The sequence below is a fragment of the Thalassospira sp. UBA4513 genome, from assembly GCF_002388495.1.
Classification (GTDB): Bacteria; Pseudomonadota; Alphaproteobacteria; order Rhodospirillales; family Thalassospiraceae; genus Thalassospira; species Thalassospira tepidiphila.
This window is the reverse complement of the sequence record NZ_DGMR01000032.1, coordinates 16,176-73,846: the sequence shown is the minus strand read 5'-3', so window position 1 is coordinate 73,846 and position 57,671 is coordinate 16,176. Positions and strand designations below refer to the sequence as shown.

The 57,671-nt window shown below is 54.4% G+C and carries 52 protein-coding genes (1 of these 52 only partly in view); 31 read left to right on the top strand and 21 right to left on the bottom strand.

Annotated features, from left to right (window positions below; translation table 11 throughout):
- Positions 1 to 349 carry the start of a division plane positioning ATPase MipZ gene (locus B2T33_RS13135; protein ID WP_286792275.1) on the bottom strand. 551 nt of this gene lie to the left of the window's left edge, so 349 of the gene's 900 nt are visible here — the first part of the coding sequence; its start codon is at positions 347 to 349; the stop codon falls past the left edge of the window.
- Positions 350 to 588: 239 nt separating this feature from the next.
- On the opposite strand from B2T33_RS13135, the gene B2T33_RS13130 reads away from it, so the two are divergent.
- The 6 genes from B2T33_RS13130 to B2T33_RS13105 all read left to right on the top strand — a co-directional run bounded on the left by B2T33_RS13130 (position 589) and on the right by B2T33_RS13105 (position 7,928).
- Positions 589 to 1,578, top strand: a complete 990-nt coding sequence (locus tag B2T33_RS13130; protein WP_286792274.1) for a hypothetical protein — start codon at positions 589 to 591, stop codon at positions 1,576 to 1,578.
- 31 nt (positions 1,579 to 1,609) lie between these two features.
- Positions 1,610 to 2,746: an NAD(P)/FAD-dependent oxidoreductase gene (locus B2T33_RS13125; protein WP_286792273.1), complete on the top strand. Its 1,137-nt coding sequence runs from the start codon at positions 1,610 to 1,612 to the stop codon at positions 2,744 to 2,746.
- A 32-nt stretch (positions 2,747 to 2,778) separates the two neighbouring features.
- On the top strand, positions 2,779 to 3,957 hold the full coding sequence (locus B2T33_RS13120; protein ID WP_286792272.1) for an endo alpha-1,4 polygalactosaminidase: 1,179 nt from the start codon (positions 2,779 to 2,781) through the stop codon (positions 3,955 to 3,957).
- A gap of 164 nt (positions 3,958 to 4,121) precedes the next feature.
- Entirely contained in the window at positions 4,122 to 4,721 is a 600-nt protein-coding gene (locus B2T33_RS13115) for a 2-hydroxychromene-2-carboxylate isomerase (RefSeq protein ID WP_286792271.1), read from the top strand.
- 113 nt (positions 4,722 to 4,834) lie between these two features.
- On the top strand, positions 4,835 to 6,184 hold the full coding sequence (gene gdhA / locus B2T33_RS13110) for an NADP-specific glutamate dehydrogenase (protein WP_286792270.1): 1,350 nt from the start codon (positions 4,835 to 4,837) through the stop codon (positions 6,182 to 6,184).
- A gap of 67 nt (positions 6,185 to 6,251) precedes the next feature.
- Entirely contained in the window at positions 6,252 to 7,928 is a 1,677-nt protein-coding gene (locus B2T33_RS13105; protein WP_197147209.1) for a thiamine pyrophosphate-binding protein, read from the top strand.
- Between the two features lie 106 nt (positions 7,929 to 8,034).
- Here B2T33_RS13105 and B2T33_RS13100 read toward each other — a convergent pair whose 3' ends face one another.
- Positions 8,035 to 8,268: a hypothetical protein gene (locus B2T33_RS13100; protein WP_008890584.1), complete on the bottom strand. Its 234-nt coding sequence runs from the start codon at positions 8,266 to 8,268 to the stop codon at positions 8,035 to 8,037.
- Between the two features lie 538 nt (positions 8,269 to 8,806).
- Between B2T33_RS13100 and B2T33_RS13095 the strand changes: the two genes are divergently transcribed.
- Complete coding sequence (locus B2T33_RS13095) at positions 8,807 to 9,856, top strand: Glu/Leu/Phe/Val dehydrogenase dimerization domain-containing protein (protein ID WP_286792269.1); 1,050 nt, start codon at positions 8,807 to 8,809, stop codon at positions 9,854 to 9,856.
- Positions 9,857 to 9,948: 92 nt separating this feature from the next.
- Here B2T33_RS13095 and B2T33_RS13090 read toward each other — a convergent pair whose 3' ends face one another.
- The 3 genes from B2T33_RS13090 to putA form a co-directional block, all read right to left on the bottom strand.
- On the bottom strand, positions 9,949 to 10,182 hold the full coding sequence (locus B2T33_RS13090) for a (2Fe-2S)-binding protein (protein ID WP_063088336.1): 234 nt from the start codon (positions 10,180 to 10,182) through the stop codon (positions 9,949 to 9,951).
- 165 nt (positions 10,183 to 10,347) lie between these two features.
- Entirely contained in the window at positions 10,348 to 10,977 is a 630-nt protein-coding gene (locus B2T33_RS13085; RefSeq protein ID WP_064781583.1) for a BON domain-containing protein, read from the bottom strand.
- Positions 10,978 to 11,205: 228 nt separating this feature from the next.
- Entirely contained in the window at positions 11,206 to 15,009 is a 3,804-nt protein-coding gene (gene putA, locus B2T33_RS13080; protein WP_286792268.1) for a bifunctional proline dehydrogenase/L-glutamate gamma-semialdehyde dehydrogenase PutA, read from the bottom strand.
- Between the two features lie 204 nt (positions 15,010 to 15,213).
- Between putA and B2T33_RS13075 the strand changes: the two genes are divergently transcribed.
- Together B2T33_RS13075 and B2T33_RS13070 are read left to right on the top strand one after the other, a co-directional pair.
- Complete coding sequence (locus tag B2T33_RS13075; protein WP_167724131.1) at positions 15,214 to 15,687, top strand: Lrp/AsnC ligand binding domain-containing protein; 474 nt, start codon at positions 15,214 to 15,216, stop codon at positions 15,685 to 15,687.
- A 135-nt stretch (positions 15,688 to 15,822) separates the two neighbouring features.
- Positions 15,823 to 16,455 carry a 2-hydroxychromene-2-carboxylate isomerase gene (locus B2T33_RS13070; RefSeq protein WP_286792267.1) on the top strand — a complete coding sequence of 211 codons (633 nt, stop codon included), beginning with the start codon at positions 15,823 to 15,825 and terminating at the stop codon, positions 16,453 to 16,455.
- A gap of 63 nt (positions 16,456 to 16,518) precedes the next feature.
- Here the strand turns inward: B2T33_RS13070 and B2T33_RS13065 are convergent, their stop codons facing one another.
- Positions 16,519 to 17,151 (bottom strand): hypothetical protein, encoded by a 633-nt coding sequence (locus tag B2T33_RS13065; RefSeq protein WP_286792266.1) that lies wholly within the window; start codon positions 17,149 to 17,151, stop codon positions 16,519 to 16,521.
- A gap of 489 nt (positions 17,152 to 17,640) precedes the next feature.
- Between B2T33_RS13065 and B2T33_RS13060 the strand changes: the two genes are divergently transcribed.
- From B2T33_RS13060 to B2T33_RS13040, 5 genes are read left to right on the top strand one after another with little or no spacing between them, the layout of a single operon-like run.
- Positions 17,641 to 19,251, top strand: a complete 1,611-nt coding sequence (locus B2T33_RS13060; RefSeq protein WP_197147203.1) for a carboxyl transferase domain-containing protein — start codon at positions 17,641 to 17,643, stop codon at positions 19,249 to 19,251.
- Between the two features lie 7 nt (positions 19,252 to 19,258).
- Positions 19,259 to 20,071 (top strand): enoyl-CoA hydratase/isomerase family protein, encoded by an 813-nt coding sequence (locus B2T33_RS13055; protein ID WP_286792265.1) that lies wholly within the window; start codon positions 19,259 to 19,261, stop codon positions 20,069 to 20,071.
- Between the two features lies 1 nt (position 20,072).
- On the top strand, positions 20,073 to 22,076 hold the full coding sequence (locus tag B2T33_RS13050) for an acetyl/propionyl/methylcrotonyl-CoA carboxylase subunit alpha (protein WP_197147201.1): 2,004 nt from the start codon (positions 20,073 to 20,075) through the stop codon (positions 22,074 to 22,076).
- The gene (locus tag B2T33_RS13045) at positions 22,076 to 23,005 is read left to right on the top strand and encodes a hydroxymethylglutaryl-CoA lyase (protein WP_197147200.1); all 930 of its coding nucleotides are present in this window, start codon (positions 22,076 to 22,078) and stop codon (positions 23,003 to 23,005) included. Before B2T33_RS13050 ends, B2T33_RS13045 begins: the two co-directional genes overlap by 1 nt.
- Before the next feature lie 3 nt (positions 23,006 to 23,008).
- The gene (locus B2T33_RS13040) at positions 23,009 to 23,518 is read left to right on the top strand and encodes a GNAT family N-acetyltransferase (protein WP_286792264.1); all 510 of its coding nucleotides are present in this window, start codon (positions 23,009 to 23,011) and stop codon (positions 23,516 to 23,518) included.
- 16 nt (positions 23,519 to 23,534) lie between these two features.
- Here B2T33_RS13040 and B2T33_RS13035 read toward each other — a convergent pair whose 3' ends face one another.
- From B2T33_RS13035 to B2T33_RS13010, 6 genes are all read right to left on the bottom strand, one after another.
- Positions 23,535 to 24,923 (bottom strand): MATE family efflux transporter, encoded by a 1,389-nt coding sequence (locus B2T33_RS13035; RefSeq protein WP_286792263.1) that lies wholly within the window; start codon positions 24,921 to 24,923, stop codon positions 23,535 to 23,537.
- Positions 24,924 to 24,960: 37 nt separating this feature from the next.
- Positions 24,961 to 26,298, bottom strand: a complete 1,338-nt coding sequence (locus tag B2T33_RS13030; protein WP_286792262.1) for a hypothetical protein — start codon at positions 26,296 to 26,298, stop codon at positions 24,961 to 24,963.
- 426 nt (positions 26,299 to 26,724) lie between these two features.
- Positions 26,725 to 28,392, bottom strand: coding sequence for a methyl-accepting chemotaxis protein (locus B2T33_RS13025; protein ID WP_286792261.1), 1,668 nt, complete (start codon positions 28,390 to 28,392; stop codon positions 26,725 to 26,727).
- 341 nt (positions 28,393 to 28,733) lie between these two features.
- On the bottom strand, positions 28,734 to 29,249 hold the full coding sequence (locus tag B2T33_RS13020; RefSeq protein ID WP_008890568.1) for a DUF934 domain-containing protein: 516 nt from the start codon (positions 29,247 to 29,249) through the stop codon (positions 28,734 to 28,736).
- Positions 29,236 to 30,891 (bottom strand): nitrite/sulfite reductase, encoded by a 1,656-nt coding sequence (locus B2T33_RS13015; RefSeq protein ID WP_286792260.1) that lies wholly within the window; start codon positions 30,889 to 30,891, stop codon positions 29,236 to 29,238. The genes B2T33_RS13020 and B2T33_RS13015 overlap by 14 nt, the downstream gene beginning before the upstream one ends.
- A 10-nt stretch (positions 30,892 to 30,901) precedes the next feature.
- Positions 30,902 to 31,195 carry a DUF2849 domain-containing protein gene (locus B2T33_RS13010; RefSeq protein WP_008890566.1) on the bottom strand — a complete coding sequence of 98 codons (294 nt, stop codon included), beginning with the start codon at positions 31,193 to 31,195 and terminating at the stop codon, positions 30,902 to 30,904.
- Positions 31,196 to 31,411: 216 nt separating this feature from the next.
- Here B2T33_RS13010 and B2T33_RS13005 point away from each other — a divergent pair, with 216 nt between their 5' ends.
- Positions 31,412 to 31,828 carry a DUF1489 family protein gene (locus B2T33_RS13005; RefSeq protein WP_064781603.1) on the top strand — a complete coding sequence of 139 codons (417 nt, stop codon included), beginning with the start codon at positions 31,412 to 31,414 and terminating at the stop codon, positions 31,826 to 31,828.
- Positions 31,829 to 31,830: 2 nt separating this feature from the next.
- Here the strand turns inward: B2T33_RS13005 and gcvA are convergent, their stop codons facing one another.
- A complete protein-coding gene (gcvA, locus tag B2T33_RS13000; protein WP_286792258.1) occupies positions 31,831 to 32,778 on the bottom strand; it encodes a transcriptional regulator GcvA in 948 nt (315 codons plus the stop codon).
- A 138-nt stretch (positions 32,779 to 32,916) separates the two neighbouring features.
- Here gcvA and B2T33_RS12995 point away from each other — a divergent pair, with 138 nt between their 5' ends.
- From B2T33_RS12995 to B2T33_RS12985, 3 genes are all read left to right on the top strand, one after another.
- Positions 32,917 to 33,159, top strand: a complete 243-nt coding sequence (locus B2T33_RS12995) for a DUF1127 domain-containing protein (RefSeq protein ID WP_286792257.1) — start codon at positions 32,917 to 32,919, stop codon at positions 33,157 to 33,159.
- Positions 33,160 to 33,406: 247 nt separating this feature from the next.
- On the top strand, positions 33,407 to 34,459 hold the full coding sequence (gene ppk2 / locus B2T33_RS12990) for a polyphosphate kinase 2 (RefSeq protein WP_286792256.1): 1,053 nt from the start codon (positions 33,407 to 33,409) through the stop codon (positions 34,457 to 34,459).
- A 123-nt stretch (positions 34,460 to 34,582) separates the two neighbouring features.
- Positions 34,583 to 35,452 (top strand): NAD(P)-dependent oxidoreductase, encoded by an 870-nt coding sequence (locus B2T33_RS12985; protein ID WP_008890561.1) that lies wholly within the window; start codon positions 34,583 to 34,585, stop codon positions 35,450 to 35,452.
- Positions 35,453 to 35,537: 85 nt separating this feature from the next.
- On the opposite strand, the gene B2T33_RS12980 is transcribed toward B2T33_RS12985, so the two are convergent.
- A complete protein-coding gene (locus B2T33_RS12980; protein ID WP_286792255.1) occupies positions 35,538 to 37,040 on the bottom strand; it encodes a S41 family peptidase in 1,503 nt (500 codons plus the stop codon).
- Positions 37,041 to 37,421: 381 nt separating this feature from the next.
- Between B2T33_RS12980 and B2T33_RS12975 the strand changes: the two genes are divergently transcribed.
- The 7 genes from B2T33_RS12975 (at position 37,422) to rsmA (ending at position 47,017) form a co-directional block, all read left to right on the top strand.
- Positions 37,422 to 39,188 (top strand): acyl-CoA dehydrogenase, encoded by a 1,767-nt coding sequence (locus B2T33_RS12975; RefSeq protein WP_197147190.1) that lies wholly within the window; start codon positions 37,422 to 37,424, stop codon positions 39,186 to 39,188.
- A gap of 214 nt (positions 39,189 to 39,402) precedes the next feature.
- On the top strand, positions 39,403 to 40,521 hold the full coding sequence (gene lptF / locus B2T33_RS12970) for an LPS export ABC transporter permease LptF (RefSeq protein ID WP_287450890.1): 1,119 nt from the start codon (positions 39,403 to 39,405) through the stop codon (positions 40,519 to 40,521).
- Positions 40,518 to 41,621 carry an LPS export ABC transporter permease LptG gene (lptG, locus tag B2T33_RS12965; RefSeq protein ID WP_064781610.1) on the top strand — a complete coding sequence of 368 codons (1,104 nt, stop codon included), beginning with the start codon at positions 40,518 to 40,520 and terminating at the stop codon, positions 41,619 to 41,621. Before lptF ends, lptG begins: the two co-directional genes overlap by 4 nt.
- Before the next feature lie 21 nt (positions 41,622 to 41,642).
- Positions 41,643 to 43,811, top strand: a complete 2,169-nt coding sequence (locus tag B2T33_RS12960; RefSeq protein WP_252724092.1) for an LPS-assembly protein LptD — start codon at positions 41,643 to 41,645, stop codon at positions 43,809 to 43,811.
- A gap of 6 nt (positions 43,812 to 43,817) precedes the next feature.
- A complete protein-coding gene (locus B2T33_RS12955) occupies positions 43,818 to 45,098 on the top strand; it encodes a peptidylprolyl isomerase (RefSeq protein ID WP_286792254.1) in 1,281 nt (426 codons plus the stop codon).
- A 27-nt stretch (positions 45,099 to 45,125) separates the two neighbouring features.
- Positions 45,126 to 46,142, top strand: coding sequence for a 4-hydroxythreonine-4-phosphate dehydrogenase PdxA (gene pdxA / locus B2T33_RS12950; protein ID WP_286792253.1), 1,017 nt, complete (start codon positions 45,126 to 45,128; stop codon positions 46,140 to 46,142).
- Between the two features lie 5 nt (positions 46,143 to 46,147).
- A complete protein-coding gene (rsmA, locus tag B2T33_RS12945; protein WP_286792252.1) occupies positions 46,148 to 47,017 on the top strand; it encodes a 16S rRNA (adenine(1518)-N(6)/adenine(1519)-N(6))-dimethyltransferase RsmA in 870 nt (289 codons plus the stop codon).
- 24 nt (positions 47,018 to 47,041) lie between these two features.
- Here the strand turns inward: rsmA and gmk are convergent, their stop codons facing one another.
- Both gmk and B2T33_RS12935 read right to left on the bottom strand, forming a co-directional pair.
- Positions 47,042 to 47,674 (bottom strand): guanylate kinase, encoded by a 633-nt coding sequence (gene gmk / locus B2T33_RS12940; RefSeq protein ID WP_286792251.1) that lies wholly within the window; start codon positions 47,672 to 47,674, stop codon positions 47,042 to 47,044.
- A gap of 20 nt (positions 47,675 to 47,694) precedes the next feature.
- The gene (locus B2T33_RS12935) at positions 47,695 to 48,579 is read right to left on the bottom strand and encodes a YicC/YloC family endoribonuclease (protein ID WP_286792250.1); all 885 of its coding nucleotides are present in this window, start codon (positions 48,577 to 48,579) and stop codon (positions 47,695 to 47,697) included.
- 192 nt (positions 48,580 to 48,771) lie between these two features.
- On the opposite strand from B2T33_RS12935, the gene B2T33_RS12930 reads away from it, so the two are divergent.
- Complete coding sequence (locus B2T33_RS12930) at positions 48,772 to 49,563, top strand: SDR family NAD(P)-dependent oxidoreductase (RefSeq protein WP_286792249.1); 792 nt, start codon at positions 48,772 to 48,774, stop codon at positions 49,561 to 49,563.
- A gap of 64 nt (positions 49,564 to 49,627) precedes the next feature.
- Here B2T33_RS12930 and mltG read toward each other — a convergent pair whose 3' ends face one another.
- The 5 genes from mltG to fabD form a co-directional block, all read right to left on the bottom strand.
- A complete protein-coding gene (gene mltG / locus B2T33_RS12925; RefSeq protein WP_197147182.1) occupies positions 49,628 to 50,602 on the bottom strand; it encodes an endolytic transglycosylase MltG in 975 nt (324 codons plus the stop codon).
- A gap of 29 nt (positions 50,603 to 50,631) precedes the next feature.
- Positions 50,632 to 51,891, bottom strand: coding sequence for a beta-ketoacyl-ACP synthase II (gene fabF, locus B2T33_RS12920; RefSeq protein WP_064781619.1), 1,260 nt, complete (start codon positions 51,889 to 51,891; stop codon positions 50,632 to 50,634).
- An 88-nt stretch (positions 51,892 to 51,979) separates the two neighbouring features.
- Entirely contained in the window at positions 51,980 to 52,216 is a 237-nt protein-coding gene (locus tag B2T33_RS12915; RefSeq protein ID WP_008890547.1) for an acyl carrier protein, read from the bottom strand.
- 170 nt (positions 52,217 to 52,386) lie between these two features.
- Positions 52,387 to 53,127, bottom strand: a complete 741-nt coding sequence (gene fabG, locus B2T33_RS12910; protein WP_286792248.1) for a 3-oxoacyl-[acyl-carrier-protein] reductase — start codon at positions 53,125 to 53,127, stop codon at positions 52,387 to 52,389.
- Positions 53,128 to 53,169: 42 nt separating this feature from the next.
- Positions 53,170 to 54,111 carry an ACP S-malonyltransferase gene (fabD, locus tag B2T33_RS12905; RefSeq protein ID WP_008890545.1) on the bottom strand — a complete coding sequence of 314 codons (942 nt, stop codon included), beginning with the start codon at positions 54,109 to 54,111 and terminating at the stop codon, positions 53,170 to 53,172.
- 643 nt (positions 54,112 to 54,754) lie between these two features.
- Here fabD and rpsF point away from each other — a divergent pair.
- The 5 genes from rpsF to B2T33_RS12880 all read left to right on the top strand — a co-directional run.
- Entirely contained in the window at positions 54,755 to 55,132 is a 378-nt protein-coding gene (gene rpsF, locus B2T33_RS12900; protein WP_008890544.1) for a 30S ribosomal protein S6, read from the top strand.
- Positions 55,133 to 55,154: 22 nt separating this feature from the next.
- On the top strand, positions 55,155 to 55,388 hold the full coding sequence (rpsR, locus tag B2T33_RS12895) for a 30S ribosomal protein S18 (RefSeq protein WP_008890543.1): 234 nt from the start codon (positions 55,155 to 55,157) through the stop codon (positions 55,386 to 55,388).
- Between the two features lie 47 nt (positions 55,389 to 55,435).
- The gene (locus B2T33_RS12890; protein ID WP_063088484.1) at positions 55,436 to 56,374 is read left to right on the top strand and encodes a DUF2232 domain-containing protein; all 939 of its coding nucleotides are present in this window, start codon (positions 55,436 to 55,438) and stop codon (positions 56,372 to 56,374) included.
- The gene (gene rplI, locus B2T33_RS12885) at positions 56,374 to 56,988 is read left to right on the top strand and encodes a 50S ribosomal protein L9 (protein ID WP_197147179.1); all 615 of its coding nucleotides are present in this window, start codon (positions 56,374 to 56,376) and stop codon (positions 56,986 to 56,988) included. Before B2T33_RS12890 ends, rplI begins: the two co-directional genes overlap by 1 nt.
- 204 nt (positions 56,989 to 57,192) lie before the next feature.
- The coding region (locus B2T33_RS12880) for a DnaB-like helicase N-terminal domain-containing protein (RefSeq protein WP_286792247.1) at positions 57,193 to 57,671 on the top strand (479 nt) is incomplete at its 3' end.

The following is a 57,671-nucleotide window of genomic DNA, read 5'->3' as shown; positions in this document are numbered from 1 at the left end:
AGCGTTCGCGCTCGTCCAGCTTGGCTTGGTTGGCATCGGGCAGTTCGCTGCGATAAATCGGCCGATGATCGGGCACCGGAAGCTTAAGGTCCTTGCGGTCGTTAAAGGCGTTCCGGTTTTCGACATAGCGTGTCAGCGTCCCCTGACGGGCATCGATATCAAGCGATCCGACCTTGAACCCCATCTTCATCAGGGAAACGATCAGATGCATCGCCGTTGTCGACTTGCCTGACCCACCCTTTTCATTGCCAATCACGATTACATGGGCGCGATTGGACGGCGGTTGTTTGTCCGTTGCCGTCTGCTGGCCCGCGCTGTCCCCGTTCGCGCCGGTCTGTTGCACCGTCATGATAAAATGCTCCGTATCTTCAGGCTTTTTGACTTTGTCCCCAAGGCCAACCTCCCCAATGAGCCCGTTTGCACCCAAAAATCAAGGTAAAAGAGATCACGTTAACAGGCATCGGTTGACTGCCCCCTAGCCAATCTAGATGCACAAAGGTAAAGATAAGGGTAGCGCAATACAAAAATGCGCCTGAAAACATATAGAAAGGACGCAATGTGAGGTATCGGGCGGCTTTGATCGGCAGCATGTTTGCAAGCTTTCTGGTGGCAACACCACAGATGGCCGTCGCACAGCAAACCGGCGGGTTCGAACAAATCCCGCAAGACCAGAGCCCTATTGTCTTTGCCTCGGACGTCGAGGGTCAGAACAGCTTCCTGCGTCAGTATCGCGATAACAGTACGGTCTTTGTTGGCCGCTGGTATGCGCAGCACTCGGTAAGCGAATCCCCTGCCGCTGCAAGCGACCTTTACCTTGAAACGGTCTATACGACCTCCGCGCCCGGTTTTCGGTTTAGCACCGCCATGGCGTCCGAGCAGTTGCTTGATATGTTTGACGCGCTTCGCGGCCGCACCAGCCTGAATGGCGCAAGCTTCGTGCAGGAAACCCGGTACGGCCCGATTGCCCTGTCGCCCTTTACTCGCAACGGTTCGCAATGCGTTTCCTTTGTCGGGCAATGGGATCCGCAAACACCGGCCCAACGAGGCAGTCGCCTGCTGGGCTATTACTGCACCCCGACACAGGTTCAGGCCACAGGTAGCAGCAGTGCGCCACTCAGTGGTCTGCCAATGATTGATGCTCAGGAATTTGCCGCCGGTTTCTTTGGCCGATTGAACATCGAGCTCGCGGAAAATTCGGCAATTGCCGTCACTGTTGTCGGACCGGCAGATGAAACCCCGCTTCAGCAGCCTGAAGGCGAAACCACCCCGCCGCCGATTGATGGCATTGATATCGTCACCAACTGGCAATCGGTGCGTGGAACCGGCACGCTGCGCTTTGATCAGCCATCGGGCGAAGGCACGATGATCCTTGATGATGACCAACGCCATTGCGAGGGCATCTGGCGCCACGAAGGCGGTGCCTATCAAAGTGATACGCTTCCGTTCGGAAGCTGGTATGTCTATTGTAACGACAGCAGCTTTGCGCGCGGTATTTACACAAGCGAATCCCCGGCTGTTGTCACCGGTAATGGCAAGGACAACCAAGGACAGGCTGTCTATTTCCGCCAGGCAAACTAAACCCACCACCCTAACCAAGATACACGTGATCATGACTGCAGATATCCAAACCATCGTCATCGGGGCCGGCGTTGTCGGCCTGGCCTGTGCCCGTTCACTTGCGCGAACCGGCCGCGAAGTCCTGATCATTGAACAGCATGATGCGATTGGCACCGAAACCAGCGCACGCAACAGCGAAGTCATTCATGCCGGGATCTATTACCCGAAAGGCAGCCTGAAGGCCGAGCTTTGTGTCACCGGGCGCGAGATGCTGTATCGTTATTGCGAAGAAAACGGCATCGAACACAAACGCACCGGCAAACTGATTGTCGCCACGGCCGAAGACCAAATGGCCGCACTGGCCGGGATCAAGGACAAGGCTTTTGAAAACGGCGTCACCGACCTTGTCTGGCTGTCCCGCGAAGCGGCCCTTGAACGCGAACCGGCCCTTAATTGTGTCGGCGCCCTTGAAAGCCCCTCAACCGGCATTGTCGATAGTCATCAACTGATGGTCACCCTGCTGGGTGAGGCGGAAAACAATGGCGCAACACTTGCGATCAACACCAAGGTCACGGCCGTCAGTTTCGAAAACGGACTTTATACCGTCTGCACCACCGATGCCGATGGCGAAGAAATGAGCCTGACCTGCGCGGAATTGATCGTTGCCGGTGGCTTGCATAGCCAGACCTTGGGCCGGAACTTTACCGGCCTGCCACAGGCATCTGTCCCGCCACAACATTATGCGCGTGGCTGTTATTTCACGCTATCGGGCAAGGCACCGTTTTCCACCCTGATCTATCCGGCACCCGAACAGGCAGGCCTTGGCATTCACCTCACCCTTGATATGGGGGGACAGGCGCGCTTTGGCCCGGACGTGACGTGGGTTGATGCACCAAACTATGACGTTCCCGAAGAACGCCGGACCGCCTTTGCCGAAGCCATCCGCAAATACTATCCCGATCTTGATGAAAGTGCGCTTCAGACCGGCTATGCCGGGGTGCGACCAAAAATTCAGGCCCCGGGCGAAGCGGCGCGTGACTTCATGATTGCTGATGAAAAACAGCACGGGCTTAATGGTCTTGTAATGCTCTATGGTATTGAATCACCGGGTCTTACTGCGTCCCTTGCTATCGGCAACCGGGTGACCGAGTTGATCACACAGCAAGGCGCAATGAAGGCAGCATCATAAGATCGCCCATATCATCAGCGATGGATAAAGGCATGGCCAAGCAACCTTACAGCACGTCAGGGCGGACCCGACAACCGGCGCAAAATGCGTCTGGCGGAAATGCCGCGCCCAAATCCATCTCGCGCCGACATTTCCTTGGCACCGGCGCGGCGGGATTTGGCGGGGCATTATTGGCATCCACACCGTTTGGCGCAGTTGCACAGCAGCTAGAACCTTTTATCCCCGCCCCCAATAGCCTGACCGAGGGTCTCCCCGGCCTGACCGACACCGGTAAGCCCGAAAAAGACTTCGTCGAGGAAATGCGCGATTACGTCATCGCGATCAGCCGTTGGGCAAAAAGCTATCGCAGTGATTTTTCGATTATTGCGATGAATGGCCTGGAACTGACCGAGTTTCTTGAAAAAACCCTGTTTGCCACACGTGGCGTTGCGGAACCGGCCAGAAACTACTTGCGTGCCCTTGACGGTATTTTGGTCGAAGCCCCGTTTTACGGCTTTGAGAAATACGGCGAAGCCACCAACGCCGAAGAGACAAAATATATTCTGGGCTATCTGGAACGGCTGAAACTTGAGGGCCTGCAATATCTTGCGGTCGACTACACCGAAAATCGATCCGACATGGACAAGGCGCGCGCGCAGCTTCGGGGGCTGGATGCACTTTATTACGCAGCCCCACCGCCCGGCATGCAGCTTTCATCGCTGGCAAAGGTTCCAAGCACCCCTTTCGGGGCAAACCCGCATGTGATCGACAATATCCGCGAGGCAAAGAACTTTGCCCTGGTGCTTGATAGTTCGCCTTATGGCACCAAGGACGCCTATGTCGATGCGCTGGTTGCGACCAACTACGACACGCTGATCATTGATCCGTTCCATCGCGGGACCATTCCGCTGACCTATGATGATATGAAGCGGCTTCGTTACAAGAAGACCGGAACACCACGGAACCTGATTTCGTACCTCAATATCGCGACAGCCGAGACATATCGTTATTACTGGCAAAGCGGATGGCGTGCCGGAAGTCCCGATTTCATCAGTGAAGGTAACCTGATGGCACGTTGGGGACAGGAAAACCACGTGCATTATTGGTCACGCGAATGGCAAAGCATCATCTTTGGCAGCGAAAACAGCTATCTTGGCAACATCATGAAGCTTGGCTTTGACGGGGTTCTGATGGCGGGTATTGATGAATATTCCTGGTGGCTTGACTACTAGGTCGCGCAGACATTTCGCATTCCATCATCACAAACATATGACCTGAACCCGTGCGTGATTACGCCAAGGACATTTGACGCAGCACCCCTGTTTGGGCAGTGTGGTGGGTGTCGAATGCCGGCAATTCAAAAACATAATCTGCATCGCGGCGCCAGGAGGCCCATATGTCCGAACCCATCATCCACTATTTCTTCGTGCAATCACCGTGGTCTTTTTTCGGGTTTCGCCGCGTTGTCGACATCGCCAAAAAACATGGCGTGGAAATTATTCATAAGCCCTGCCGGGCAGCCGATGTTTGGGAACATGGTGGTGGCGTGCCTTTGGCAAAACGCCCGAAACCGCGTCAAGAATACCGACTTGTTGAACTGAAACGCTGGTCGGATTATCTCGGCATTCCGATCAATATGCATCCGACCCATTTCCCGGTCGATGAAACACTTGCCGCGCGCACCATCATCGCCGTTCAGGACGATGGCAAGGACGTCAGTGCTTTGACTGAAACCCTGATGGGGGATATCTGGCTGCGTGAACGTGATGTTTCGCTGCCCGCGACCGTGCGCGAGGCCCTGATATCAAATGGCCTGTCGACGGAATATCTCGAACATGCCGACCTGCCAGAGATCGCCAAAATCTATGACGAGAACTGCCAGTCCGCACGCGATCGCAACATCTTTGGTGTGCCAACCTATTTCGTCGGCAACGAGATGTTCTGGGGGCAGGACCGCCTTGATTTTGTTGAAAGAACGCTTCAACAGAACGCCTGATCAAGCGCGCCATCGCACCTTAAAAACCACCAAAACAAAATATTATGCGGGCACTTTTTCGCCTCTGGCACGTTAACCAGAGCAGCAGAAACAGTAAAAAAGCCCGCATTTAAATGACACAAAGCGCATCTGATTTTCAAAAGGACTTCCTGACCCGGCTTGAGGAAAAGACACCGAACGAGCCGGAATTTCACCAGGCAGTGGAGGAAGTCGTCGGCTCTATTGCCGGTTGGTATCTCGATCAAACCGAGATGCGCAAAAATGCGGTTCTTGAACGCTGCACGGAACCGGATCGCGTGCTGCAGTTTCGCGTGGCATGGGAAGATGACGACCAACAGATACAGGTCAATCGCGGCTGGCGCATTCAGTTCAACCAATCGATGGGCCCGTATAAGGGCGGCCTTCGGTTTGCCCCAACGGTAAGCACCAGTATCTTCAAGTTTCTCGGGTTTGAACAAACCCTGAAAAACAGCCTGACCGGCTTGCCGATGGGCGGGGCAAAAGGTGGTGCCGACTTTTCGCCAAAGAACAAATCCCCGCAGGAAATCGGCCGTTTCTGTCAGGCATTCATGCAGGAACTATATCGGCATATCGGGCCAGATACCGATGTGCCCGCCGGGGACATCGGCGTTGGCAGACGTGAAATCAGCATCCTTTTTGGTCACTATATCAAGCTGACGCAAAAGTGGACCGGTGCGCTGACCGGGAAAGGATGCCACTTCGGCGGTAGTGCCGGGCGCACAGAAGCAACCGGCTATGGCTGCATCTATTTCCTTGGTCACATGCTTGATCAGGAAAACAAGGAAATCAAAGACAAACGCATCGCGATCAGTGGCGCAGGCAATGTTGCGCTTCACGCCGCGCGCAAGGCCATTGAACTTGAAGCCAAGGTCATAAGTCTGAGTGATAGTTCCGGCACCATGCACTTTGCCGATGGCCTGACAAACGACCTTCTTGATCAGGTTGATGACTGGAAAAACAACCAACGCAAATCGCTGGCAGAATTTGACGGCGGCAAGAATTCCGAGTTCCTTGAAAACAAGAACCCCTGGGGGCTTGAGTGCGATATTGCCCTGCCCTGCGCGACCCAAAACGAGCTTGATGAACAAGACGCCAAGCAGCTTGTTGAAAACAAGGTGATGATGCTCTGTGACGGCGCGAACATGCCACTGACGGCAAAGGCACAGGAAGTATTCATCAACGCCAATGTCCCGCATGCCCCAGGCAAAGCATCCAATGCCGGCGGCGTTGCAGTAAGCGGCCTTGAACAGAGCCAGAATGCGCAACGTCTGAGTTGGGATACGGAAAACGTCGACAAACGCCTTCGTGAGATCATGTCCAAAATTCACAAGGACTGCATCGAAAACAGTCCGGACGGAAAAATCATCAATTATCGCGATGGTGCCAATCTTGCTTCGTTCAAACGCATAGCAGAAACCATGAATGCATTCTGGCTTTCGTAATCAAACCCGGCCGTTGATACGATTGTAGTTTGCGGCTCTCTCACGACTGAAACCAAGGAGTTTCCCCATGAAAGTTGCCGATATCGCAATCAATTTACTGAGTGATCTTGGCGTCAAACATGTGTTTGGCATCCCAGGTGACGCCATCAATGACATTACATTTGCCCTTGAAAACAGGGATGAAATTGATTTCGTCCTTGTCCGGCATGAAGAAGGTGGTGCTTTTGCCGCATCCGCACAGGCAAAACTGACTGGCAATCTTTCATGCTGTGTCGGCACCGCGGGTGGCGGTGCCATCCATCTTCTGAACGGCCTTTATGATGCCCGTCACGACCATGCCCCGGTTCTTGCCATCACAGGCCAAGTTGATTCGGAATTTATCGGCACCGAGTATCATCAGGAAGTTGACCTGAAAAAGCTGTTCGAAGACGTGACCGTCTATTCCGAGACGATCATGGATCCGGCACAGGCCCCGCGTATCCTCAAAGAAGCCTGCAAGGCCGCGATTGAAAATCGTGCGCCCGCCCATGTCTGTATCCCGAACAATATCGCCAGTGCCGATTGCGCCGGTGATCCGATCAATATTGCAACCTTGCTGGCAACCCGTGAAGTTTCTCCGTCCAGCGACAACCTTGATCACGCTGCCAAACTGATTGATCAGGCATCGAAGCCCGTCATTCTTGCTGGTATCGGTGGTGCCGAAGCAGCCCAAGAGATCTTTGATCTGGCGCACCGGATTGATGCACCGATCGTCAGAACCCTGCGCGCCAAAGACTGGCTTGATGACGACGATCCCATTTGCATTGGTGGGCTGGGCCTTCTGGGTGGCAAACCGGGTCAGGATTCTGTCGAAGATTGCGATTTGCTGTGCATCATTGGCGCCGATTTCCCCTATCAGGAATTTTTCCCCAAAGACGCCAAAACCATCCAGATCGATAGCAATCGCAGCCAGATCGGCAAACGGCTTGATATTGATGCCCCGTTGATCGGTAGTGCCAAGCTATCGGTGCAGGGTATTCTGGATCGCGTCCCCCCCAAAGACACTGAAACACAGCGCAAACACTGGATCGATAAGGTCAAGGATCAGCAAGACGATTGGTCAAAGATCGAGAAGTCCGACAAAAGCCCGCTTCACCCCGCAAGCGTCATGTCCGCAATCGGTGACCATGCCGCCGACAATGCCATTTTCCTGGTTGATACCGGAACGACCACGGCCTGGGCCGCGCGGCATTTGCGGGTAAAACGCAACCAGCGTTTCACCCTGTCATCCGGGCTCGGCACAATGGCTTTTGCCCTTTCCGGGGCCAATGGCGCGCAGCTTGCCTATCCTGATCGTCAGGTCATCGCCATTGCGGGTGACGGCGCATTCAACATGCTGATGGGTGAGCTTTTGACCGCAGCCGAATACGATCTGCCGATTACGGCGGTTGTTTTTGACAACAGCAAGCTTGGCTTCATCGCACTGGAACAAGAAGCCAAAGGTCTGCCGGAACATGCAATCGCCTTTAAGAACCCGGATATGGCGGCCATTGCCCAGGCCTGTGGCTGTCTTGGCCTGCGTGCGGAAAACATCAAGGAGCTTTCAAGCGCGCTGTCTCAAGCGTTTGCAAGCAAGAAGCCAACCGTCATTCAGGTCCCGGTTGACCCTGACGCCCTGATCATGCCGCCAAACCCGACCTTCTCGCAGGCACAGAAATTTGCCGTTGCCAAGGGGCGGGAAATGCTGGGCAAGCTCAGGTCATAGGCCAAATCGCCTCGATGAAACCTGGTTTGTTTTGAAGGTTCGGCTCAGAAAAAAAGCGTGGCAGCAAAGCTGACCACGCTTTTTTTTCGAATATGTTTGGTGACTGTTATCCTAGGCGTTTGACGTGATCGACAACGAAACCATCTTCTGACGGATAGCTATTTTCGATCATGGCAAGGGCCTTGGTTTCGTCGCTGGCCGCAACTTCATGAGTTTGAACATCAGCCCAGCGGTCATCAAAGAGGTCGTGGGATCGGTTCTCTTTGACACATTCGCGCACAGCCTGATTGTGCAGTTCAACTTCATATACGGTTTGGCGATGGCCTGTGAATGCAGACATATCCGCCGCTCTCCTTATATTTTGTTCGCTGGCGCCGCCCAGACGCCAACCTGTCCTGAACCGGGAATCTCAATCACAAGATACCCAACCGTGAGTCTACGTTTCGCACCTTAACGAGCCGTAAATTATCCGGTTAATTGATACTTCCAGATTAATTGCTCCGGTTTCAAGTGCGAATTTGGCATAGGCGCATGACGAATGCCCTGATTCAGGACAAATCGCCGCCAGTGCACTGCACCATAAAAGCCAGGCTGAAACCGACCAATTTCACCCACAAAAGAATCTCGGTCGGATCGAAAATGCCGCCTACCTTCAAACAGCGAAGATGCTGCAGCGCACAGTGCGCGCAATAAAATTACAATGCAGCTTTGGCAAACTCCGAATAATTCCACACCAAAGCAGCCCCTCAACCAAAACGATCTTTTTTGCACATTCGCGGAATTAAAAATTGATCCAATGCGCGATGCATCAAACATAAAGGGATAAGCAGGAAACAGCCTGCACCAGAAAAATGATGCTGCCAGGAGGCTGCAAGAGGATGAACGTCTTTTCCGATATCGCCTTTGATGACCACGAACAGGTCGTCTTTGCCAGCGACAAAACCACCGGCCTGAAAACCATCATCGCGGTCCACAACACCAACCTTGGCCCGTCACTGGGCGGCTGTCGCATGTGGCCCTATGCCAGCGAACAGGACGCCATCCATGATGTTTTGCGCCTGTCGCGCGGCATGACTTACAAATCCGCCCTCGCCAACCTTCCGCTTGGCGGCGGCAAGTCGGTCATTATCGGTGATCCGCGCAGTCAAAAGACGCCAGAATTCTTCCGCGCAATGGGTCGCGCTGTTGAACAACTTGGCGGTCGCTATATCGTTGCCGAGGATGTCGGCACCAGCCCCGAAGACATGGGCTATATCGCAAGCCAGACCAAGCATGTCGGTGGCATCAATGATGGCAAGGACCCGGAACGCACAGGTGATCCATCCCCCTTTACCGCCTATGGCGTTTTCATCGGGCTTAAGGAAGCGGTGCGCTTCAAACATGGCAGCGACGACCTTGCGGGCATGCGGGTCGCGGTGCAGGGTCTGGGGCATGTCGGCTACCACTTGTGCCGGATGCTGCATGCCGCCGGGGCCAAGCTGATTGTTGCGGACCTGAATGCCGCCAGCATGAAGGCCGCTGCCATGGAATTTGGCGCAACCGCGGTTCCGGTGGATGAAATCCTGTCGTTTGAAGCCGATATCCTTGCCCCTTGTGCCCTTGGCGGGGTGATCAATGACCGTACTATCGCGGAACTCAAGGTTGGCGTGATCGCCGGTGCAGCCAATAACCAGCTTGAAGATGATCGCCATGGCGAGATGTTGCGCGAAGCCGGGATTTTGTATGCCCCGGATTACGTGATCAATGCCGGCGGTGTCATCGAAGTCTATTACTGCCGTGAAGGCAAAACGGTTGCCGAAACCAACATGCATATCGAAGGCATTGGTGAGACCGTGCGCGAGATTTTTGAACGCGCCAAGGACCAGGACCTGTCGACCGGCTTTGTCGCCGACCGCTTGGCCGAGGAACGCTTTGGCCTGAAAAAGTAACGGTGCTGATCAAGCAGCATCATGCACAAACAACAAAGGCGAAGCCGCATAGGCCTCGCCTTTTTCGTTTTGCCTGAATATCCCGAAGTAGCTTACTCGGCGGCAATCGGTTCGATATTTGCCGTCACAGCTGCTGCATCATCACAATCGCAATTGCCGCAGGTCTTGGCCTGAAGCAGTTCTGCGCGCATGTGGCAAGCACATTTGCCACATTGCGGCGCGCAACCATGGAAACGGAAAACTTCCGCCGGACGTGTCGCCCCGCCCTGCTCGGCGGCACGGCGGACGTCTTTTTCCTTAAGCGCATTACAAATGCAGACATACATGGTGCGATTGCAATCAGTTATTAATTACGTATCGCCACCTCTAAGATAAATGCGAATGGTTTTCAAACACTTTTGCAACAAACCCGGACAAAAAAATTCCCCGCAAGGCCGAACGCCTGCGGGGAATTTTCGAAAAACTGTTTCATCACAAGGCGATAAAAGTGATCAGGCCTTTGCGATGTGGCTAACCACCTTGGTCACACCTTTGATCCGGCGCACGATCGACAGGACCTTTTCAAGCTCTGCATCGCTTTGGGCTTCGCCCATGATGTAGACGACATTCTGCACCGACTGCCAACGATAATTGACGGAGCTCACACCTTTTTCGGCCAATAACAATGCCTTGATCTGGCTTTCGATCCAGACGTCGGACACCGACTGGGTTGCCGAATCGGTCGGAACGGCGTTCTTGCCGTATTCATCTTCGGCCCGGTGATAGGCATCAATCGTTTCCTGATCGGCAATTACCAGATGGTCATAGACCGTTTTGATCCGGTTATCCTGTTTGACCAGCGACATGACGTCATAATACTTGCCCTTGGAATCCACCATGCCGGTGACCATGACATTCTGTTCCCAGATGTCGATATTCACATCCATCAGATAGGTGTGATCGACCTTGGAGAACTCGCCAAGGATGCCAGACTTGATCTGGGTATCTTGCCACTGATCATTGCCGGTGCGGTCTTCCAACGGCATTTGCAGCGGTCCGCAGGCCGCCAGCGGTACCGCCAGCAGCGCACATACCGATACCGTTTTCAGAACACGGCCAATGCCGCGGTTTACCTTGATCATTCCTGTTCTCCTTGTTCATGCCTGCCTGACATGGGTCAATCTTCTTGCGTCAGTTCAAACGCCGCAGGACGTCAACTGTTCCGACCAATAGCTATTGCAGCCAATTTTGACGAAAAAAAGCCCGACCGCGTTCAGGCGAGCACATCCTACATCAGAGATCACGAATAAAAGAAAGAAAAATGGACCGGGAATTTCGTCCCGGTCCATCTGACATGCCCATCTTGCAGATCAATCTTCTTCCATCGACATCAGCGATGCGTTACCGCCCGCCGCCGTGGTGTTGATCGTGATCGTCTTTTCAGTCGCAAAACGATGCAGGAACGCTTCATCAGGCAATGCGCCATCATCCTCGGCCCCGCTATCGGAAATCAGCGACAGGATCGCGCCTTCGCGCTTGGCCAGAAGCTGCTTGAATGAGGTTACCCGATCAAGCGATGCCACACAGGACACCCCGGCGATATCACCATCATACATCGCCCCCAGTCCGGTGTTGGTTCCAACCGTCTTAACAAGCTTTGCCGGAAGACCCGCCTTCTGTGCGAGTGCCGGGATATCAGCAAGCCACTTCTGATCGCCCGCAAGAATAACCGCGTTGCCTGCCGCCAGCGCCGCCCCAAGATGACGGATGACCTTTGCCGGTTTCGCATCCTTGTCTGCCTGGATCAGGTAAACCCCACGGCCCTGACAATACAGGTCGTTGGTCTCGCCGGTCGGTCCGGGCATCCGGGTCGGCGCGACAAAACCGTTTTCCGAAAGGGCGGCAAAGTTCGCAATATGATCTGCCCCTTCGATCAGGGCCTCATTGCCAGATGTCTCCATCTTGGCAGACAGCTTTTCAAGGATGTTGACCCGCGCATTGCCATCTGTTGCCTGCCATTCTTCCTGAGCAGACAGCATTGCAGCATATTCGTTGGTCGCAATCACATCCTTGACGATGATCGGCGCGCGATCATCTGAAACATCATCGGCAGAAACCATATCTGCATGTGCGACCGGCTTGGCGAAACGTTCGACATAGTGCGGGCCACCGGCCTTCGGACCGGTCCCCGATTTGCCCTGCCCGCCGAACGGCTGCACACCAACCACGGCACCGATCTGGTTGCGGTTTACATAGCAGTTGCCAACGCGCAGCTTATGGGAAATTTCGCGCACGGTCGTATCAATACGCGAATGGATGCCAAGGGTCAGGCCATAGCCGGACGCATTGATCTGATCAAGAATCTTATCCATATCACGTGCCTTGTACCGCACCACATGCACAACCGGGCCAAACACTTCACGTTCAAGCACCTCAATCGACGGAATTTCGAAGCAATGCGGGGCAAAGAAATTCCCGCCTTCGCATTCCGGCAGCGTGTCACAGGCATGCAGAAGCTTGGCTTCCTTTTTCATGCGTTCGGCATGGGCTTCAAGCACCTTGCGCGATTTCTCATCAATCACCGGACCAACATCAATATCAAGGAATTTCGGATCCCCGACGCGAAGCTCCTTCATCGCACCGACCAGCATCTCACACAGCTTGTCAGCAATGTCTTCCTGAACAAACAGAACACGCAGTGCCGAGCAACGCTGACCAGCCGACTGGAAACCGGAAATGATCGCATCCTGCACCACCTGTTCGGGCAGTGCGGTTGAATCAACGATCATCGCATTCTGGCCCCCGGTCTCGGCAATCAGCGGCAACGGAACACCCGGACGCTTTGCCAGCGCCTGGTTGATCAACTGTGCAGTTTCGGTCGACCCGGTGAAGGCCACACCGGCAATACGCGGATCATTGATCAGCTGATTGCCAATCACGCGCCCCGGACCAGGCACCAGTTGGAACGCGGAGCCCGGCACACCGGATTCAAGGATCAGTTCTGCCGCACGTGCTGCAACCAGTGAAGTCTGCTCTGCCGGTTTGGCAATGACAGCATTTCCTGCTGCCAGCGCTGCGGTCACCTGCCCCAGGAAGATCGCAAGCGGGAAGTTCCACGGGCTGATGCAGACAATAACGCCACGACCTTCAAGCGGGCTGCCTTCGCGGAAGGTTTCTTCGGCCCGGTTGGCATAATAGCGGCAAAAATCGACGGCCTCGCGCACCTCGGCAACACCATCGAGATAAAGCTTGCCCGCTTCGCGCTGACAGAGCGCGATGAACTCGTCCATGTTTTCTTCAAGCAGATCACCCAAACGACGCAGGGCGGTTGCCCGGTCACTTGCCGGTGTTTTGTTCCAGGTTTCATAGCCCTTGACGGCTGCAACCACGGCGGCTTCAACATCGGCCTCGGTCGCCTGCACAAGATCCCCGACCTTCTCATCAAGCTTGGCCGGGTTCATCACATCAACCGGCGTCCCCGAGACAAGTTTGCCATCAATCAGTGGGGCTGCGTTCCAGGTCTTGTCCTTGATTTCGGCAAGCTTGGCACTCAGCGGCAGCAGCTTTTCGGTATCTGTCAGGTCAATCCCGCGCGAGTTCACCCGGGTTGCGCCATACAGATCAATCGGTGCCGGGATCTTCGGATGGCCTTTGCGCGGCAGGGCCGCCATCTTTTCGATGGGATCGGCGATCATTTCCTCGATCGGCAGCTGTTCATCCTGAATGCGGTTCACAAAGCTGGTGTTTGCCCCGTTTTCCAGAAGACGACGGACCAGATAGGCCAGAAGGTCTTCGTGGGTGCCGACCGGCGCATAGACTCGGCACGGAACGTTTTCGCCGTTTTTGTCGACAATCTGCTCATAGAGCGCTTCGCCCATGCCATGCAGGCGCTGGAATTCAAAGGTGCGGTCATTGCCTGCCATTTCCAGAACCGATGCAACGGTGTGGGCATTGTGGCTGGCGAACTGGCAATAAAACGCATCGCGCCGCGACAGCATGTATTTCGCGCAGGCCAAATAGGACACATCGGTCGATGCCTTGCGGGTAAAGACCGGATAGCCGTCAAAACCGTTTTCCTGACTGAATTTGACTTCGGTATCCCAATAGGCACCTTTGACCAAGCGCACCATCATCTTGCGCCCGACCTTGGTCGAAAGATCCGCCAGCCATTCCAGAACATGATATGCGCGCTTCTGATACGCCTGAACCGCAAGCCCATAGCCTTCCCAGCCATCAAGGTCAGGATCGGCAAAGACCGCACCAATCACATCAAGTGACAGGTCAAGACGGTTGGCTTCTTCGGCATCGACGGTGAAGCCGATATCATATTTTTTGGCCAGAAGTGCCAGTTCCTTAAGGCGCGGGGTCAGTTCGGTCATCACCCGTTCGTAATTGGCAAAGTCGTAGCGCGGGTGGATCGCCGACAGCTTCACAGAGATACCCGGGCTGTCAATCGGTCCACGGCCATTGGCAACGCGCCCGATATCGTGAATGGCGGTTTCATAGGCCTTGTAATAGCGATCGGCGTCTTCCATCGTGCGGGCGGCCTCGCCCAGCATGTCATAGGAATAACGATAGCCTTTTTCTTCGTTTGCCTTGGCGCGCTCAGATGCCTCGTCAATGGTGCGACCCATCACGAACTGGCGACCCATGATCCGCATCGCATGGTTAAAGGCCTTGCGAATGACCGGCTCGCCCGAACGGCCGATCATGCGTTTGATCAGACGACCCGGGTCGGCTTTTTCCGCCTTGCCGAACTTGATCACCCGCCCGGTCAGCATCAGCCCCCAGGTCGACGCATTGACAAAGAAGCTGTCGGAATGGCCCAGATGGCTTTGCCAGTCGGCGTCAAACAGCTTGTCCTGAATGAGTTTGTCGGCCGTGACTGCATCCGGAACACGCAGCAATGCCTCGGCCAGACACATCAGGATGACGCCTTCCTTGCTGGACAGTTCATATTCATGCAGCAGGGCATCAATACCGCTTTTGCCGTTATCGGCTTCGCGGACGCGCGCGACAAGCTGATAGGCGCGATCCTGAACACGCGCGGTCTGTTCCGGGGAAAGACGCGCCGCTTCAATCATGCGCTCAACGACAGCCTCTTCATCGGCACGATAGGAATCGCGGATCGTCTGGCGAATTTCATTTGGTTGGGGCAGTTCGGTACGGAACATATTTTAAAGCCTCTCCCTGATATCTGACTTTTGCCAACTCCGAAGAACGCACGTTTTTCAAGCGCTTCGGGGCCTGTTGCACCTCTATGTTGACCGACAATATTATTTCACTCGAAAAATGTGCTGCCAATTTTGCAAAAAATACGATATATCATCCACGGTTTTTACATTCCTGTAGTCACAAACACTGGCTGGATATCGATAATGCAGAAGAACCACAAAAGCCTCGACAAGATCGACAAACAGATCCTCCGCGAGCTGCAAAATGATGGCCGCATGTCCAATGTCGAGCTATCACGCCGGGTCCATCTGAGCCCGACACCGTGCCTTGAACGCGTCCGCCGGCTTGAGCAGCACGGCTTTATTACCGGCTATATGGCAACACTTGACCCGCGGAAACTTAACCAGTCGCTGGTCGTGTTCGTTGAAATCATCCTTGACCGCACCACACCCGATGTTTTTGACGTTTTCGCCGCTGCGATTAAGAAGCTCCCTGAAATCGAAGAATGCCACATGGTCGCGGGTGGTTTTGACTATCTTGCCAAACTACGCGTTGAGGACATGTATGCTTATCGCGAGTTCCTCGAACGCCTGTCTTCTGTTCAGGGTGTCGGTCAGACTCATACATATGTCGTTATGGAAGAAGTGAAAGTCCGGCCAGGCATTGTCATCCCGTAACCAGGACTAGGATCTGTTAATTTTTTTGTTGATTTGCAACAACTTAATAGATCAAAATCACACCCGAAAAGCAGGCATAAGACCTGCATATAACAATTTCTGGTAGAATCAGTTACAGAAAGCGGGTGCAGAAACATGTCTGAGGTCAGCTTCTATTTTGATTTCTCGTCACCTTACGGGTATCTGGCCGCCGAACGGATGGAAGAGTTTGAAGCCCGTCATGGCGTGACCGTCGTCTGGCGCCCCTTCATGATTGGCGCCGCCTTCAAACAGACCGGGCAAAGCCCGCTTCTGGATCAACCGATCCGCGGTCCTTATTTCCGTCACGACATGGAACGCTGTGCACGCCTGCAAAACGTTCCATTCAGCATCCCCGAAAACTTTCCCTATGCGGCCCTTGTACCGACCCGGGCCTATTACTGGATTGAATCGCGCTCACCGATGCTGGCGCGCAAGTTCGCCAAGGATATTTATCGCGGCTATTTCGCTGATGGACTTGATATGTCCAACCCGGAAAACGTCTTTGCCGCCGCAACCCGCCATTCCATCAATGCATCCGAAATGCGTGCCGCCGTCGAATCCCAGAAATGGAAAGACCATGTCCGCGCTGTTACCGAGGACGCGATCAAGATGGGTGCCTTTGGATCGCCCTTCTTCTTCTACGAGGACGAACCTTTCTTCGGGAATGACCGCATCGATCAGCTCGCCCAGTGGATTTCACTGCGCAAACTCACACTTGGCAGCACAACAGACAAGCCCGGGCAGTAGCACCCGTCAAACGTCGCCGTTGAATGCAGAACAAGCTCTTCTGGAAGGAGCAGATCAGCCTTTCTACTTAACGACTTTTTCTTGCACTTTCGTGGTGGACAACCAGATTTGCGCATTGCGTGCAAGAGCTTGGCGGATATCATCGCGTGCAAGCACTTCATCGATCATGGCGACCGCTTTCTTGCCCCAAGCATTCTTGGTGCAAACTACGTGGTAGTTGATTTTTTCTGATGCCTCGCGGAATGGGTGGGTAACGATCATCGGGGCGCTATCACCACCAAGACCGTTCTTTTGATTGACCAGAAACCACGTCAATGCCCAAGGTGGCGCCAGCGAAAAGTCCACACGTTTTATTTCAATCATCGACAACATCGGCGCCAGGAAATTGGGCGTGGGATGTCGAATGACGCTGTCTGAGTTTGAATAGCGCTGAATGATCCTGTCTGTTTCTTCGCCATACGAAATGCCCGCCCCGATTCCGACGACAAAGCCCGCGTCAAGCAACTGCGCCAGCGAGACCTTGTCATCAATCGCTTCACGAAGCTTTCGGTTATCCGGCGAATACACCAGGTGACTGCTCTCAAGAACCGCGCTTGGCTGCTCGGAAAAATAGACAACCTCTTCGCGCTCAGCGGTCCGGATCAGTCCAGGTACGCAGTAGTTTCCAGTTTTCATCAAGGCAAACAAACGCGCCATATTGGCATGCCCCTTCACCATGTCGGGATCAAGCGACGCACCGAACAATATATCAAGGATCCCGCCATGAAGCCCCTTGCCCGCCAACGGCCCGCTGCCAATACCAATCGGCGGCACATCTGCCTTAAGCCAATGAATTTCATGAAGCGTATCTTGCGCATGCGCGGACCTTTGTCCGAAAACCACAGCAACACATGAACAAAAAACCAAACAGATCAAAGTCCGGTATGACATTATTTTTTCGCCCGCATTCCCAAGACACGATCGATCAAAATAAGGATCGGCTGCGATTTTATGGCGACCACTGGTCATCTGCAAACAACCCATATGCGCTAAACGCTATGGGTGATTTGATAGCATATAGTTAATTTCGGTACTGAAATACCGATTTAATATTGACGTTTACGTAAACTTCACCGATAACAACAGCCATAAACACCCTGCACGCGGGCCGATTTGCCCATAACAAAAAAACGGTGAAAACGGACGATGACGGTACTGAAATCTGCGGTGAACGCCCGTTCCGAAGAATTCCGCAACAATGCCGAACATATGGAAAAGCTGGTTGCGGATTTGCGCGATCAAATCGCTGCGGTCAAACTGGGCGGCGGTGAACGCGCCCGTGATCGTCATACCGGGCGGGGCAAATTGCTGCCGCGTGAACGTATTCGCCAGCTTCTTGATGTCGGCTCCCCGTTTCTGGAACTCTCCCAACTTGCCGCACATGGCATGTATGGCGATGAAGACGTTCCGGCAGCCGGCATCATTACCGGCATTGGCCGTGTTTCAGGCGTTGAATGCGTGATTGTCGCCAATGACGCCACGGTCAAGGGTGGTTCCTACTATCCGATGACGGTGAAGAAGCATCTTCGCGCACAGGAAATCGCACTCGAAAACAATCTGCCCTGCATCTATCTGGTCGATAGCGGCGGGGCCAACCTGCCCCGTCAGGATGATGTGTTCCCGGATCGCGACCATTTCGGACGCATCTTCTTTAACCAGGCAACCATGTCGTCCAAAGGCATCCCGCAAATCGCGGTTGTCATGGGGTCCTGCACCGCGGGTGGTGCTTACGTCCCGGCGATGTCGGATGAAAGCATTATTGTCCGCAAACAAGGCACGATCTTCCTCGGCGGTCCGCCGCTGGTGAAGGCCGCTACCGGTGAAGTCGTCTCGGCCGAGGATCTTGGCGGGGCTGATGTTCACTGCAAAACGTCCGGTGTAACCGACCATTATGCACAGGATGACAGCCACGCATTGTCGATTGCGCGCGATATCGTCAAGAACCTCAATTGGACGAAGAACCCTGGCCTGACTTTGACCGAGCCGCGCGCCCCGGCCTATGACCCGCGCGAGATTTATGGCGTGGTCCCGACCGACACCAAAAAGCCCTATGACGTGCGCGAAATCATCGCCCGCATCGTTGATGGCTCCGACTTTGATGAGTTCAAGGCACAGTACGGTACGACGTTGGTCACCGGCTTTGCCCGCATCTTTGGCTATCCGGTCGGCATCATTGCCAATAATGGCATCCTGTTTTCCGAAAGCGCGCTTAAGGGGGCGCATTTCATCGAGCTTTGCGCACAACGCGGCATTCCGCTGGTGTTCCTGCAAAACATCACCGGCTTCATGATTGGCCGCAAATATGAAAGCGGCGGCATTGCCAAGGATGGCGCGAAGCTTGTCACCGCAGTTGCCACCGCCAATGTACCGAAATTCACCGTTCTTATCGGTGGATCCTTTGGGGCTGGCAACTATGGCATGTGTGGTCGCGCATACAGCCCGCGCTTCTTGTGGATGTGGCCAAATGCCCGTATTTCGGTCATGGGCGGTGAACAGGCAGCGAACGTTCTGACGCAAATTCGCGCCGATGCCGCCGAAAAGCGCGGCGAACACTGGCCGGAAGCCGAGCAAGAGGCCTTCAAGGCCCCGATCCGCGATCAATACGAGGAACAAGGCCACCCCTATTACGCGTCCGCCCGCCTTTGGGATGATGGCGTGATTGACCCTGCTGACACCCGCATGGTGCTTGGCCTTGGCCTGTCTGCTGCACTCAACAAACCGGTCGAAGAAACCCGGTTTGGCGTGTTCAGAATGTGAGGTGATCATGAGCAATGTAAACATCGATAACATTTCTGATGCCGCCCTGCGTGAAATCGCCGCCAATGGTGTTGCGACCATCACGTTGAACCGGCCCGAAATTCACAATGCATTTGATGATGTCCTGATCAACGATCTGACCGCCAAGATCGAAGCCCTTGATGCCGATCCAGCTGTTCGGGTGATCATCCTGACCGGGGCTGGCAAAAGTTTTTCGGCCGGTGCGGATCTGAATTGGATGAAGCGCATGGCGGGCTACAGCCATGCCGAAAACCTGGCTGATTCCCGTGCGCTCGCCAAACTGATGAAGGTTTTGAACTTTGCCTCAAAACCGACCATCGCACTGGTCAACGGGGCTGCCTTTGGCGGCGGGGTTGGTCTGGCAGCGTGCTGTGACATTGTGATTGCGTCAGACCGCGCAAGCTTCTGCCTGTCGGAAGTCAAGCTGGGCCTGATCCCGGCGGTGATTTCGCCCTATGTGGTTGAGGCCATCGGGGTTAATCAGGCACGACGTTACTTCCTGACTGCCGAACGATTTAATGCCCAGACCGCCCAACAGATCGGGCTGGTGCATGAGATTGTTTCTGGCGATGAATTGGCTGCCCGTGGGCAGGAAATGGCAAAACTCCTTCTTGCCAATGGGTCAGACGCAATGCATGCCGCCAAGAACTTGATTTACGCGGTCGCCAACAAACCGATTTCAGATGCCGTGATTGATGACACCGCCCAACGCATTGCCGATCAACGCGCAAGCGACGAGGGCCGCGAAGGTGTCGGTGCCTTTCTGGAAAAACGTCCTGCGAACTGGAGCAAGAAATAACATGCCGCGCAAACTTCTGATCGCCAACCGCGGTGAGATCGCCTGCCGCGTGATCAAGACCGCCCGTCGCATGGGAATTACCACGGTCGCCGTTTATTCCGATGCCGACGCCAATGCCCTGCATGTCAAACACGCCGACGAGGCCTATCACATTGGCGCGCCTGCCCCCAAGGACAGCTATCTGCGCACTGACCGGCTGCTTGAAGTCATCGCACAATCAGGTGCTGACGCGGTTCATCCGGGCTATGGGTTCCTGTCGGAAAATGCCGGTTTTGCTGATGCGCTGGAAAAAGCTGGTTGCATCTTTGTCGGGCCACCGGCCAGTGCGATCCGCGCGATGGGATCAAAATCTGAAGCCAAGAAAATCATGGGCAAGGCTGGCGTTCCGCTGGTGCCGGGCTATCACGGCGAAGATCAGGACCCTGATCTTTTTGCAGTTGAGGCCGACAAGATCGGCTATCCGGTATTGATCAAGGCATCCGCCGGGGGTGGCGGCAAAGGCATGCGTGCGGTTGAAAAGGCATCCGATTTCAAGGACGCGCTGATCAGCTGCAAACGCGAAGCCGCAAGCAGCTTTGGCGATGACCATTGCCTGATTGAAAAACTGATCGTCAAACCGCGCCATGTGGAAATTCAGGTCTTTGCCGACAGCCATGGCAACGCGGTCTATCTGTTTGAACGCGATTGCTCCCTGCAGCGTCGCCATCAGAAGGTGATTGAAGAGGCCCCTGCACCGGGTATGACCGAGGACCTCCGTGCGCAGATGGGCAAGGCCGCCGTAGATGCCGCCAAGGCGATTGGCTATCAGGGGGCTGGAACAGTTGAATTCCTGCTTGATGCGTCGGGTGCGTTCTATTTCATGGAAATGAACACCCGCCTTCAGGTCGAACATCCGGTGACGGAAAAAATCACCGGCGAAGATCTGGTGGAATGGCAATTGCGTGTGGCCGATGGCGAAAAACTGCCAAAGGCGCAGGAAGACCTTTCGATCAACGGGCACGCATTTGAAGTGCGCATCTATGCCGAAGACCCGCAGAATGATTTCCTGCCGGCAACCGGCAAGCTTGTCCATATGCGCATGCCGCGCGAAACCGATCATGTGCGGGTTGATACCGGCGTTTATGAGGGCGGCGAAGTTTCCATCCATTATGACCCGATGATCGCCAAGCTGATCACCTGGGATGTGGACCGCACATCGGCCTTGCGTCGCATGGCGACCGCATTAAACGATGTTCAGATTGTTGGTGTCACCACCAACACCGGCTTTCTTGGCAATATCGCTCGTCATCCGGCCTTTGAACGGGGCGAGGTCGAAACCGGTTTCATCCCGAACTATCAGGATGATCTGATCCCCGCTCCTACCACGCCCGATAACGAGGCGCTGGCATTCGCCGCCCTTGATATCCTGCTGACCCGCGATGCCGAGGCCGCCCGTTATGCAGCCCAAAGCAACGATCCCTATTCGCCCTGGCACAGCACGGCGGGTTTCCGGCTGAATGACGATAACCACCATGACCTGATCCTGCGTCATGACGGGTCGGACCTGCTGGTCAAGGTGCATTACCGTGATCAGGGCTATGTCATCGATATGCCTGATGGTAGCGCTATCATCGCCGGTGCCGAGCATGATGAAAATGGTGCCATCGTTGCCAGCCTGAATAACGTCCGCAAACGTGCTTCGGTGCTTCGTGACGGCAATCGTCTGATGATATTCCGTGATGGTCGCTCGGACCGTCTCGACATCTTTGATCCGCTGGCCGCGGCTGGTGGCAACGAAGGTACGGGTGGTGGACTGACCGCACCGATGCCGGGCAAGATCATCGCTGTTATGGCAAAGGCCGGTCAATCGGTCACAGCGGGTGACAAGCTTGTCGTGATGGAAGCGATGAAAATGGAACACACCATTTCCGCCCCTGTCACCGGCACGATCAAGGAAGTGTTCTTTGGCGTCGGTGATCAGGTCGATGATGGCGCAGAACTGATCGCGATTGAGGAGGCCGAATAATGGCCCTGCTTTCCGATCTGCCAAGTCACGTCAAGATTGTCGAAGTCGGTCCGCGCGACGGGCTTCAGAACGAAAAGGCGATGGTCCCGACTGCAACCAAGGTCGAGCTGATCCATCGCCTGAATGATGCCGGTTTATCGGTGATCGAGGCCACCGCCTTTGTCAGCCCGAAATGGGTGCCACAAATGGCAGATGCGCCAGATGTCATGACCCAGATCACCCGTAAGCCCGGTGTGACATACCCTGTTCTGGCCCCGAACATGAAGGGCCTTGAGGCCGCGATTGCCGCGGGCGCGACCGAGGTTGCGGTATTTGGCGCGGCATCGGAAAGTTTCTCGCAAAAGAACATAAATTGCTCCATCGCAGAAAGCCTTGATCGCTTCCGCCCGGTGGCCGACGCGGCACGCGAGGCAGGTCTTGCAGTACGCGGATATGTTTCCTGCGTGCTGGGCTGCCCCTATGAAGGCAACATTGCGCCTGAAAAGGTCGCCGAGGTCGCAAAGGCGCTTTATGACATGGGCTGTTACGAAATCAGTCTGGGCGATACCATCGGCACCGGGACGCCCGCCAAGGCACAGGCGATGATCGCCGCTGTTGCCAAACATGTACCGACCGAAAAGCTCGCCGCCCACTTCCATGACACCTATGGTCAGGCACTCGCCAATTTGCTTGCTGTGCTGCAAATGGGTGTGGCCGTAATTGACAGTTCCGTCGCCGGTCTTGGTGGCTGCCCCTATGCCAAAGGGGCCAGTGGCAATGTCGCGACCGAGGATGTTGTCTATATGCTGAACGGGCTTGGCATCAAAACCGGTATCGATCTTGAAAAGCTTGCCGAGACAGGAAGCTGGATTTGTGATCAGATAGCAAAATCAAGCGCATCAAAGGTCAATCTGGCCTTGGCAGCAAAAAGATCAACGACCGGGGACTAATGGATGGGCCCGTCAAAATACAGCTTCAGACGGGCCACCCCAAATGATCTGCCGATGATTGGCCGCTGGCTGCATGTGCCCGAAGTTATCCGCTGGTGGGGCGAACCGGCCGAACAGCTTGAACTGATTTCCGAAGATGTCGAACTGGCCGAAATGGCGACCCTGATTGTGTCGTACCGCAATCGGCCGTTTGCCTTTGTCCAGCATTACGACGCCCATCAATGGCCACAGGCGCATTTTGATCCCCTGCCGGAACAAACCCGTTGTCTAGACGCCTTTATTGGCGTGCCAGACATGATGGGCTGCGGGCATGGACAAATGTTCCTAAAGATGCTGACACGCCAATTGTTTGAACGTGGCGCGCCCATGATCGGGATAGACCCCGATCCGGAAAACGAACGTGCTATTCGGTGTTATGAGTCCATTGGTTTTGTTGCCGGGCGGGAATATGAAACCGCCAAGGGCCCGTGTCTTTTGATGACGCTTAATGCCCGCGATCAGAAACAAGGCTGATCTTTCTGATCGCAAATCACCCTGCGCTCCCGCCCCCAACCACGGGCTTGTGTGTCCCCGATTGCAACAATTGGTCTGAACGAGGTTTCTGGCACGCCAGCCTGTAGCTGACGATGCCGGTCAAGGCACCAAACAACACAATCCCTGCGACCTGCCCCCACAAAACCCCGACGGCCCCGAAATAGATGCTGCCCAACCAGACGAGCGGGATCACGCCGAGAAACTCCTTGGCAAGATCGGCAAGCATCGCAAGATTAGGCCGCCCGGTGACGTTAAAGAAGGTATGGGATGAAAACTGCAGCCCCAGGAACATGTAAAGCGGCGCAATCGCCGTACAAAACAGGCCCAGCAGGTTTGCAGTTTCCGGTGTGGTGCGAAACAGCTCAGCCAATTGGTCAGACAAAACAAACAACAGCCCCGACACCACCAGACCATAGACAACAATCAGCCCCCAGACCGAATGCCAGATGGCCCGCACCCGATCCGTACGTTTGGCGGAAAAGTTCTGCCCAAAGATCGGCCCGATAGCTTGGGGCAAGGCCATGTAACCGACAAAAGCAAATGGGGCGATGCGTTCGATGATCGCCATTGCCGCGACGGCATCTGAGCCAAAGTTTGCCATTGATGCCATGATAAAGCCGCTGGCAATTGGCGGGCCGGTTTTGGCCAGCCCGACCGGCACGGTGACCCTGGCAATTTCGCGAACATCTTGCGCGAATACAGCACGATCAAAGCGGCCCAGCATGTTATGCACATTGCGCACGCCATAAAACGCAATCACCATAATCACGACGCGCGATATCACGGTGGCCCAGGCGGCACCTTCCACACCCCAGCCAAAACCAAAGATAAATATCGGATCAAGCACGCCATTGGTGACCGCCCCTGCGACCTTGGCCCACATCGACCGCTGTTTGGCACCGATCACCCGTAAAAGCGCACCGGATGCCATGCTAAGCACCAGAATGGGCAGGCACAGCATGACGATCTGAAGATAACTTGTACCAAGCGCATGGACGCGGCCTGATGCGCCAAGTGCTGCCAGCATCGTTGGCGCCCCCCACCAAATCGCCACCGTCATCAGAACCGAAAGACCGACACCGAAAAGCAGAATATGCGTTGCCATCACACGCGCGCGGTCACGGTCGCCAAGCCCTTCGGCCCGTGCCACCAATGCCGTCATCGATGTCGACACCCCAAGCGATATCGCCAGCGTGAAAAATATCAACGGCCAGGCAAAGCCAAGTGCGGCAACAATATCGACGTCACCCAGAAGGCTCAGGAAAAACAGATCAAGCGCATCGACAGCCACCATCGCAACAAGTGCAAGCATGCTTGTCGAAGCCATGCCGAGGATATGGCGCAGAATCGACCCACCAATAAAATACTGCTGCTGCAACGCCATTTTGGGTTTGATCCGTCACGGTTGGAAAAGCGAGGCATCAATCGTTTTTGAAAGAGCTTGCAGATGTATCGGCACTGACAAGGAACTTGTGCCGTTGCCGCCTTGAAAGATGTTCTGTTTCTGCCGTCGACACCGGTTGTTTCGCCGCAAGGTTCAGATCCGTTCCAGCCTTCCATTTCGCGGCGATGACGCTTGGATTTTGCGGGCAGAACTCATTTAGCCGGGCGATAACGTGATGCTGCACACGGCTGGCCTCGGGGAATTTCCGATCCGTCCAGAACCGTTTGCGTGGCCTGAAATACCCGACCTCATCAAGAAACGAAACGCCGAAATAGTGGCAAGATTCAAGCGAATTATAGAAATGTTCGTCAAAGACAAAACTGCCATCCTTGCGCATCGAATGGGTCAGACACCAGTCCAACATCTCGTCAAGTTGCCTGGATGCGAAATCGCGCTGGGCTGATGTCATATGCGACCAGCCATGACGAAATATCTTCGCGACATCGTAATTGTTGTGGTTGTTGAAATTGCCGCGGCTCCGCCAGCCAACCGGATATTCTTCACCACGCCGCTCAAGGGTCGTGCGGATCAGGCTTGGCCAATGACGAACATCCCCTTTGCGATAGGACACAATGTGGAACGTAAAACTCAGATCATCATAGCGATGGGTTTTACCATCTGATGAATACCATGGCCCCCAGTAACCGGTTTCCGGGTTTTGAATGTCGTCAAGGAAATCGGTAAAGGCCTTGATATAGGCATCATCAAGCGCGATCCCGCGCACATATTCGCGGGCAAAATTGCGCAGGCGCGGCTTGAAGCACAACTGCGCCAGACAACACAGGACCGAGCCCAGTTCATCACGCTTGTTGCGCCCGGTTGCGGCGATATCCGACACCAGAAGGTCTTCGAGATAGGTGCGCATTTTCGGGATGGTTGATACCGGCTCAAGAAAATGAAGCGGATGGCGCGGTGCGCGTTTTTCCGTTGCCAGTTCGTGCAGACGAACAATGGTCGCATCAAACTTGTGATGGAACTCGGTATATTGCCAGCCCCACGATCCATCGACCGATGATTGGCGCGCAACGTAACTTTGATCAGTTTCGGCAAAGCTGCTTTCAAGGCGCGTTACAAGATCATCGAGCCGCGGCCAATAGGCCGTGTAACGTGCAAGCCACTTGGCATAGATATAAAGCTGCTGGGACGCAAGCATGGTGCGGCTATATTCGCTGAACCGGCGCAAAACCCCGGCCATGGCACCAAGATGATCGTTATATCTTTGTACTTTGTCGTGATAGGCACGGTCATAGCGGGCGAAATCCCGCGTAATCACGCATCCGTCAACCGCATGAGCAAGTCCCGATACAGTAGTCATCTATGGTTCCGGCCACCTCGCTTGATCAAGAGAACGGCTGTCTGTGATTAGAACCACCTTCTTTGCCCAAAAGATGGCACACATCGAAAACTACGGATGTCGGTCAGAGATCCCCTTCCGGGCTGCTATCGTCACGCAAGGAACAGCCGACTAAAACCTTAAAGGTTGTCTCAAATACCAACATAAACAGCTATTAATTGCATACAGGATATTGCGACCTGACGCTACCCTTTTGGCGAAAACTATACGTATTCATATTACCAAAGATTAATATGGCACTGATACTCGGTTTCGCGGGACGCACAGTTCAAGTAACTCTAAAATAATAACTTTCTAAAGTTTTCAACCGCCATGCGGACAGAAAAAGGGGCACCCAAACGAGTGCCCCTCAGTCAGAACATATTTGCCATGTTCGAATGTATAGGATTACACAGCGCGTACCGCGCTCAGGAATGCCTCGACCTTGTGACGCAGGCTTTCAGATTCCCGCGACAATTCTGACGCGGCACTAAGCACCTGTTCGGCTGCAGCCCCGGTGGACCCGGCCGCCTCGTTCACACTGACGATGTTCGATGTTACCTCGGTCGTACCGACGGAGGCTTCCTGAACGTTGCGGGTGATTTCAAGGGTTGCCGCCCCCTGTTCTTCCACGGCACTTGCGATGGCGGCTGATATTTCGCTGATCTCCGTGATGGTGGACGAAATCGTGCCAATCGCCGTCACCGCCCCATCGGTTTCATTCTGAATACCGGTGATCTGGTTGGTGATGTCCTCGGTCGCGCGTGACGTCGCGGTCGCAAGGTTTTTGACCTCTGCTGCGACAACGGCAAAGCCTTTGCCGGCATCGCCCGCACGGGCTGCCTCGATGGTGGCATTCAGGGCCAGCAGGTTGGTTTGTTCGGCGATGTCGCTGATCAGACCGACCACATCACCGATCTTTTGCGCGGCCTCGGCAAGGCCACGGATCTGGATGTTGGTTTTCTCGGCATCTTCGACTGCGCGATTGGCAACCGTCGATGACTGGCTGACCTGCTGGGTGATTTCAGCGATCGAAGCGCTGAGTTGTTCGGTCGCACTGGCAACGGTCTGCACGTTGGTCGATGCCTGTTCGGCGGCGGCCGCAACGATGCCCGACTGACGACTTGTTTCCTCGGCCGTGCTGCTCATGCCGGTTGCGGTTGACTGCATCTCGGTCGCGGCAGAGGCCAGGGTTTTAAGAACGACGGAAATCTCCTGGTCGAAGCCCGTGGTCAGTTCGCTGATTTTTCTAGCACGCTGTTCCCGGCGTTTTGCCGCCTCGGCTTCCTGTCCGGCAAGTTCATCGGCACGGATCATGTTTTCCTTGAAGACCAGCACCGCCTTGGACATATCGCCGATTTCATCGCGGCGATCCTGGCCTGGAATATCAATCTGCTTGTTCCCACCGGCCAGTTCCTTCATGACCTCGGTGATCTGACGGATCGGACGCGAAATACCCGTACCGATGATCCAGGCGGCAAAACCACCAAGGATCACCGCGACACCGCCGACAATGGCGGTAACGATCACCGCCTGTGACGCCGCCTTGGTCGCACGCGGACCGATTTGATCCTGTTCTGCCTTGACCGACAGTTTCAGATCTTCGAGATTTTCGGCAACCACCGGGCCAACTTCATCGAGCGTATCAGCCACCAGTTGATCACGCGCCGGATCCCCCACGGGCAGTGACGCAACCTTGTCGAAGGTATCGCGATAGATGATCAGGTTTGCCCCGGCAGATTGCGCCGTTTCAATCATTTGCGGTTCATCAAGCAGGGCAACAAGTTCGTCATTCAACTTTATTGCTGTCGCCAGACGCTCATCGACATTGTCTGCCGCGGCACTGTCCCCTGTCAGCAGATAGTGTTTAACCGAGACGCGTGCTTCAAGCAGGTTGGCCTGCACCCTGCCTGCTTGGTTGGACTGCAATGCGATATGGCGATACCGCACAAAGTCATCCCCGACACTGCTGATCGAGAACTCCGACCAGAGAGAGGCAAGTACGAGCAAAACCAGCACAACGCCAAAGCCGCCATATACTTTTGTTGAAATTTTGAGACGATTAAACATCGACATAAACGAGGTTCTCCCAATTACTCTGTCACCTCATTCATCATATTATATTTTTACAATCATTACGTGATATACGCGTGATTACGTCACTATGCGTTAGGTGATATAGGCCTATTCATTGTGAGGACACCTTGCGTATAAGCATAAAACTTAAGAATAATCTTATATATACGTTTGATTTGGAGAAAGATTATCGTGAAATCAATGATGTAATTTCACTTATCAGAGGATTTCCAATGTATTGAGCCATGTGGGAAAAGAAAAAGGGCCCCCTGTTCGGGGACCCTTGATTAAATGGCTCAGACTTATTCGACAATGGTCGAAGGCCGGATGCTTTTCGCCGTTTACTGCAAAGCGGCGCGACGACGTTCGCGCAAAGATTGTGCCGTGACGCGGCCATCACCGGTCGGCTGATAATAGACCGACATTTCCTTAAGTGCGGCGCGCACCTTGTTCAGAGCGACTTCGCCTTCGACCTTAAGATCATAGGCGTCAAAGCCACAGCGGTGCATGTAAAGGATCTGATCACGCAGGACATCGCCAACCGCGCGAAGCTCGCCGGTGAAGCCCATGCGTTCACGCAACACCCGGCCATAGGAATATCCACGGCCATCGGTGTAGGCCGGGAAATTGACCGTGATGATCGACAGACGGTCAAGATCATCTGCCAGATCTTCGGGCGCATCGCCCGGGTTCAACTGCACACCCAGACCGCCATTGCGGCCCAGAAGGCTGTCACGTTCTTCCTTGAAACGGGCGAGCGGCACAATCAGGTTTTCATCGCTTGCCGGAAGGTCGCCTTCGGCATCAACCGTGATCCATTCCTGTTCGATCACGCTGTCATTCTTAACGATCGCCATAAAGCACCTCCTTGAACGGATCCATGCCGACACGACGGTAGGTGTCGATGAAACGTTCGCCGCTTTCGCGGATATCAATATATTTGGTCACAAGGCTTTCGATCGCATCGACCACTTCGGCTTCGGAGAAACCGGCACCGGCGATCTTGCCGATCGAGGCATCCTGGCTGGCATCGCCACCCAGCGTGATCTGATAGAACTCCTTGCCGCGCTTATCGAGGCCAAGAATACCGATGTGACCAACATGGTGATGCCCGCAGGCATTGATGCAGCCGGAAATCTTGATCTTGAGTTCGCCAATGTCATGTTGACGATCGAGATCCCCGAAACGTTCGGAAATCCGCTGTGACAGCGGGATCGAACGCGCGGTTGCCAAGGCGCAGTAATCAAGACCCGGGCAGGAAATGATATCGGTGACATAGCCAAGGTTGGCGGTGCCAAGGTTAGCCTTGTCCAGTTCACTCCAAACCGCGAACAGATCGGCCTTTTTGACATGCGGCAGAACAAGGTTCTGTTCGTGGGTCACACGCACATCACCAAAGCTGTATTTTTCCGAAAGGTCGGCAACCAGTTCCATCTGGGTATCGGTCGCATCGCCCGGAATGCCGCCAATCGGTTTCAGCGATACGTTGGCAATCGCATAGCCCGGCTGTTTATGTTCAATGACGTTCGAACGCACCCAGTTGGCGAAAAGACGGTTTTCCGACTTGTGACGTTCGAAATCGGCATCGTCGTCAGAAAGGGTTTCAAACGCCGGCGGGGCAAACTGTTCGATGTAATGGGCGATTTCCGCATCATCAACGCGCAGCGACCCGTCCTTGATCTGGGCCCATTCCTCTTCGACAAGCTCGCGGATTTTATCAATGCCTTCCTCATGAACGAGGATCTTGATACGCGCCTTGTACTTGTTATCACGACGGCCAAAGCGGTTATAAACGCGCAGAATGGCTTCGAGATAGGAGAACAAATCGTTCTTGCCGATAAACTCGCGGATGGTCTTGCCGACAAACGGCGTACGACCAAGGCCACCGCCAACCATGACTTCAAATCCGGTTTCACCCGCATCGTTCTGATGCATGCGAAGACCGATGTCATGCACCTTCACCGCGGCACGGTCATTTGGTGATCCGGTTACGGCGATCTTGAACTTGCGCGGAAGATAGGTGAATTCCGGATGGAAGGTCGACCACTGACGGATCAGTTCGCAATAGGGGCGCGGATCTTCGATTTCATCGGCCGCAGCACCGGCATACTGGTCGGTCGTGGTGTTACGAATGCAGTTGCCTGATGTCTGGATCGCATGCATTTCGACCTTGGCAAGGTCGAGCAACGCATCAGGGATTTCATCAAGCTTCGGCCAGTTATACTGGATGTTCTGGCGGGTGGTGAAATGGCCATAGCCCTTATCATAGACCCGCGCAATCATGCCAAGCTGGCGCAGCTGGTCAGCGCGCAGCGTGCCGTATGGAACGGCAACGCGCAGCATATAGGCATGCAGTTGCAGATACACACCGTTCATCAGACGCAGCGGACGGAACTGTTCCTCGGTAATATCACCGGCTAGGCGGCGTTTTACCTGTTCGCGGAACTGTTCAGTCCGTTCATGGACAAGCTGGCGGTCAAAATCGTCATAACGATACATGGGGCTCTCCTTATACCGCCTGATAGCCGAGGTCTTCGCGGACACTCGGACCTTTGGTGCGCAGAACTTCGCGGTATTTTGTCGGCACGATATCCGCGCCCTGCTGTTCGACATCAATCAGATACGGCCCGACAATCACGATATCGAGTTCGGGTGCACTGGCTTCAGCCAAAAGCGCATCTGCGGCCTCTTTGCCGTCAGCGATGCGGGCATCGTTGATGTTTTCGCTCCAGCTACCATCGCTGGTCAGGAACACCACCAACCCGTCTTCCAGACGGTTTGCCGTGACAACTTGCAGGGACATTCGGTTCTCTCAGCCTGTAAATCTCTCGGGTTTGGTCCTGTATCGGACCTTTTCTGCACCAGAATTTGGCTGATTACCCCTTATTGGTCAAGTTTTTTTGTGAAATATCATATATTACACTTATTTTTGTGTTTTAATAATCCACTATTGACCGCTCGGCGTACGGGTTCTACCTCATCAGTCATTGAACACCACCGCACAAGAAACCCTCCTGATATGCCTCTGAACATCATCAAACTGAGCGTCGGCACAGAAAGCCCCGAAAGCCTGAAGGAATGGCAGACCTATTTCCAGGCCATGCACGGGCGCATTTTCCACACCACACGCATGACACCCAAACGCAAGGCAGAGATTCTTGATGGTGGATCAATTTACTGGGTGATCAAGGGGGCCGTGCGCTGCCGGCAGCAAGTCATTGATCTTGAAGAATACGTCAATGAAGAAGGCACGAAATATTGCCGCATCGTTCTGGACGAGGAATTGATCGCCACCCGTCCCTATCCGCACCGCGCGTTTCAGGGGTGGCGCTATTTCCCCGATGACAAATGCCCGCCAGATGAAAAACAGGGTGGCGGCACCGACGCCCTGCCCGATGACATGGCCGATGAATTACGTGACCTTGGGTTAATCTGAGCTTAGTCCTCTACAGGCGCGTCCGCCTCATCCGGATCAATTTCGCGCAAGGTTTCAGCCACTTCATTTTTAAGCCAGCTGACAAATGCCTTAACGCGCGGCCGTCTCAGGTGCTCCTCCGGATACACCAGATAATAGGCCCCGCTCGAGGCAACGCTTTGTGCAAACGGTCGCACCAGATTTCCCGCCGCCAGATCAAGGGCGGCCAGACTTGTGCGCGCCATGGCAATCCCCTGCCCCATCAGGGCGGCCTGAATGACCATGTCGCCGGAGTTAAACCGAAGACCGCGGCTGACATCAACACCCTCGGCACCGACACCGTTGAGCCAGAATTCCCAGTCGGCGGCATGCGGGTGATCCATAAAGGTGGTGGCATCATGAAGCAATTGGTGCCCGGCGACATCGGCCGGTTCTTTCAGTTCGGGATTGGCGGCAAGATAGGCCGGGCTGCACACCGGGAAAGACTCGTCACGCATCAACATTTCGCACACCAGCCCCGGATAATTGCCACTGCCGAACCGAACCGCCAGATCAATGCCCTCGGTCCGTAAATTGACAAGCCGGTCATCGGCATGAATGCGCACATCAATATCGGGAAACGCATCGCGGAAATGCCCGAGACGCGGCACCAGCCATTTCACCGCAAAACTTTGCAACACACTGACCGTCACCACACCGGCTTCCTCAATCGTGGTCAGGCGTTCGATCTCCTCGGCAATGCATGAAAAGCCTGCTGTGGTTGCCTGGGCCAGTTGCGCGCCCTCTTCGGTCAGATGGATCTGACGCGGCAACCGATGAAACAGCTTGAAACCAAGATATTCCTCAAGCTGGCGGACCTGCTGGCTGATGGCGCCCTGAGTGACAAACAGCTCCTCGGCCGCCTTGGTGAAGCTCAGATGGCGGGCAGCGGCATCAAAGGCGCGCACGGACTGCAAAGGCGGAAGCCGCATGGATATTACTCCAACATCATGAATTAGAATTCCTAATCCGTTTGATCAGAAATACTCGTTTGTCGCGCTCCAAAGATAGCCGCAATATGGCTTCAACAGCAAACATTGCATTAGCAATATTAACTCATGGAGAGAATGATGGCTTATTCACTTAGCCCTGCTCCGTCTGCCGTGGAGCGCCCGCCCAAAGCAAGTATCCGTAAGTTCATTACCACCCTTGTTAGCCGCCTCAATGATCTTTCAAACCGCTTTGCACGGTTGCTTGCGGTTCGTGAAGAACGTCGGATGTTGCTCAGAATGTCAGATCAGCAGCTTGCGGACATCGGGATCACCCGTGCCCAGGCCGAAGAAGAATACCGGCAGTCTTTCCCGCTGCGATAACCCTGCACGGGATCTGTCCTGCATTACCCCGCCCCCACGGAACACAGCGCAAGACAGATCCACACCCTTCGTGCCACCGCACACCCCACCCTTGGCCTGGTCAATGCCCTCACATTGACCGGGCTTTTTCGTGCGTCATGTTCATAGATCGCGCAACAGGTCGTAATTTGATCCATTGCATTGCGATGAGTTCAATAATCCCGCAAAGTTATGGTTACATCTGACCACAACCGGCGGAATCGGGCGCATGACCTCGGAAAAGAAAACGTCAAAGAAAACCGTGAAAACAGCCAAGCAGGACAGTAATGACGTGCTCGGTGACGCAACACGGCGCACGGGTAAAAGCCGATCTGCGGCCAACCGCACAGATGCCCTTTCGAAACTTGATACTGAGGCAAAGGACCACTTCTTGCTGGACTCCGAAAACCTGACCATGGAACGGATTGACGACCATCCTTCGGGCCCGAATAAAACAACCAGCCAGAACCTGCGCAACATTGCGGAAGATCAGCTTCCACCCGATATCGACCTGAACCCGAAGGCGCGGGCAAAGAAGATGCAGGGTAAGCAATATCTGGAACTGATTGCCCCGCTTCATATCGAGCTTTTGAAACTGCAAAACTGGATCAAGGCGGAAAACCTCAAATCGCTGATCATTTTTGAAGGGCGCGATGCCGCTGGCAAGGGCGGCACGATCAAACGTTTTACCGAACATCTTAATCCGCGTGGTGCCCGGATTGTCGCCCTTGGCAAACCCAACGACCGCGAATTGACGCAATGGTATTTCCAACGCTATATCGAACATCTGCCCAGTGGCGGTGAGATCGCACTGTTTGACCGGTCCTGGTATAACCGTGCGATGGTCGAACGTGTGATGGGCTTTTGCAGCATGTTTGACGTCAGCGAGTTTTTGCAATCCGTACCCGAACTTGAACGCATGCTGATCCGATCCGGCATCCACATGACCAAGTTCTATTTCTCGGTCAGCAAAAAAGAACAGGCACGGCGCTTTAAACAACGCCAAAGCGATCCGCTCAAACAATGGAAACTGAGCCCAGTTGATCTGGCCTCCCAGAACCTTTGGGATTCCTATACCGAGGCCAAACGCGACATGTTCTTTCATACCTCCACCACCGACAGCCCGTGGGTGATCGTGAAGTCAGATGACAAGAAACGTGCGCGCATCAACGCCATCCGGTTCTATCTGTCGAAGTTTGAATACCCCGGAAAACGGCCGGAAATCCTTGTATATGACCGCCGGATCATTCACAGCGTCGCCGAGGAACTTGATGAGGATTGACCAGATCGCTCAATCTCTGGTCTTCCGGATGGTGAAAACATTGTCGTGGTAACATTTGCGTTCATTGACATTGCCCGCGCTGCAACCTTTACTGGAGGCATATAAACCTTCGGGAGGCAAACAATGGCAAAATGTGCATTTATCGGTCTGGGTGTCATGGGATATCCGATGGCCGGTCACCTGCAAAAAGCAGGTCACGACGTTACCGTTTACAACCGTACTTCAGCCAAAGCAGAAAAATGGGTGTCCGAATTTGGCGGATCGTCCGCCCCCACCCCGGCCGAGGCAGCAAAGGGTGCGGAATTCGTCTTTTCCTGTGTTGGCAATGACGACGATCTGCGTAGCGTCATGCTGGGCGATGGCGGCATGTTCGCCGGTATGGACAAGGGTTCTGTCCTGATCGACAACACCACCGCATCGGCCGATGTCGCGCGCGAACTTTATGCTGCGGCCAAGGATATGGGAATTTCTTTCATCGATGCCCCGGTTTCCGGTGGTCAGGCTGGTGCCGAGAATGGCGTTCTGACGGTCATGTGTGGCGGCGATCAGGATGCGTTTGATCGCGCTGCCCCGGTCATTGATGCCTTTGCCAAGTCCTGCAAGCTGATGGGTGAAAGCGGTTCTGGCCAGTTGACCAAAATGGTCAATCAGATCTGCATCGCCGGTCTGGTTCAGGGCCTTTCCGAAGGGGTCAATTTCGGCGTTAAGGCCGGCCTTGATATGGAAAAAGTCCTTGATGTGATTTCCAAGGGTGCGGCTGGCAGTTGGCAGATGGAAAACCGCGGCAGCACCATGGTCGAGAACAAGTTTGATTTCGGCTTTGCCGTTGACTGGATGCGCAAGGATTTGGGCATTTGCCTTGAAGAATCCAAACGCAATGGCGCCCGTTTACCGGTCACGGCCCTGGTTGACCAGTTCTATGCCCAGGTGCAGGAACGCGGCGGCAACCGTTGGGACACCTCAAGCCTGATTGATTTGCTGGCACGCGGTTAAACTGCCGCCTGGCATCAGACCGACAAAACAAAAAGCGCGACCCGTTAAGGTCGCGCTTTTTTGATACGATATCAGGCGATACCGATCAGAGACCTGCGCGCAGCAGCGGCTCCATCTGATTGCGGTAGTTTGCCAGCGGGCCTTTATCGAAATAGCCCACCGCGCATTCAAGAACGGAATCGCGAAGGGGTTTCTCACCCTCACCGTCTGCCAGATTTTCCTCTAGATTCTCGCGGCTCGATTTGCCAAGGCGTTCGATCTCGATATCCTGCTCGCAGCTGGTGGCCTCAAGGGTTGCCAATGACTGACGCGGATCGCGACGGCGCGAAGGCAGTGCGTGCTCAAGATCAATCTCGCGTTCGAATTCCTCGGCATCAGCAAGCGTAATTTCGATATCCGGGATCACACCATGGCCCTGCACAATGTGGTTCTCAGGTGTGGTGTAGTAACCGGTGGTGATTTTAAGCCCGCCGCCCGAAGTCAGCGGCATGATGCGCTGCATCGACCCTTTGCCAAAGGACCGCTCTCCGATGATGATGCCGCGACCGTTTTCACGGAGGGCCGCTGCCATCAGCTCTGCACCGGATGCCGAACCACGATCAAGCAGGATTGCCATCGGCACTTTCTCAAAGAAATCGGACCGGTCGGCTTCGTAGCTCCTCAGTTTGCGCTCACCGCGTCCTTCGGTGGCAACGATCAGACCTTCTGTCAGGAACTGATCGGCGATATCTGCCGCACTATCGAGAAGCCCACCCGGATTACGGCGCAAATCGACAATAATGCCGCGTGGCGATGCGATCCGGTCTTCGAGTTCCCGCAAATATTCCTGAGTCTGGTCGAGTGTGGTCGCATCAAACCGCGACACCCGGATATAACCGATATCCTGATCAATGATACTTGCCGTGACCGAGGGCACCTCAATCCGGGCACGCTTTACCGTGACATCAAAACTGTCTTCGACACGCTGGATGGTCAGGGTCACCGGATCCCCGACCCGGCCACGCATCCGACGCACGGCCTCTGAAATCGGTTCGCCGACCATCTGGTAGCCATCAATGTGGGTAATCCGGTCATCCGGACGCAAACCGGCGCGTGCGGCGGGCGTGTCATCAATCGGCGAGACGATCCGGATGCGCTTTTCATCATCAAGGGCAATGACGATCCCGACACCGGCAAAGCTGCCTTCTGTACTTTCCTGCAGGCGGCGGAACATATCGTCGGTCATATACGCACTGTGCGGATCAAGGTCATGCAGGCTATCATTAAGCACCGCACCAACCACACCGATCGGCGATGTGTCATCGGTTTCAAGGTCGCCCAACATCGCAATGCTGTTATCAACAAACGCCACGCGATCAATTTGCTCGACATAGGTTTCCGACAGGACCTGGAGCGCTTCGACATAAAGCTTGTCGGCATGGGCAAACTGTTCTTCGCTCGCGCCAGCGGTCACGCTGGTGCGGTAAGCGTCCAGAAATCTGCGTTCTTCATCGCTTGGCCATGCCGGTCCGGCACAGGCCACCAGTCTTGTCCCGGCGAACGAAATCACCACCGCAAACAAAATTGGCAATATTCCTTTACGCAGCAACAGCTTGCTCCTGTCCTTCGATTTTTTCGACCAAATGCATATTGAACATCAATTGGCCTTGAACAACGACAAGTCTAGCCTGCCTTTTTTCGATTGGCGACCCCTTGGCAAATAATAGATGCCAGATCACGCAACTTTTACCTGTTTAAGGCATCAAACTCGGGTCTTGGGAACATATCGGTAGTCTTTTGTCATTTCGCCAGTGTGAAAGCCACAAAGCGTGACTTAAACCAATGTTGAATGTGTCCTTTTGCCCGACTGCACGAATCAGACTCGATCTTGCGGGATCGGGTCGTTATGCTACGAGGCAATAAAACAAGGTTGGCAAAAAGCCGACTGTTCCGAGCGGGCGGCTCACATTTCAGGGAGACGTCTTTTTTCATGAGCGACTTTACGCCCCCCATTTCAGATATCCGTTTTCTGATCCATGACGTGATTGGGCTGGATACGGTTTCCAACCTGCCGCCCTATGGTGAAACCAGTGCGGATCTGGTTGACGCAATCCTTGAAGAAGCTGGGAAATTTGCAGCCTCCGTCCTCGCCCCGCTCAATCGCGCCGGCGACAAGGAAGGCGCAAAACTTCGTGAGGACGGTACTGTTCGCACACCGACGGGCTGGAACGAGGCCTATGCGCAATTCTGTGAAGGCGGTTGGCAAGGCATATCCGCGCCGGAAAGCGAGGGCGGCATGGGCTTGCCAATATTGCTTGGCGCTGCAGTTGCCGAAATGTGGCAGGCGGCAAACATGGCGTTTGCGCTTTGCCCGATGCTGACATCCGGCGCGATTGAGGCCCTTATTGCCCATGGATCGGACCAACAGCGTGAACTGTATCTTTCGCGCATGATATCAGGTGAATGGACTGGCACCATGAACCTGACCGAACCACAAGCCGGATCGGACCTCTCGAAAGTGCGCAGTACAGCCGTTTTGCAAGAGGATGGCAGCTACAAAATTTCCGGCCAAAAGATCTTCATTACCTATGGCGATCACGAGATGACCGAGAACATCGTGCATCTTGTTCTGGCCCGAACGCCCGATGCCCCGGCCGGTGTCAAAGGCATTTCACTGTTTATCGTTCCCAAATATCTGGTCTCGGACAGTGGTAAAATCGGCGCACGCAACGACGTCACCTGTGTGTCGCTTGAACACAAGCTTGGCATTCATGGCAGCCCGACGGCGGTTCTGCAGTTTGGCGACAAAGGCGGTGCGACCGGCTTTTTGGTTGGCGAAGAAGGCAAGGGACTGGCCTATATGTTCACCATGATGAACAACGCAAGGCTTGCCGTTGGCCAACAGGGTGTCGCCATTTCCGAACGCTCCTATCAGCAGGCGCTTGATTATGCCAACACGCGCAAACAGGGACGGGATGCCAAAACCGGCGAAGAGGCGCCGATCGCAGTCCACGGCGATGTACAGCGCATGTTGATGCGCATAAGGTCCTCGACCGATGCCGCGCGCGCACTTTCGCTTTATGCCGCCGCGCAGCTTGATCTTGCTCACCATCTTTCTGACAAACAGGATCGTGCGGCAGCACAGGCGCGTGCCGACCTTTTGATTCCGCTGGTCAAAGGTTGGGCAACGGATATTGGCGTCGACAATGCATCGCTTGGTGTGCAGATCCACGGCGGCATGGGCTTTATCGAGGAAACCGGGGCAGCCCAGCACCTTCGCGACGCCCGTATTGCCCCGATCTATGAGGGCACCAACGGCATTCAGGCGCTTGATTTCATCGGACGCAAGGTGCTTAGGGATAAGGCGACTGCGCTGACGGCAATGCTTGCAGATATCAAGGAGGCGATCCGCAGCCTGAAAGATATCGATGAAACAAGCGACCTCGCCAAGGCACGCCGTGAACTGGATCACGCAATCGTCGATCTCGAAAATTCAACGGAGTGCGTGTTGGAACGCTGTGCTGCGGATGCTGATATGGCACAAGTGCTTGCCACACCATATTTGCGTCAGGCTGCCCTGTGCATTTCCGGATGGCTGATGCTGCGCTCTCTTGGCGCTCTGAACGACACCGAAACACCAGAAGACCTGCGCAAGGCAAAGAAAAAAAGCTGTATGTTCTTTTTCACTCAACTCCTGCCAGAGGCTGCTTTCATGGCGGCACAGATCAGGAATTGTACGGAAACGGAATTGCTTTAACCGCAGTCATAATTTTGCCGCGCTTTTTAACCATCACAACGTCGCACCATCTCCGCAAATGCAGAACGGTGGTGCGACTTTTTTAGTGCACCTATTCAACCCATCCGATCTTAACCACGTCGACCGACCAACATTCGGAAATCCCGCAAGATTTGAACGGGTTTGACGACAATTTCCTGTTTCGGTTTTTGATTGCTTCTCTATAATCCGCCCAATGAATCGCTTAACCCGATATATGCTCAAACAGCAATTGATCATGATGGTCTTTGTCACACTGGGGCTTCTGTGTGTGATCTGGCTTTCACAAAGCTTGCGCTTTGTTGAAATGATTGTGAATCGGGGCTTGTCGATCTCGGTCTTTTTGCAGCTGACATCCCTGCTGCTGCCAAGCTTTCTGACGATCATTATTCCGATCGCCCTGTTTTTCGTTATTGTCTTTACCTACAACAAACTGATACAGGACCGCGAACTCATCGTCATGCGCTCGGCGGGATTGAGCCAGTGGGCACTCGCCAAGCCGGCACTGATTGTCGCACTTCTGTCGACGGCAGTCTGCTATTTCCTGACACTGTTTTACCTTCCCTACAGCTACACACAGTTCAAGGAACTGCAATTCTCGATCCGCAATGATTTCTCATCGGTGCTGTTGCAGGAAGGCAGCTTCACCGACATTGACGGCCTGACCATTTACGTTCGCGAGGTCGGTCGCGATAACGAATTGCTGGGCATTCTGGTGCATGACGCACGTGAGCCCGATGCCCAAACGACCATGATGGCCAAACATGGCGCCTTGCTGAGGACTGACGAGGGTCCACGTATTGTACTGCTCGATGGCAACCGCCAAGAAGTCAATGCCGAGGATGGCACCATGTCGATTCTTTATTTCGATCGCTATGCGGTTGATATTGCGCAAGGTTCTGCGGAAGAAGGACTGCGTTATCAGGAAGCCCGCGAGCGCAGTGTGTATAATCTTTTAACGGGAACACCACCGGATATTGCACAACACGACTTGGGTTCTTTCCGAGCAGAGGGACATGATCGCCTGATCTCTCCCCTGAATGCCATTTCCTTTGCCAGCATCGCGTTGGCCGTTCTTGTTTCAAGCAGTTTCTCGCGACGCGGCCAAACGGGAAGACTGTTGGTTGCGATTGGTGTGATGGTCGTTTGTCAGGCAACAGGCATTGCGGTGAAAAATTTGGCTGCCAAGAATCCTGCTCTCGTTCCATTGATGTACATGAATGCAGCAATCCCAATTGCATTGGGGCTGTATTGGACATTCCGCGGCCCAGTGATCAAGGCGCGGCGCGCAATAAGCCAAGAGGCAGAAGCATGAGGATTTCACCGCTTCTGACATGGTATTTCGGCAAGCATGTCCTGATTTCAGTTCTGGCTATTCTTGCCCTCCTGATCGGTTTAATCCTGATCGGTGACACCATTGAACTGCTCCGGCGGGCGGGCAACAAGCCCGACGCCACAGTCGGCATTGTACTGCAAATGGCAACCAGTCGAATCCCGTTCATGACAGAGAAGGTCCTTCCTTTTGCCGTCCTGTTCGGTTCGATGTTTTCATTCTGGAAACTGACCGGCAATCAGGAGCTTGTAGTGACGCGCGCGGCGGGTGTTTCAGCATGGCAATTCATGCTCCCACCAATTCTGTGCGCTCTAATTCTCGGCAGCATTCAGGTAGGTGCACTCAATCCTCTATCTTCGATTCTGCTACAGAAATACGAAACGCTCGAAGCACGTTATTTGCAGAACAACGCAAGTGTCATGAACCTGTCTTCAAGCGGTCTCTGGTTACGTCAAGGCACCCAAGATGGTCAGGCAGTTATTTTTGCACGATCGGTCAGCAACCAGCAGGGCGACCAACTTGATCTTCGAAACGTGACAATCTTCCGTTTTGAAGATGCGGATGATTTCACGATGCGGGTCGATGCCGGTCGGGCTGTTCTCGAACCGGGAACTTGGCGTTTCTATGATTCATGGAGCTTCGTCCCTGGTCAGGCCAGCACGTTTGCAGAAGAAATGATGCTGCCAACGAACCTGACTGCGCGGAAGATACAGGACAGTTTCGCTTCACCGGAAACGATGTCATTCTGGGATCTGAAGCCCTTCATCACACTGCTTGAACGCGCTGGTTTTAATGCCACCCGTCACCGCATCCATTTTCACAGCCTGTTGTCGAGACCTTTACTTTTATGTGCCATGGTTTTGATCGCGGCTGCATTTTGCCTTAAATTTTCTCGACGTCGGCGCGCATCCCTTGTTATCGGAGGGGGGGTAGCAACCGGCTTCATTCTGTATTTTTGCACGGATGTGATTTCAGCTTTGGGCGTTTCCGGCGGAATTCCTCCGATTTTGTCGGCGTGGGCGCCAGCTGGAATTTCTCTGTTGCTCGGGGTTACAACATTGCTACATCTTGAGGATGGCTAGCCTATGGTCATGGCGGGGGGAATGATAAAAAAACTTGTGACCAGCACCATTCTGGGCTGTGGGATTTTCCTTGCTGGTGGTCTTGCGAGCTTGCATTCTGCCACTGCACAAACAACTGGCTCAGAAGTTCCTACGCCGGAACCAGCCATTTTGTTCAGTGCCGACGAGGTCGATTACAATCAGGAACTCCAAACTGTCACCACGCGTGGGAATGTCGAAATTTCCCGGGAGGGACGTATATTGCTTGCGGATACGGTGAGTTATGACCGAACACAGGATGTTCTCACGGCTTCGGGAAATGTCAGTATCACTGAACCGACGGGCGAAGTCACCTTCGCTAGCTACGTCGAACTGAGCGGCGATTTCAAGGAAGGGATCGTTCAGGACATTTATGTCCTGTTGGATGAGAACACCCGGATCGCCGGTGCAGGTGCCCGCCGCAGCGGCGGGAACTTTACCGAAATTGCCAAAGCAGTTTATTCCCCCTGCAACGTTTGCGAAGACAATGGAAGTGGTTCAATACCGCTTTGGCGCATTCGCGCGGCGCGCGTGCTGCATGATTCAGATAGTAAAACCGTGGAATACGAAGACGCTCGTCTTGAAGTCGCAGGTATTCCTGTTCTCTACACCCCATATTTTCAGCATCCAGACCCCACCGTAAAACGGCAGTCAGGTTTGCTTGCACCGTCATTCGGCAGCACCAGCCACGTTGGAAGCTACTTCAGCCAACCCTATTACTGGTCGATCGACGAAAGCAAGGACATGACTTTCACGCCGACCTACACAACCGATGAAGGTCCTGTCCTCGCAACCGAGTACAGACAGCGTCTGGACATTGGAGAATTCGACGTCGTCAACAGCGTCACAAGAGACAGTGAGGATGACTGGCAAGGCCATATTGATGCCAAAGGACGGTTTGATATCGATCCGACGTGGCGTTGGGGCTTTGACGCCGAACAAGCATCAGAAAAAACATATCTTTCACGGTATGGGTTTGGCTCACCTTCCGTCCTGACTTCGAATCTATTTTCCGAGGGGTTTCGCGGCGCCAGCTACACGCGCGCTGATGCATACTACTTCCAAGGGCTGAAGAGTGATGATGACCGGGACACGACCCCCATTGTTTTGCCGCATCTGCAGTTTCACGGACAATCCGCGCCAGCAAAATACGGTAGCATAACAACCTTGGACTTGGATGGCCTCTCCTTGACCCGCGATGAGGGTACCAATTCGCATCGTGTGTCTGCCAAAGCCGGTTGGGAGCTCCCTCACGTCGGCACAATGGGGGATGTCACCAAGCTTAGTCTCTCCGTCCGAAGTGACAACTACCTCGTATCAGACGTATCTCGCACTAATAGAGAAAACTACAGTGGATATACGGGACGCCTGCTGCCACTGGCTGCAATTGACTGGCAGATGCCGTTCGTAAGCAACCAAGGGCAGTACCAACAAGTCATAACCCCAATCGCCATGGCAGCTTGGTCTCCGAACGGCGGTAATCCGGATGAGATCCCGAACGAGGATTCGCAATCATTTGAACTGGATGACATCAACTTGTTCTCCCATGACAGGTTTGGCGGTCTGGATCGCGCAGAGGACGGTTTCAGGGCAAGTTATGGCCTTGAGTGGGGTATCTACGGACCTCAGGGCGGCTATACCAGCGCGATGTTTGGCCAAAGCTACCGCGCAAATGAAAATGATACTTTCGCAGCAGGCTCCGGACTAGATGAACATCTTTCAGACTATGTCGGGCGCGTAACTGTGGCGCCTAACCGGTACCTTGATCTCACTTACCGTTATCGTCTTTCAAACGAGGATTTTTCGGCTCGCAGAAATCAGGTAACGGCAAGTGCCGGTTCAATGGACACCTTGCGTATCAATACTACTTATGTTCATTTCACCGACGACGCTGGCAGTGAAGAATTTGATGAACGTGAAGAGTTCTATTTTCAGGCGCAACGGCAATTCAGCGAGTATTGGTCTGGGCGTGCATATGGGCGATACGACATCGATCAATCAGACCCGCTAGAATACGGTGTCGGATTCGTCTATGAGGACGAGTGTTTCATATTTGATGGACGCATCCGCCGAACCTTCTATCGTGATCAGGACCTAGGAGAGTCCGACGACTTTATTTTCCGTCTTGTATTTAAGACACTGGGCGAATTCGAATCTGCAGCCGGGTTGTAACCAAAGATGTTTTTTAAACTTTCGATGCTCAATAACGCAAAACTCGTCGCCCTACTCACTGCTATTGTGCTTCTAACGTATGCGATCCCTGTCCGCGCCCAGTCGCCAGTTGGCGTCGCTGCGGTTGTCAATGACGAACCGATTTCGATCATCGATCTGGTTGAACGCATCAAGCTTGTTGCCGTCTCCTCCAACATCGAGATGACACCTCAGCGCAGCAACGAGATGGCGCCGCAGATTTTGCAGCAACTGATCAATGAAAAGCTGCAACTGCAGGAAGCCGAGCGTCGTGGCATCGAAGTCACCGATGAAGACATAGCGCGAGGCAAATCAATGATCGAGCAGAATGCCGGCCTTCCCGACGGCATGCTCGACAGGTATCTGTCGCAACGGCAAATCGCATCCGGAACGATTGAAAATCAGATCCGCCCGCAGGTCGCCTGGCAAAAAGTTCTCGGCAGCATGCGGGGTGAAGTTCAGATTTCCGAAGCCGAAATTGACGACACGCTTGAGCGCATCATCAGCAACCAGAACAAGCCGCGTAACCGGGTTCAGGAAATCTTCCTGCCTGTCGACAATCCGCAGGACAGCACACGTGTTTACCAAACCGCACAAGAGATCCGTGATGCTCTGAACAAGGGCGCGGATTTTGCGGGCCTAGCACGACAGTTTTCAGCCAGTGCAAGTGCTGCCAATGGTGGCGATCTTGGTTGGCTTTATGCCGGTGAAATGTCGGCTGACTTGCAGCAGGCGATCAACCAGCTGCAACCCGGTGACGTAAGTGCGCCGGTCCAGACCGTCCGCGGTTATTACATCGTCAAACTGCTGGACCGTCGCGTTGGTGACACCGATGCTGTTACCGATACCAGACTGGACCTTTATCAGCTGTTTGTCCCGATTAGCGGTGATATGCCGCAAGACCAGATTGATGCCAAAATCGCAGTCCTGCAAAACACGCGAGAAACCGCAAATAGCTGTGACGCTATGGCGAATGTCGCTGTCGATCTTGGATCTGATCTGAGCGGCAAGATGGAAGGCATTTCGCCCGGCGAACTTTCTGGGCCGATCCGCCAAGCCGTCACCAACCTTGATGAAGGAACACCGTCCAACATTATTCAGGTTGATGGCGGTGCGCTGATGGTGATGATTTGTAACATTACAGAAGAAAGCAACCTGCCTAGCCGTCAGGACATTGAAAACCGTCTGCGGTTGGAACGTCTTGATATTCTGGCACGCCGCAAACTTCGTGAACTGCGCCGTCAGGCATTTATTGATATCCGGATCTGATCCGGTCGACAGGACCCCGATAGCAAGATGACAGAACGCGCCCCCATCGCATTGACGATCGGCGAGCCCGGCGGCATTGGCCCCGAGCTTGCCATCAAGGCATGGCTGCGTCGCATGCAGGATAATCTTGCACCATTTTGCCTGATCTCGCCTCTCAGCATGATCACTCAAGCAATCATCCGAAGCGGCACTGATGTTCCGGTGCGCGTGATCCAGACAATCGACGAAGCCACGTCCATCTTTACCGATGCCCTGCCGGTTCTGGAAATCACAGATAGCGGGACCGAAGTTGTTTCAGGTGTAGCATCACCAAAAACCGCAAGCGTCGTGATTGAAAGTATCACAAAGGCCGTCGAACTGGCGAGCACGGGTAAAGCAAGTGCCGTCGTCACCAACCCGATCCAGAAAAGCGCATTGTATGAAGCGGGCTTCCGCCATCCCGGCCATACGGAGTTTTTGGCAGAGCTCGCAGGACCGGGCATAATCCCGGTAATGATGCTGGCCAACAGCAAACTGCGCGTAGTACCGCTAACCATCCATATCCCGCTCAAGGATGTCCCGACACAGCTGACAACTGAGCTGATTGTCGAGCGTTGCCGGATCACGCATAAGTCCCTGCAAAATGCCTTCGGGATCGCCAAGCCGCGCCTTGCCATTGCCGGGCTGAACCCGCATGCGGGCGAAGATGGCACGATGGGTACCGAAGAAAAAACCATCATGACCCCGGCCATCAAACAACTGCGTGACGAAGGCGTGGATGTTATCGGCCCTCTTCCGGCCGATACCATGTTCCATGAAGAGGCACGCGCCAATTACGATGTGGCGCTCTGCCCCTATCACGATCAAGCCCTGATACCGGTCAAGACGCTTGATTTCCATGGTGGTGTGAATGTCACACTCGGATTGCCATTTATCAGAACATCGCCCGATCATGGCACCGCGCTTGACATTGCCGGCAAAGGCATCGCGCGCCCTGATAGCCTGATTGCAGCCCTGAAGATGGCAGCAGAAATGGCAACAAAACGCCTTGCGACAGGAGCCTGACCGACGTGTCAGAAGACAACGACAAGACTGGCAAGCTTGCCAATGATGGCCTTCCGCCGCTGCGCGAAGTGATCGCAACTCATGATCTTTCCGCGCAAAAGAAATTCGGCCAGAACTTCCTGTTTGATTTGAACCTGACCGGGCGCATTGCCCGTGCGGCCGCACCGCTTGATGATGCCACCGTGATTGAAATCGGTCCGGGGCCCGGCGGCCTGACGCGTGCATTGCTGTTTAACGGTGCAAAGAACCTGACCGTGATCGAGCGTGATCCGCGCTGCCAACCGGTTTTGGAACAGATCAGCAATCATTATCCCGGTGCGCTGCACGTCATTGATGGCGATGCGCTTGAGGTCAATGTCACAACATTGGGCCCGGCCCCGCGCAAGATCGTCGCCAACCTGCCCTATAATGTCGGCACGCAACTATTGCTGGGCTGGCTGATGCAGATTGATCAGTTCGCTAGCCTGACCCTGATGTTTCAAAAGGAAGTGGCCGAACGTGTCGTCGCCCGCCCGAAGACCAAGGCTTATGGGCGTCTGTCGGTCCTGTGTCAGTATCTGTGTGACTGCGATATCCTGTTTGATGTCCATCGCAGTGCTTTTACCCCACCGCCGAAGGTAACCTCGGCCGTCGTGCAACTTCGTCCAAAGGCGGATCGCGGCACAGACATCAGTCTTGATAGCCTTGCCAAAATTACCCAGGCCGCGTTTGGTCAACGTCGCAAGATGCTGCGCGCAAGCCTTAAGACCCTGAACATCAATGTGGGTGAATTGCTTGCTAAGTCCGGGATTACCGAAACCGTCCGGGCCGAGGAGCTTAGTGTTGCGGATTTTGTCCGCCTGACACAGGTTCATGATGAAATGGCCGCTTCGTAAAGCAGCCATTTTCCTATCTTGGTATCAGTCTGTCAGAAGCTTTTTGACAAAGCCCGGCAAGCCTGTCTGGCGTTCGCGCTTGATCCGTTCGGCACCGATAATGTGTTGAACATCGGCGATGCAGCGATCGAGATCATCATTGATCAGCACATAGTCAAATTCTTCCCAATGGCTGATCTCGGCACCGGCCTTGGCCATGCGTTTCATAATCACGTCATCGGCGTCCTGTCCGCGATCACGCAGGCGGCGCTCCAACTCACCCGATGACGGCGGCAGGATAAAGACCGATACAACATCATCGCCGCCCTTGTCGCGCAGTTGGCGGGCCCCCTGCCAATCGATGTCAAACAGCACATCGCGGCCTTCCGACAGTGCTTTTTCAACCGGCCCAATGGGCGTGCCATAGTAGTTGCCAAACACTTCTGCCCATTCAAGCAGTTCGTCATCAGCAATCATATGTTTGAATTCATCAACCGATTTGAAAAAGTAGTGGGTACCTTCTTGTTCACCGGGGCGGGCCGAACGCGTTGTTGCCGACACAGACAAGGAGATCTTGTCATCGTTTTCAAGCAACTGACGGGTGATGGTCGTTTTACCGGCACCGGACGGCGCACAGAACACCAGCATCACGCCACGGCGGTTATGCGGATCGATCATGATGTTTCCTTCCCTGCCGCTTATTCGACGTTCTGAACCTGCTCGCGGAGCTGATCAATGATCACTTTAAGCTCCATACCGCAATTGGTCAGTTCAATATCATTGGCCTTTGAGCAAAGCGTGTTGGCCTCGCGATTGAACTCCTGACACAGGAAGTCAAGCTTGCGCCCGATTGCGCCCCCCTTGGTCAACATATCGCGTGCTGCGCTGATATGGGCTTTCAGACGATCAATCTCTTCGCGGATATCGGCCTTGGTTGCCAAGATCGCCGCTTCCTGATGCAGACGTTCGGGATCGAACTTGCCCGCATCCATCAATTCTTCGACCTGGCGTTTCAGACGATCCTTGATGGCGTCTGCGCGCGCTGATTCGCAATTTTCAGCACGTGTAACAGTTGCCTCGATTTTATCGACATGGCCACGCAGCATCGCGTCAAGTTTTTCGCCTTCTTCTGCCCGGTGGGCGGCCATCTGATCAATCGCCTCATTCAGGCTTGCCAGCACGGCGGCATCATTGGCGTCCCGGGTTGCTTCGTCTTCCTGTGGCTCATAGGCCTCAAGCACGCCGCGCACATTCATCAAATCTGCAATGGTGCCTGCCGACAGGCTGCTGGTATTATCAAACTCCTCGGCAATCTGGACCAGTTCAGCAAGCAATTCACGGTTCACCGAATAAGCATTGCTATCGCCGGAACGCGTAACATTCAGGGTCACGCCCATATTGCCGCGCTTGAACCGCTTGGAAACCGCATCGCGCACCTTGGCCTCAAGACGCTCAAACCCGCCATTCAGACGCAGGCGCACATCAAGCCCCTTGCCATTGACGCTGCGCAGTTCCCAGGTCCAGCCGAAACCATCGGCCGCGCCATCAACGCGCGCAAATCCGGTCATGCTTGAAACGGTCATCTTTTCATCCAGTTCGCTTTTGTGTTTGGGCGTTTATAACCATTGGCCCGTGTCCCGCCAAGGGTGAACACCGATCATCACGCGATAACGACAATATGGTAAACATAAGCCGTATTTCATAATGCTGCCCTATTGCTGCAGCATGTTCCGCAAAAATCAATTTCCTTATTTCAAAACCCAGTACGAGCAACAATGTCCTTTCAGTACGATGCCATTCTGATCACCGGTGCCAGTTCGGGTATTGGCGCTGCCCTGGCCCGCCATTTCGCGCGCACCGGCGTGACCCTTTTTATCAGCGGTCGCAATCAAACACGCTTGCAACTGGTGGAAAATGATTGCCGCGCCGCCGGGGCCAATGTTTATGCCGATGTTCTCGATGTGACGTCTCGCGAAACCATGGACGCCTATGTCACCCATTGCGATGAAATTGCGCAGCTCAGCCTCGTTATTGCCAATGCCGGCATTTCGGCAGGTACGGGTGGCCTTGGCGAAAGCCCCGAACAGGTTCGCGATATCTTTGCCACCAACGTTGCCGGTGTCCTGAACACGATTGATCCGGCGATCAAGGTCATGCGTGCGCGCAGACGCGGTCAGGTCGCATTGGTCGCCTCCCAGGCATCCTGGCGTGGATTGCCCTCTGCCCCGGCCTATTGCGCCAGCAAGGCGGCTGTCCGGGTTTACGGCGAGGGATTGCGTGGTGCATTGGCGCCCGATGGGGTGAAGGTCAATGTTATCTGCCCGGGCTTTGTTAAAAGCCGCATCACTGATGCCAATGATTTCCCGATGCCCTTCTTCATGCAGGCCGACAAGGCCGCAAAGAAGATCGTGCGGGGCCTTGAACGCAACAAGGGCATGATCGCCTTCCCGTGGCAAATGAACCTGATCATCGGAATGCTTAAGATGACACCGCAATGGTTGATGGATCTTGCGGCATCCCAGATCCCGAAGAAAACATCATCGCCCGATAGCCACGGCAAACACTAGCAAGCATAAAGGCGGCATCCGATTGATGCCGCCTTTATCATTTGGTCCAAACTCTTCGTCGTGATCACTGCCCGTCGCGGATGCGCCGCCACTTGGCAACGTTGCGATTATGCTCATCAAGGGTTCTGGCAAAGGCATGCCCACCCGTCCCGTCTGCGACGAAGTACAGATCTTCGGTCGCAGCCGGATGCAGCACGGCATAAAACGCATCGCGCCCCGGATTGGTAATCGGTCCGGGCGGCAGGCCGCTGGTGACATAGGTGTTATAGGGGCTCTCAAAACGCCAGTCCTTGCGTGTCAAAGGACGTTCAAGACGCTTGTCCGGGCTGAGCGCATAGGCAACTGTCGGATCAGACTGCAGACGCATATCGCGTCGCAGGCGATTGATGAACACGCCTGCAACCCGCGCCCGTTCACCAGCAACACCGGTTTCGCGTTCCACGATGGATGCCAGAATAACCGCCTCTTCAATGGTGTCGAACGGCAATCCGTCCTGACGGCCCGGCCAAAGCTGTTTGACCATTTCATCGTGGGCTGCGCGCATACGATCAATGATGCTTTGCTTCGTATCCCCAAACGAGAACTGATAGGTTTCGGGCAACAAGGTGCCATCGGCCGGAATATCAGCGATCTCGCCACTTAATCCGTCAACCAGATTGATCCGATCGACGATTTCGCCCGAACGAAGACCTTCCGGGATGGTGACAAACCGTTTGACCGTATCCCCAAAGGCCAGAATTTCAGCAGCCTGTTTCGGGCTGACCCGGGCCGGGAAGTGGTATTCCCCCGCACGCAGTGACCGGTCAAGCTGACTGACGCGAACCCCGGCAAGGAAGATCAGCGGTTCGGTGATGATGTTTTCACGTTGGAAAATCTCGGCAATACCGCGGACACCGGTCCCCTGCGGGATGATGATGTCACGCTCCTGCGCCAAATTGCTGGGCGATGTGTATTGCACATAAACATACACCGCTGCCCCACCTGTGGCGAGAGCAGCGGTGATGATCAGAAAGCCAATAAAAAGCAGAAAACGCTTCAAGGGAATGCTCCCGGGGGTTGCTCTGCTGTTTAAACGGCCTTGAAAACAAGCGATGCGTTGGTGCCGCCAAAGCCGAACGAGTTCGACAGAGCGACATTGACTTTACGCTGTTTGGCTTCAAGCGGAACCAGATCGATGCCTTTGCATGCCTCGGACGGATTGCGCAGGTTCAACGTCGGCGGAACAACGCCTTCGTGGATCGCAAGGATCGAGAACACTGCTTCAATCGCACCGGCCGCACCCAGAAGGTGACCGGTTGCCGATTTGGTCGAAGACATCGACATTTTCTGGGCATGATCACCAAACAGGCGTTTGACCGCACCCAGTTCGATTTCATCACCCAGCGGAGTCGAGGTACCGTGTGCGTTGACGTAATCAACATCTTCCGGGTTCAGACCCGCATTGCGGATGGCATTGCGCATCGAACGGAAGCCGCCATTGCCGTCTTCGGCCGGTGCGGTGATGTGATAAGCATCACCCGACATGCCGTAGCCAGCAACTTCGGCGTAAATCTTGGCACCACGCGCCTTGGCGTGTTCGTATTCTTCAAGAACAACACAGCCCGCACCTTCGCCCATGACGAAACCGTCACGGCCTTCATCCCACGGACGGGATGCTTCGGTCGGTGTGTCATTGTAACTGGTCGAAAGCGCACGTGCAGCAGCAAAGCCCGCCATGCCAAGACGGCAAACAGCAGCTTCGGCACCACCCGCAACCATGACATCGGCATCGCCAAGCATAATCATGCGCGATGCGTCGCCAACGGCGTGTGCACCGGTCGAACAGGCGGTAACCACCGCATGGTTCGGACCTTTAAGACCGTGTTTGATCGAAACCTGACCTGAAACCAGGTTAATCAGACAAGACGGAATGAAGAACGGACTGACACGACGGGTCTTGCCGTTATTGACCAGATCAGTTGCCTCGGAAATCTTGGGCAACCCACCGATCCCCGAACCGATCAAAACGCCGGTTGCTTCCTGATCTTCGTCGGTTTCCGGCTTCCAGCCAGAATCCGCAATCGCCTGATCAGCAGCAGCAATCCCATAGACGATGAAATCGTCCATTTTCTTCATGTCTTTGATCGAGACATGATCTTCAGCGTTGAAAAGTCCGTCACCCTCACCGCGCGGCACGAGGCCTGCGATTTTGGCAGGGATATCCGACACGTCAAACGTATCGATGCTTTTGATCCCGGATTGGCTGTTCAGCAGTTTCTGCCAAGTATTCTGTGCCCCGCTAGCAAGCGGAGTAACAGCACCAATACCGGTAACAACTACGCGTCTCATCCCGCATTACGCCTTTATTCTATGAATCCAGCAAAGACGAAAAGGGCGCCTGAGGATGCCCTCTAGGCGCCCATGTCTAACAGCAAACTTAGCTGTCCGCCTTTTCGATGAAGTCGATCGCGTCTTTAACGGTCAGAATTTTTTCAGCCGCGTCATCCGGAATTTCACAACCGAATTCTTCTTCAAACGCCATAACCAGCTCAACGGTGTCCAGGCTGTCTGCGCCCAGATCGTCGATGAAGCTTGCGTTTTCAGTGACCTTGTCTTCTTCAACACCGAGGTGCTCGACAACGATCTTCTTCACGCGATCTGCGACATCACTCATAGCTCAAATCCTTCAATAGGTTTTCTGTCAGTTAGTTTACACGTGGTACCCGTTGTGTCCCCCTATTGAAGGAGTTCCCGGGAACCGGAAACCGGCAACGAACAATCGCCAGTTTCAATATTTGGTATAGCGGCCTCTTTTAAACAGAAAAGAAGGCAACCCGCAACGGGTTAAATCATCGCCATTCCGCCATTCACATGCAAGGTCTGTCCTGTGACATAAGCTGCTTCGTCACTTGCAAGATACAGAACCGCTGCTGCGATCTCTTTGCTGTCGCCCATGCGACCTGCCGGAATACCGCCCAAAAGCTTTTCTTTCTGGGCATCTCCGAGTTCTTCGGTCATGGCCGTGGTAATAAAGCCCGGTGCCACACAGTTAACCGTAATTCCGCGCGCCGCAACCTCTTGCGCCAGCGATTTTGACCAACCGATCATCCCGGCCTTGGCAGCGGCATAGTTGGTCTGGCCCGGGTTACCGGTCACACCAACGATCGAGGTAATGTTGATAATACGGCCGTGGCGACGCTTCATCATGCCGCGCAGCGAATTGCGCGCAAGCTTGAAGGCAGAGGTCAGGTTCACATCAAGAACCGCCTGCCAGTCTTCGTCCTTAAGACGCATGGCAAGCTGATCACGGGTAATCCCGGCGTTGTTGACCAGAATATCAAGCTGACCGCCAAGGGCTTCCTCGGCATTTTTGATCAGGCCATCGACCGATTCTTTATCCGACAGGTTGGCCGGAACAACAACCGCGTTGCCACCGATTTCGGCAGCAATCGCTTCGAGGCGTTCCTGACGGGTCCCCGACAGAGCAACCTTCGCACCGGCGCCCGCCAGAACCTTGGCGATTTCGCCACCGATACCGCCGGTCGCACCGGTTACGAGTGCTGTTTTCCCTGCAAGATCAAACATAAATTTTCGTTCCCTTTGGGTTCGTTCGTGTTCCGGACACTCTTACAGAGCGCCGAGGAATGCTTCGATATCTGCCGGACCATTCACAGCCGTACCGCTCAGATCGCGGTCAATACGACGTACCATGCCGGTCAAAACTTTGCCTGCGCCGATCTCTACCAGATCGGTGATGCCCTGTTCTTTCATATAAAGAACCGACTCACGCCAGCGCACGGTGCCGCAAACCTGCTCTACAAGGAGTTTACGAATGGTTTCCGGATCGTCAGTTTTTTCTGCGGTCACGTTGGCAACGACCGGCTTGCCCGGTGCGTTCATGGTCACAGCACCAAGCGCCTCTGCCATGCGATCGGCTGCCGGCTGCATCAGGGCACAATGGAACGGTGCCGATACCGGCAGCAACACAGCGCGCTTTGCGCCCTTTTCCTTGGCGATCTCAATCGCGCGCTCAACAGCGGCCTTGTGACCGGAAACAACGACCTGCCCGCTGGCATTGTCATTGGCGGCGGTGCAAACTTCACCTTGTGCTGCTTCTTCGGCAACCGCAACCGCGTCGACATAATCAAGACCAAGAAGGGCTGCCATCGCGCCAACACCGACCGGGACGGCGGCCTGCATCGCCTGACCACGGATTTTCAAAAGGCGCGCGGCATCGGAAATGGCAAAGGTGCCTGCTGCTGCAAGGGCGGAATATTCGCCAAGGGAATGACCGGCAACAAGATCGCACTTGTCGGTCAGGGTAAAGCCGCCTTCTTTTTCCAGAACACGGGTCACCGCAAGGCTGACCGCCATCAAGGCCGGCTGCGCGTTTTCGGTCAGGGTCAGCTCGTTTTCCGGACCTTCGAACATCAACGCGCTCAGCTTTTGCGAAAGCGCATCATCAACTTCCTGGAAAACTTCGCGGGCAACCGGGAATGCGTCTGCCAGTTCCTTGCCCATACCTACCGCTTGCGACCCCTGTCCGGGGAAAACGAGTGCGCGTGTCATTATATTAAATAAACCCTTGTCCGCTTCTACGAAGACTGTGCCGAAATCCGGCCCCTTGAAATTGAGCCACCCTTGATAGCGTGCGCAAGCGCACTGTCAAGAACTGAAACCTGATGGGCGCGGTTGGTTTGATTTTTTTACGCCCTAAAACTGCACGTCGCGATAACACTATAACAATAGTGTGACTTTCGGGTTTGACACCCGATTTGCGCGTTTATGGCATATTTTGCGTCATTTACGAAGGACTGGCTGTTGCGCAGCGCACAATCCCCGGCGCCCCGCATCCACAAGCTCCACCGCCGAAGCCGTATGGAAAACCAAGGCCTGCTGTCGCTTTAAGTCCGAAGATACATTGAATGCAGGGACAAACACCGCCTTCACAATCGCGTGCATGTCGGTTATCCCGAAACTGCAATGCTCAGCCCATGACAGATCGATGTCAGAAACACGCAGGTTTCTGCCGATACTGTCAAAGCCATCGCGCTATCCCGTAATCGGCAAAAAACTGCATTTGGCGTTGCACTCATGGGCGAAAAGTGTATATTCCGCCGTCTCACGGCTCCTTGCCGGGATTGTCCGGCTATGCCTGCATGGCACGAGGTCATGCAGGAAGAGATAAGCCAAAAGGAGTAATAGGAGTATTATGAGCAAATACGAAAGCGTGTTTATCGCACGTCAGGACTTCTCGACCGCACAGGTCGAAAGTCTGAACGAAAAGCTGACCCAGACCATCGAAGGTCTCGGCGGCAAAATCGCCAAAACCGAATATTGGGGTCTGCGTTCCCTGGCATACCGTGTCAAAAAGAACCGCAAAGGCCACTATACTCTCTTCCAGATCGAAGCTGACAAAGACGCGATCGCGGAATACGAGCGTCAGATGCGCCTGAACGAAGACGTTCTGCGTCAGATGACTGTCAAGGTTGACGAGTTCGAAGAAGAACAGTCTGCCATTCTGCGCAACCGCGACGAGCGCGGCGGTCGTGGCGGTAATCGCCGTGGCGGTCCCCGTCAGAACGGCTAACAGATAGCGAGGAGATAATATCATGGCTGGACGTCGTCTGTTTTTCCGTCGTCGTAAAACCTGCCCGTTCTCGGGTGATGATGCGCCGAAGATTGACTACAAAGATGTCAAACTGCTGCAGCGTTTCGTTTCCGAACGCGGCAAAATCGTTCCGAGCCGTATCACTGCGGTTTCGGCCAAGAAGCAGCGCGAACTGGCGAAAGCCATCAAGCGTGCACGCTTCCTGGCGCTGCTGCCCTACGCAGACCAGGTCTGAGGCAGTCGGCAAGAGACCCTTTTGAGGTCTCGGGCCGGGAGTAAATGATGCAACGTGACACCCTCATAGCGATTGGGACCGGACTTGGCAGTGCCGTTCTGTTCCTGCTGGTTCTATCAGGAAATCCGTTTGCTCTTTTGCTTTCATACTTCGGGCATCTGCCGCTTTTCCTTACGGGATTGTGGCAAGGGCCCAAACGCCTGCTGGTTGCGGCATTTGCCGCATGTATTGCCCTCATTCTTATGGGGGGATTACTGCCTTTCACGGTCTTTATGGTCGTGTTTGCCGGACCGGCGATGTTGTTGACCCGCATGGCGCTGGTCGTCCGGAAAGATCAAAATGGCAATCTTGCCTTTCTGCCTTCCGGAATTGTCGTAAGTGCCATGGCCGTCATGGTCGCGACGGTAATGATCTTCGTTACCGGAACACTGACGGCGGAAGGTGTGGACATTCAGGACTTCATCGCGAAGTTCCTGAGCCAGATGTACTCGGAAATGGGTGTCCCTATGACATCCGATGTTCAGGGTCTGATTGGTATGTTCCAGACTTACTTCCCGGCGATTGCAGCGGTGAGCTGGCTTTTGATGCTGTTCGCCAATGCCGCAATCGCACAGGCAATTTTGGTGCGTGCAGGCAAAAACCTGCGTCCGACACCAAGTATGGCAACCTTTGCCTTGCCTGGCTGGTCACTGTTTGTGTTTGCCCTGGCCGGGTTTACGGTCGGCTTTGCCGATGGTTCGCTGGCTTATGTGGCGCGCAACGTCGCGGTGGTACTGGCAGTGCCGTTCCTGTTTCAGGGATTGGCGCTGGTGCATGGGCAGGCAGCCCGATGGCCGCAAAAACGTGTAATTCTGACGGTGTTTTACATCGTCGCGGTTCTGTCCACCTGGTCGTTTATCGCGATCACCGGACTTGGAATTGTTGAGCATTTAATCAGGCTGCGGGGGAAAGAACCGATGACCCGTAGCAATGAGGAGGATCGGTGATGGAAGTTATTCTGCTCCAGCGGGTAGAAAAACTCGGTCAGATGGGTGACGTAGTCACTGTCAAGCCGGGCCACGCCCGCAACCGCTTGCTGCCGCAGGGCATGGCCCTTCGTGCAACCAAAGCAAACATCTCTGTGTTCGAAGCACAGAAAGCACAGCTTGAAGCTGACAACCTGGAACGCCGTAAGGAAGCAGAAGCTGTTTCCGAGAAGATGGGTGAACTCGCAGTCACCGTCGTTCGTCAGGCATCCGACGTTGGCCAGCTTTATGGTTCGGTCACTGCCCGCGATATCGCAAACGCAGTAACCGAAGCAGGCTTCACTGTTGCCCGTACCCAGGTCGTTCTTGATCAGCCGATCAAGACCCTTGGTCTGCATCAGGTCCGTATCAACCTGCACCCGGAAGTTATCATTGAGGTAACTGCCAACGTTGCACGTTCCGAAGAAGATGCTGCTGAACAGCTCCGTAAGGGTGCTGCTGTTCTTGGCACCATCGAAGAAATGGAAGCGGAAGAAGAGGAAGCCCTCGAAGCCGCTGAAGAACTCTTCGAAGAAGAAGTTCCGGCTGACCTTGCAGAAGCAATCGAAGCTGACGAAGAAGAAACCAACGCTTAATCGCAGGTTCTTCGAACGATTTGAAAACGGCACATCCGCAGGGATGTGCCGTTTTCTTTTGCCCTAACGCCAAAGCCCGTCGATTTTTTCAAAGCATTTCAGGAGCCTGCGGCATTTGCGACCTCTGCGCTGGCGGAATACCGGCTATGAGTTATACCGATTAGCTCTTTGCGGTCTTGCTGATGCCTGCTACCTTTTCGGCCCATGACAGATCCCAATTTAGATGCCCTTTTTGCCCCGCTTGAACCGGACCATGGCGCCGACACCGAAATGGTGCTCGATCGCATGGCGCCGCACAATTTTGAAGCGGAGGCTGCCCTTCTTGGCGCGATCCTTAATAACAACGCCGCCTACGAGCGCGTGTCTGATATTCTGCGCCCGGAACATTTCGCCGATGGGCGTCACGGCCGCATCTTCGAGGCTTGCGGCAAGCTGATCGAACGCGGCCAACTGGCCAACCCGGTCACGCTCAAAGCCTATTTCAAGCAGGATGAACATCTTGCCGAAATTGGTGGTGCGCAATATCTGGCCGAACTGTCAAACAATCTGGTTTCGGTGATCAATGCCAGCGACTATGGCAAGCTGGTCTATGACCTGTATCTGCGACGCGAACTGATCGAGCTTGGCGAGGAAGTCGTCAACGAAGCCTATCAGTACGAACTTGATACCGACGCCACCAACCC

Coding starts and splice junctions, on each gene's coding strand:
- B2T33_RS13130 (WP_286792274.1), top strand. CDS start 589: ATGTTTGCAAGCTTTCTGGTGGCAACACCACAGATGGCCGTCGCACAG.
- B2T33_RS13125 (WP_286792273.1), top strand. CDS start 1,610: ATGACTGCAGATATCCAAACCATCGTCATCGGGGCCGGCGTTGTCGGC.
- B2T33_RS13120 (WP_286792272.1), top strand. CDS start 2,779: ATGGCCAAGCAACCTTACAGCACGTCAGGGCGGACCCGACAACCGGCG.
- B2T33_RS13115 (WP_286792271.1), top strand. CDS start 4,122: ATGTCCGAACCCATCATCCACTATTTCTTCGTGCAATCACCGTGGTCT.
- gdhA (WP_286792270.1), top strand. CDS start 4,835: ATGACACAAAGCGCATCTGATTTTCAAAAGGACTTCCTGACCCGGCTT.
- B2T33_RS13105 (WP_197147209.1), top strand. CDS start 6,252: ATGAAAGTTGCCGATATCGCAATCAATTTACTGAGTGATCTTGGCGTC.
- B2T33_RS13100 (WP_008890584.1), bottom strand. CDS start 8,268: ATGTCTGCATTCACAGGCCATCGCCAAACCGTATATGAAGTTGAACTG.
- B2T33_RS13095 (WP_286792269.1), top strand. CDS start 8,807: ATGAACGTCTTTTCCGATATCGCCTTTGATGACCACGAACAGGTCGTC.
- B2T33_RS13090 (WP_063088336.1), bottom strand. CDS start 10,182: ATGTATGTCTGCATTTGTAATGCGCTTAAGGAAAAAGACGTCCGCCGT.
- B2T33_RS13085 (WP_064781583.1), bottom strand. CDS start 10,977: ATGATCAAGGTAAACCGCGGCATTGGCCGTGTTCTGAAAACGGTATCG.
- putA (WP_286792268.1), bottom strand. CDS start 15,009: ATGTTCCGTACCGAACTGCCCCAACCAAATGAAATTCGCCAGACGATC.
- B2T33_RS13075 (WP_167724131.1), top strand. CDS start 15,214: ATGCAGAAGAACCACAAAAGCCTCGACAAGATCGACAAACAGATCCTC.
- B2T33_RS13070 (WP_286792267.1), top strand. CDS start 15,823: ATGTCTGAGGTCAGCTTCTATTTTGATTTCTCGTCACCTTACGGGTAT.
- B2T33_RS13065 (WP_286792266.1), bottom strand. CDS start 17,151: ATGGCGCGTTTGTTTGCCTTGATGAAAACTGGAAACTACTGCGTACCT.
- B2T33_RS13060 (WP_197147203.1), top strand. CDS start 17,641: ATGACGGTACTGAAATCTGCGGTGAACGCCCGTTCCGAAGAATTCCGC.
- B2T33_RS13055 (WP_286792265.1), top strand. CDS start 19,259: ATGAGCAATGTAAACATCGATAACATTTCTGATGCCGCCCTGCGTGAA.
- B2T33_RS13050 (WP_197147201.1), top strand. CDS start 20,073: ATGCCGCGCAAACTTCTGATCGCCAACCGCGGTGAGATCGCCTGCCGC.
- B2T33_RS13045 (WP_197147200.1), top strand. CDS start 22,076: ATGGCCCTGCTTTCCGATCTGCCAAGTCACGTCAAGATTGTCGAAGTC.
- B2T33_RS13040 (WP_286792264.1), top strand. CDS start 23,009: ATGGGCCCGTCAAAATACAGCTTCAGACGGGCCACCCCAAATGATCTG.
- B2T33_RS13035 (WP_286792263.1), bottom strand. CDS start 24,923: ATGGCGTTGCAGCAGCAGTATTTTATTGGTGGGTCGATTCTGCGCCAT.
- B2T33_RS13030 (WP_286792262.1), bottom strand. CDS start 26,298: ATGACTACTGTATCGGGACTTGCTCATGCGGTTGACGGATGCGTGATT.
- B2T33_RS13025 (WP_286792261.1), bottom strand. CDS start 28,392: ATGTCGATGTTTAATCGTCTCAAAATTTCAACAAAAGTATATGGCGGC.
- B2T33_RS13020 (WP_008890568.1), bottom strand. CDS start 29,249: ATGGCGATCGTTAAGAATGACAGCGTGATCGAACAGGAATGGATCACG.
- B2T33_RS13015 (WP_286792260.1), bottom strand. CDS start 30,891: ATGTATCGTTATGACGATTTTGACCGCCAGCTTGTCCATGAACGGACT.
- B2T33_RS13010 (WP_008890566.1), bottom strand. CDS start 31,195: ATGTCCCTGCAAGTTGTCACGGCAAACCGTCTGGAAGACGGGTTGGTG.
- B2T33_RS13005 (WP_064781603.1), top strand. CDS start 31,412: ATGCCTCTGAACATCATCAAACTGAGCGTCGGCACAGAAAGCCCCGAA.
- gcvA (WP_286792258.1), bottom strand. CDS start 32,778: ATGCGGCTTCCGCCTTTGCAGTCCGTGCGCGCCTTTGATGCCGCTGCC.
- B2T33_RS12995 (WP_286792257.1), top strand. CDS start 32,917: ATGGCTTATTCACTTAGCCCTGCTCCGTCTGCCGTGGAGCGCCCGCCC.
- ppk2 (WP_286792256.1), top strand. CDS start 33,407: ATGACCTCGGAAAAGAAAACGTCAAAGAAAACCGTGAAAACAGCCAAG.
- B2T33_RS12985 (WP_008890561.1), top strand. CDS start 34,583: ATGGCAAAATGTGCATTTATCGGTCTGGGTGTCATGGGATATCCGATG.
- B2T33_RS12975 (WP_197147190.1), top strand. CDS start 37,422: ATGAGCGACTTTACGCCCCCCATTTCAGATATCCGTTTTCTGATCCAT.
- lptF (WP_287450890.1), top strand. CDS start 39,403: ATGAATCGCTTAACCCGATATATGCTCAAACAGCAATTGATCATGATG.
- lptG (WP_064781610.1), top strand. CDS start 40,518: ATGAGGATTTCACCGCTTCTGACATGGTATTTCGGCAAGCATGTCCTG.
- B2T33_RS12960 (WP_252724092.1), top strand. CDS start 41,643: ATGATAAAAAAACTTGTGACCAGCACCATTCTGGGCTGTGGGATTTTC.
- B2T33_RS12955 (WP_286792254.1), top strand. CDS start 43,818: ATGTTTTTTAAACTTTCGATGCTCAATAACGCAAAACTCGTCGCCCTA.
- pdxA (WP_286792253.1), top strand. CDS start 45,126: ATGACAGAACGCGCCCCCATCGCATTGACGATCGGCGAGCCCGGCGGC.
- gmk (WP_286792251.1), bottom strand. CDS start 47,674: ATGATCGATCCGCATAACCGCCGTGGCGTGATGCTGGTGTTCTGTGCG.
- B2T33_RS12935 (WP_286792250.1), bottom strand. CDS start 48,579: ATGACCGTTTCAAGCATGACCGGATTTGCGCGCGTTGATGGCGCGGCC.
- B2T33_RS12930 (WP_286792249.1), top strand. CDS start 48,772: ATGTCCTTTCAGTACGATGCCATTCTGATCACCGGTGCCAGTTCGGGT.
- fabF (WP_064781619.1), bottom strand. CDS start 51,891: ATGAGACGCGTAGTTGTTACCGGTATTGGTGCTGTTACTCCGCTTGCT.
- B2T33_RS12915 (WP_008890547.1), bottom strand. CDS start 52,216: ATGAGTGATGTCGCAGATCGCGTGAAGAAGATCGTTGTCGAGCACCTC.
- fabG (WP_286792248.1), bottom strand. CDS start 53,127: ATGTTTGATCTTGCAGGGAAAACAGCACTCGTAACCGGTGCGACCGGC.
- fabD (WP_008890545.1), bottom strand. CDS start 54,111: ATGACACGCGCACTCGTTTTCCCCGGACAGGGGTCGCAAGCGGTAGGT.
- rpsF (WP_008890544.1), top strand. CDS start 54,755: ATGAGCAAATACGAAAGCGTGTTTATCGCACGTCAGGACTTCTCGACC.
- rpsR (WP_008890543.1), top strand. CDS start 55,155: ATGGCTGGACGTCGTCTGTTTTTCCGTCGTCGTAAAACCTGCCCGTTC.
- B2T33_RS12890 (WP_063088484.1), top strand. CDS start 55,436: ATGCAACGTGACACCCTCATAGCGATTGGGACCGGACTTGGCAGTGCC.
- rplI (WP_197147179.1), top strand. CDS start 56,374: ATGGAAGTTATTCTGCTCCAGCGGGTAGAAAAACTCGGTCAGATGGGT.